Annotated in this window: 51 protein-coding genes and 1 tRNA gene (1 of these 52 only partly in view); 35 read left to right on the top strand and 17 right to left on the bottom strand. The window is 72.1% G+C overall.

Features of this window, described 5'->3' with window-relative positions; translation table 11 throughout:
• Positions 1 to 75: 75 nt before the first annotated feature.
• The 5 genes from CG747_RS02085 to CG747_RS02065 all read right to left on the bottom strand — a co-directional run bounded on the left by CG747_RS02085 (position 76) and on the right by CG747_RS02065 (position 7142).
• Positions 76 to 255, bottom strand: a complete 180-nt coding sequence (locus CG747_RS02085) for a DUF6104 family protein (RefSeq protein WP_004937694.1) — start codon at positions 253 to 255, stop codon at positions 76 to 78.
• 172 nt (positions 256 to 427) lie between these two features.
• Positions 428 to 4195 carry a multifunctional oxoglutarate decarboxylase/oxoglutarate dehydrogenase thiamine pyrophosphate-binding subunit/dihydrolipoyllysine-residue succinyltransferase subunit gene (locus CG747_RS02080; protein WP_100599824.1) on the bottom strand — a complete coding sequence of 1256 codons (3768 nt, stop codon included), beginning with the start codon at positions 4193 to 4195 and terminating at the stop codon, positions 428 to 430.
• A gap of 237 nt (positions 4196 to 4432) precedes the next feature.
• The gene (locus tag CG747_RS02075; protein WP_100599823.1) at positions 4433 to 5548 is read right to left on the bottom strand and encodes an ATP-binding protein; all 1116 of its coding nucleotides are present in this window, start codon (positions 5546 to 5548) and stop codon (positions 4433 to 4435) included.
• Positions 5545 to 6285 (bottom strand): response regulator transcription factor, encoded by a 741-nt coding sequence (locus tag CG747_RS02070; protein ID WP_016570288.1) that lies wholly within the window; start codon positions 6283 to 6285, stop codon positions 5545 to 5547. Before CG747_RS02070 ends, CG747_RS02075 begins: the two co-directional genes overlap by 4 nt.
• An 83-nt stretch (positions 6286 to 6368) precedes the next feature.
• The gene (locus CG747_RS02065) at positions 6369 to 7142 is read right to left on the bottom strand and encodes a spermidine synthase (protein ID WP_100599822.1); all 774 of its coding nucleotides are present in this window, start codon (positions 7140 to 7142) and stop codon (positions 6369 to 6371) included.
• Between the two features lie 203 nt (positions 7143 to 7345).
• Here CG747_RS02065 and CG747_RS02060 point away from each other — a divergent pair, with 203 nt between their 5' ends.
• From CG747_RS02060 to lon, 3 genes are all read left to right on the top strand, one after another.
• Complete coding sequence (locus CG747_RS02060) at positions 7346 to 8191, top strand: rhomboid-like protein (RefSeq protein ID WP_100599821.1); 846 nt, start codon at positions 7346 to 7348, stop codon at positions 8189 to 8191.
• A 124-nt stretch (positions 8192 to 8315) separates the two neighbouring features.
• Positions 8316 to 9179: a pentapeptide repeat-containing protein gene (locus tag CG747_RS02055; protein ID WP_257980172.1), complete on the top strand. Its 864-nt coding sequence runs from the start codon at positions 8316 to 8318 to the stop codon at positions 9177 to 9179.
• 155 nt (positions 9180 to 9334) lie between these two features.
• Positions 9335 to 11770: an endopeptidase La gene (gene lon / locus CG747_RS02050; protein WP_100599820.1), complete on the top strand. Its 2436-nt coding sequence runs from the start codon at positions 9335 to 9337 to the stop codon at positions 11768 to 11770.
• A 67-nt stretch (positions 11771 to 11837) separates the two neighbouring features.
• On the opposite strand, the gene CG747_RS02045 is transcribed toward lon, so the two are convergent.
• A complete protein-coding gene (locus CG747_RS02045; RefSeq protein WP_100599819.1) occupies positions 11838 to 12698 on the bottom strand; it encodes a lysozyme in 861 nt (286 codons plus the stop codon).
• Between the two features lie 316 nt (positions 12699 to 13014).
• On the opposite strand from CG747_RS02045, the gene CG747_RS02040 reads away from it, so the two are divergent.
• A complete protein-coding gene (locus CG747_RS02040) occupies positions 13015 to 13506 on the top strand; it encodes a MarR family winged helix-turn-helix transcriptional regulator (protein ID WP_100599818.1) in 492 nt (163 codons plus the stop codon).
• Between the two features lie 52 nt (positions 13507 to 13558).
• Here the strand turns inward: CG747_RS02040 and CG747_RS02035 are convergent, their stop codons facing one another.
• The gene (locus CG747_RS02035) at positions 13559 to 14404 is read right to left on the bottom strand and encodes a hypothetical protein (RefSeq protein ID WP_100600066.1); all 846 of its coding nucleotides are present in this window, start codon (positions 14402 to 14404) and stop codon (positions 13559 to 13561) included.
• Between the two features lie 620 nt (positions 14405 to 15024).
• On the opposite strand from CG747_RS02035, the gene CG747_RS02030 reads away from it, so the two are divergent.
• The 6 genes from CG747_RS02030 to CG747_RS02005 all read left to right on the top strand — a co-directional run bounded on the left by CG747_RS02030 (position 15025) and on the right by CG747_RS02005 (position 21234).
• The gene (locus CG747_RS02030) at positions 15025 to 18021 is read left to right on the top strand and encodes a nitrate- and nitrite sensing domain-containing protein (RefSeq protein WP_100599817.1); all 2997 of its coding nucleotides are present in this window, start codon (positions 15025 to 15027) and stop codon (positions 18019 to 18021) included.
• Positions 18018 to 18515, top strand: a complete 498-nt coding sequence (locus CG747_RS02025; RefSeq protein ID WP_100599816.1) for a roadblock/LC7 domain-containing protein — start codon at positions 18018 to 18020, stop codon at positions 18513 to 18515. Before CG747_RS02030 ends, CG747_RS02025 begins: the two co-directional genes overlap by 4 nt.
• On the top strand, positions 18512 to 18913 hold the full coding sequence (locus CG747_RS02020; protein WP_100599815.1) for a DUF742 domain-containing protein: 402 nt from the start codon (positions 18512 to 18514) through the stop codon (positions 18911 to 18913). The genes CG747_RS02025 and CG747_RS02020 overlap by 4 nt, the downstream gene beginning before the upstream one ends.
• Positions 18914 to 18974: 61 nt before the next feature.
• Positions 18975 to 19535: an ATP/GTP-binding protein gene (locus tag CG747_RS02015; protein ID WP_257980186.1), complete on the top strand. Its 561-nt coding sequence runs from the start codon at positions 18975 to 18977 to the stop codon at positions 19533 to 19535.
• Between the two features lie 56 nt (positions 19536 to 19591).
• Entirely contained in the window at positions 19592 to 20848 is a 1257-nt protein-coding gene (locus tag CG747_RS02010; protein ID WP_100599814.1) for a styrene monooxygenase/indole monooxygenase family protein, read from the top strand.
• Between the two features lie 173 nt (positions 20849 to 21021).
• Positions 21022 to 21234 carry a cold-shock protein gene (locus CG747_RS02005; protein WP_100599813.1) on the top strand — a complete coding sequence of 71 codons (213 nt, stop codon included), beginning with the start codon at positions 21022 to 21024 and terminating at the stop codon, positions 21232 to 21234.
• 72 nt (positions 21235 to 21306) lie between these two features.
• On the opposite strand, the gene tpx is transcribed toward CG747_RS02005, so the two are convergent.
• The 4 genes from tpx to CG747_RS01985 form a co-directional block, all read right to left on the bottom strand.
• Entirely contained in the window at positions 21307 to 21807 is a 501-nt protein-coding gene (gene tpx, locus CG747_RS02000; protein ID WP_100599812.1) for a thiol peroxidase, read from the bottom strand.
• A gap of 111 nt (positions 21808 to 21918) precedes the next feature.
• A complete protein-coding gene (locus CG747_RS01995) occupies positions 21919 to 22182 on the bottom strand; it encodes a hypothetical protein (RefSeq protein ID WP_100599811.1) in 264 nt (87 codons plus the stop codon).
• Positions 22183 to 22192: 10 nt separating this feature from the next.
• Positions 22193 to 22933, bottom strand: a complete 741-nt coding sequence (locus CG747_RS01990; RefSeq protein ID WP_180985346.1) for a TetR/AcrR family transcriptional regulator — start codon at positions 22931 to 22933, stop codon at positions 22193 to 22195.
• A 72-nt stretch (positions 22934 to 23005) separates the two neighbouring features.
• On the bottom strand, positions 23006 to 23953 hold the full coding sequence (locus CG747_RS01985) for a diiron oxygenase (protein WP_100599810.1): 948 nt from the start codon (positions 23951 to 23953) through the stop codon (positions 23006 to 23008).
• 185 nt (positions 23954 to 24138) lie between these two features.
• Between CG747_RS01985 and CG747_RS01980 the strand changes: the two genes are divergently transcribed.
• Positions 24139 to 25269 carry a ferritin-like domain-containing protein gene (locus CG747_RS01980; protein ID WP_100599809.1) on the top strand — a complete coding sequence of 377 codons (1131 nt, stop codon included), beginning with the start codon at positions 24139 to 24141 and terminating at the stop codon, positions 25267 to 25269.
• A gap of 87 nt (positions 25270 to 25356) precedes the next feature.
• Positions 25357 to 26265: an ADP-ribosylglycohydrolase family protein gene (locus CG747_RS01975; protein ID WP_100599808.1), complete on the top strand. Its 909-nt coding sequence runs from the start codon at positions 25357 to 25359 to the stop codon at positions 26263 to 26265.
• Positions 26266 to 26318: 53 nt separating this feature from the next.
• On the opposite strand, the gene CG747_RS01970 is transcribed toward CG747_RS01975, so the two are convergent.
• Positions 26319 to 27197 (bottom strand): alpha/beta fold hydrolase, encoded by an 879-nt coding sequence (locus CG747_RS01970; protein ID WP_100599807.1) that lies wholly within the window; start codon positions 27195 to 27197, stop codon positions 26319 to 26321.
• A 211-nt stretch (positions 27198 to 27408) separates the two neighbouring features.
• Between CG747_RS01970 and CG747_RS01965 the strand changes: the two genes are divergently transcribed.
• Positions 27409 to 27834: a helix-turn-helix domain-containing protein gene (locus CG747_RS01965; protein WP_100600062.1), complete on the top strand. Its 426-nt coding sequence runs from the start codon at positions 27409 to 27411 to the stop codon at positions 27832 to 27834.
• 12 nt (positions 27835 to 27846) lie between these two features.
• On the opposite strand, the gene CG747_RS01960 is transcribed toward CG747_RS01965, so the two are convergent.
• The 4 genes from CG747_RS01960 to CG747_RS01945 form a co-directional block, all read right to left on the bottom strand.
• Complete coding sequence (locus tag CG747_RS01960) at positions 27847 to 28707, bottom strand: ABC transporter ATP-binding protein (RefSeq protein WP_257980171.1); 861 nt, start codon at positions 28705 to 28707, stop codon at positions 27847 to 27849.
• Between the two features lie 265 nt (positions 28708 to 28972).
• A complete protein-coding gene (locus CG747_RS01955) occupies positions 28973 to 29491 on the bottom strand; it encodes an HD domain-containing protein (protein ID WP_374701728.1) in 519 nt (172 codons plus the stop codon).
• A gap of 117 nt (positions 29492 to 29608) precedes the next feature.
• Positions 29609 to 31063: a penicillin-binding transpeptidase domain-containing protein gene (locus CG747_RS01950; protein WP_100599806.1), complete on the bottom strand. Its 1455-nt coding sequence runs from the start codon at positions 31061 to 31063 to the stop codon at positions 29609 to 29611.
• Positions 31060 to 32445 carry an FtsW/RodA/SpoVE family cell cycle protein gene (locus CG747_RS01945; protein WP_257980185.1) on the bottom strand — a complete coding sequence of 462 codons (1386 nt, stop codon included), beginning with the start codon at positions 32443 to 32445 and terminating at the stop codon, positions 31060 to 31062. Before CG747_RS01945 ends, CG747_RS01950 begins: the two co-directional genes overlap by 4 nt.
• Before the next feature lie 481 nt (positions 32446 to 32926).
• On the opposite strand from CG747_RS01945, the gene CG747_RS01940 reads away from it, so the two are divergent.
• Entirely contained in the window at positions 32927 to 34225 is a 1299-nt protein-coding gene (locus CG747_RS01940; RefSeq protein WP_219621405.1) for a cytochrome P450, read from the top strand.
• Between the two features lie 533 nt (positions 34226 to 34758).
• On the opposite strand, the gene CG747_RS01935 is transcribed toward CG747_RS01940, so the two are convergent.
• A tRNA-Arg gene (locus tag CG747_RS01935) sits at positions 34759 to 34830 on the bottom strand.
• Positions 34831 to 35124: 294 nt separating this feature from the next.
• Between CG747_RS01935 and CG747_RS01930 the strand changes: the two genes are divergently transcribed.
• The 21 genes from CG747_RS01930 to atpA form a co-directional block, all read left to right on the top strand.
• On the top strand, positions 35125 to 35733 hold the full coding sequence (locus tag CG747_RS01930; RefSeq protein WP_257980170.1) for a PleD family two-component system response regulator: 609 nt from the start codon (positions 35125 to 35127) through the stop codon (positions 35731 to 35733).
• A gap of 166 nt (positions 35734 to 35899) precedes the next feature.
• The gene (nrtL, locus tag CG747_RS01925; protein WP_100599804.1) at positions 35900 to 36907 is read left to right on the top strand and encodes an ArgS-related anticodon-binding protein NrtL; all 1008 of its coding nucleotides are present in this window, start codon (positions 35900 to 35902) and stop codon (positions 36905 to 36907) included.
• 115 nt (positions 36908 to 37022) lie between these two features.
• Positions 37023 to 38414, top strand: coding sequence for a diaminopimelate decarboxylase (gene lysA, locus CG747_RS01920; RefSeq protein ID WP_100599803.1), 1392 nt, complete (start codon positions 37023 to 37025; stop codon positions 38412 to 38414).
• 157 nt (positions 38415 to 38571) lie between these two features.
• On the top strand, positions 38572 to 39864 hold the full coding sequence (locus CG747_RS01915) for a homoserine dehydrogenase (RefSeq protein WP_100599802.1): 1293 nt from the start codon (positions 38572 to 38574) through the stop codon (positions 39862 to 39864).
• A gap of 8 nt (positions 39865 to 39872) precedes the next feature.
• Positions 39873 to 40958 (top strand): threonine synthase, encoded by a 1086-nt coding sequence (thrC, locus tag CG747_RS01910; protein ID WP_016570911.1) that lies wholly within the window; start codon positions 39873 to 39875, stop codon positions 40956 to 40958.
• A gap of 345 nt (positions 40959 to 41303) precedes the next feature.
• Positions 41304 to 42221, top strand: a complete 918-nt coding sequence (thrB, locus tag CG747_RS01905) for a homoserine kinase (RefSeq protein WP_100599801.1) — start codon at positions 41304 to 41306, stop codon at positions 42219 to 42221.
• 373 nt (positions 42222 to 42594) lie between these two features.
• On the top strand, positions 42595 to 44652 hold the full coding sequence (rho, locus tag CG747_RS01900; RefSeq protein WP_100599800.1) for a transcription termination factor Rho: 2058 nt from the start codon (positions 42595 to 42597) through the stop codon (positions 44650 to 44652).
• Positions 44653 to 45007: 355 nt separating this feature from the next.
• Positions 45008 to 46132 carry an LCP family protein gene (locus CG747_RS01895; RefSeq protein ID WP_100599799.1) on the top strand — a complete coding sequence of 375 codons (1125 nt, stop codon included), beginning with the start codon at positions 45008 to 45010 and terminating at the stop codon, positions 46130 to 46132.
• Between the two features lie 152 nt (positions 46133 to 46284).
• Positions 46285 to 46509 carry a 50S ribosomal protein L31 gene (gene rpmE, locus CG747_RS01890; RefSeq protein ID WP_100599798.1) on the top strand — a complete coding sequence of 75 codons (225 nt, stop codon included), beginning with the start codon at positions 46285 to 46287 and terminating at the stop codon, positions 46507 to 46509.
• 168 nt (positions 46510 to 46677) lie between these two features.
• A complete protein-coding gene (prfA, locus tag CG747_RS01885) occupies positions 46678 to 47757 on the top strand; it encodes a peptide chain release factor 1 (RefSeq protein ID WP_100599797.1) in 1080 nt (359 codons plus the stop codon).
• 36 nt (positions 47758 to 47793) lie between these two features.
• Entirely contained in the window at positions 47794 to 48639 is an 846-nt protein-coding gene (prmC, locus tag CG747_RS01880) for a peptide chain release factor N(5)-glutamine methyltransferase (RefSeq protein WP_100599796.1), read from the top strand.
• Positions 48640 to 48721: 82 nt separating this feature from the next.
• Entirely contained in the window at positions 48722 to 49369 is a 648-nt protein-coding gene (locus tag CG747_RS01875) for an L-threonylcarbamoyladenylate synthase (RefSeq protein WP_016570918.1), read from the top strand.
• Positions 49369 to 50052, top strand: coding sequence for a protein-tyrosine-phosphatase (locus tag CG747_RS01870; RefSeq protein WP_180985345.1), 684 nt, complete (start codon positions 49369 to 49371; stop codon positions 50050 to 50052). Before CG747_RS01875 ends, CG747_RS01870 begins: the two co-directional genes overlap by 1 nt.
• Positions 50053 to 50289: 237 nt before the next feature.
• Complete coding sequence (gene glyA / locus CG747_RS01865) at positions 50290 to 51678, top strand: serine hydroxymethyltransferase (RefSeq protein ID WP_180985344.1); 1389 nt, start codon at positions 50290 to 50292, stop codon at positions 51676 to 51678.
• 118 nt (positions 51679 to 51796) lie between these two features.
• Positions 51797 to 53137 carry an MraY family glycosyltransferase gene (locus tag CG747_RS01860; protein ID WP_100599795.1) on the top strand — a complete coding sequence of 447 codons (1341 nt, stop codon included), beginning with the start codon at positions 51797 to 51799 and terminating at the stop codon, positions 53135 to 53137.
• A 288-nt stretch (positions 53138 to 53425) separates the two neighbouring features.
• Positions 53426 to 53863: a hypothetical protein gene (locus CG747_RS01855; protein ID WP_100599794.1), complete on the top strand. Its 438-nt coding sequence runs from the start codon at positions 53426 to 53428 to the stop codon at positions 53861 to 53863.
• Positions 53864 to 54142: 279 nt separating this feature from the next.
• A complete protein-coding gene (gene atpB, locus CG747_RS01850) occupies positions 54143 to 54937 on the top strand; it encodes a F0F1 ATP synthase subunit A (RefSeq protein ID WP_100599793.1) in 795 nt (264 codons plus the stop codon).
• A 76-nt stretch (positions 54938 to 55013) separates the two neighbouring features.
• Positions 55014 to 55283, top strand: a complete 270-nt coding sequence (atpE, locus tag CG747_RS01845) for an ATP synthase F0 subunit C (RefSeq protein WP_016570924.1) — start codon at positions 55014 to 55016, stop codon at positions 55281 to 55283.
• Positions 55284 to 55325: 42 nt separating this feature from the next.
• Positions 55326 to 55892, top strand: coding sequence for a F0F1 ATP synthase subunit B (locus tag CG747_RS01840; protein ID WP_100599792.1), 567 nt, complete (start codon positions 55326 to 55328; stop codon positions 55890 to 55892).
• The gene (locus tag CG747_RS01835; protein WP_100599791.1) at positions 55889 to 56704 is read left to right on the top strand and encodes a F0F1 ATP synthase subunit delta; all 816 of its coding nucleotides are present in this window, start codon (positions 55889 to 55891) and stop codon (positions 56702 to 56704) included. The genes CG747_RS01840 and CG747_RS01835 overlap by 4 nt, the downstream gene beginning before the upstream one ends.
• Before the next feature lie 209 nt (positions 56705 to 56913).
• On the top strand, positions 56914 to 57423 hold the beginning of the coding sequence (gene atpA / locus CG747_RS01830; protein WP_100599790.1) for a F0F1 ATP synthase subunit alpha. It continues 1083 nt past the right edge of the window; only the first 510 of its 1593 coding nucleotides appear in the window; it begins with the start codon at positions 56914 to 56916; its stop codon lies off the right edge, out of view.

Raw genomic sequence — 57423 nt, 5'->3', positions numbered from 1 at the left:
CCTTCCGTTCCCCTAGGTGACGCCGGTCCGGCCCGCCGGCCACGCGCTGTGCGCGCCCTGTGCCCCCTGCATCCCCTACTCGTCGTCCTCGTCGTCCAGTCGGGCCAGCCAGGTGGCCAGCCGCTCGACCGGAACCTCGAAGTCCGGATTGAGGTCGACGAACGTCCGGAGCTGCTCGGCCACCCACCCGAGGGTGACCTCCTCCTCGCCGCGCCGGTTCTCCAGCTCCTCGATGCCGCGGTCAGTGAAATACACGTGCTCTCCAGCAGGTCAAAGGGACATTGCGGCCAGGATAGGCAGCCGCGCGGACCCGCCGTGCCACCGGCCGGGGGCGGTCCGCCCCGCCCCCGGACAGCCCGAAGGGCCCGTTCCCACCGGACGGTGGGAACGGGCCCTTCGCGGACCGTGGTCAGCGGCGGCTAGACGCTCACGCGTCGAAGACCTCCGCCATCAGCTGGGCCTGCTCGGCCTGGTGCCGCTTGGCCGAGCCGACCGCCGGCGACGAGCCGTGCGGCCGCGAGATGCGGCGCAGGCGCTCACCGTGCGGGACGTCGGCGCCGACCGCCAGGTCCAGGTGGTCGATCAGGTTGAGGCCGAGGAACGGCCAGGCACCCTGGTTCGCCGGCTCCTCCTGCGCCCACAGGTACTTCTCGGCGTTCGGGAACTTGGCGATCTCCGCCTGGAGCTCCTTGCCGGGCAGCGGGTACAGCCGCTCGATCCGGACCACCGCGGTGTCGAACGCGCCGCGCTTGACCCGCTCCTCCTCCAGGTCGTAGTAGACCTTGCCGGAGCAGAAGACGACCTTGCGGACGTCCTCGGGCTTGACCGTGCTGTCGCCGATCACCGGGCGGAAGCCGCCGGTGACGAACTCCGCCGTCTTCGACGCCGCGGCCTTCAGACGCAGCATCGACTTCGGGGTGAAGACGATCAGCGGCTTGTGGTGCGGGTTGTGCACCTGCCAGCGCAGCAGGTGGAAGTAGTTCGACGGGAGCGTCGGCATCGCGACGGTCATGTTGTTCTGCGCGCACAGCTGGAGGAAGCGCTCGATCCGGGCCGAGGAGTGGTCCGGGCCCTGGCCCTCGTAGCCGTGCGGGAGCAGCAGGGTGACGCCGGACGTCTGGCCCCACTTCTGCTCCGCGGAGGAGATGAACTCGTCGATGACGGTCTGCGCGCCGTTGGTGAAGTCACCGAACTGCGCCTCCCACATCACCAGCGCGTCCGGGCGGGCCAGCGAGTAGCCGTACTCGAAGCCCATCGCCGCGTACTCGCTGAGCAGCGAGTCGTAGACGTTGAAGCGGGCCTGGTCCTCGGACAGGTACAGCAGCGGGGTGTAGTCCTCGCCGGTCTGCCGGTCGATCAGCACCGCGTGGCGCTGGCCGAACGTGCCGCGGCGGGAGTCCTGGCCGGCGAGCCGGACCGGGGTGCCCTCCATCAGCAGCGAACCGATGGCCAGGGTCTCGCCCATGCCCCAGTCGATGGTGCCGTCCTCGATCATCCCGGCCCGGCGCTGCAGCTGCGGCAGCAGACGCGGGTGGACGGTGATGTGGTCGGGGATGTTGACCTGCGACTCGGCGATCCGCTTGACGATCTCCTGGGAGACCGCGGTCTCCACGTGGACCGGGAACTCGGCCTGCGGCTGCGGGACCTCCGGCACGGCCGGGGCCGTGGCGGCGTCGCGGACCTCGGTGAAGACCTTCTCCAGCTGGCCCTGGAAGTCCTGGAGCGCCTGCTCCGCCTCTTCGAGGGTGATGTCGCCCCGGCCGATCAGCGACTCGGTGTAGAGCTTGCGCACCGAACGCTTCTTGTCGATCAGGTCGTACATCAGCGGCTGGGTGAAGGCCGGGTTGTCGAGCTCGTTGTGGCCGCGGCGGCGGTAGCAGATCAGGTCGATGACCACGTCCTTGTTGAACGCCTGGCGGAACTCGAAGGCGAGCCGGGCGACCCGGACGACGGCCTCGGGGTCGTCGCCGTTGACGTGGAAGATCGGCGCCTCGATCATGCGGGCCACGTCGGTGGCGTACATGGAGGAGCGCGAGGACTCCGGCGCGGCGGTGAAGCCGACCTGGTTGTTGATGACGACGTGCACCGTGCCGCCGGTGCGGTAGCCGCGCAGCTGGGACATGTTCAGCGTCTCCGCGACCACGCCCTGGCCGGCGAACGCCGCGTCACCGTGCAGCTGGATCGGCAGGACCGTGAAGTCCGTACCGCCCTTGTTGATGATGTCCTGCTTGGCGCGGGAGACACCCTCGACGACCGGGTCCACGGCCTCCAGGTGGGAGGGGTTGGCGGTCAGCGAGACCTTGATCTGCTCGCCGTCCAGACCGGTGAAGGTGCCCTCGGCGCCCAGGTGGTACTTGACGTCGCCGGAGCCGTGCATCGACTTCGGGTCGAGGTTGCCCTCGAACTCGCGGAAGAGCTGGGCGTAGGACTTGCCGACGATGTTCGCCAGGACGTTGAGCCGGCCGCGGTGGGCCATGCCGATGACGGCCTCGTCCAGCCGCGCCTCGGCGGCGGAGTCGATGACCGCGTCCAGCAGCGGGATGACGGACTCGCCGCCCTCCAGCGAGAAGCGCTTCTGGCCGACGTACTTGGTCTGCAGGAACGTCTCGAACGCCTCGGCGGAGTTCAGCCGGCGCAGGATGCGCAGCTGCTCGTCGCGCTCGGGCGACTTGTGCGGGCGCTCGACCCGGTCCTGGATCCACTTGCGCTGCTTGGGGTCCTGGATGTGCATGAACTCGATGCCGGTGGTGCGGCAGTACGAGTCGCGCAGCACGCCGAGGATGTCGCGCAGCTTCATCATGGACTTGCCGGAGAAGCCGCCGACCGCGAACTCCCGCTCCAGGTCCCACAGGGTGAGGCCGTGCTCGGTGATGTCCAGGTCGGGGTGCTTGCGCTGGTGGTACTCCAGCGGGTCGGTGTCGGCCATGACGTGGCCGCGCTGCCGGTAGGAGTGGATCAGCTCGAAGACCCGCGCGGCCTTGGTGACGTCGTCGTCGTGCGACGCGTCGATGTCGCGCATCCAGCGGATCGGCTCGTAGGGGATCCGCAGCGACTTGAAGATGTCGTCGTAGAAGTCGTTCTCGCCGAGCAGCAGCTGGCTCATGATCCGCAGGAACTCGCCGGAGGCGGCGCCCTGGATCACCCGGTGGTCGTAGGTGCTGGTCAGCGTCATGACCTTGGAGACGCCCAGCTTGTTCAGGGCGTCCTGCGAGGTGCCCTGGAACTCGGCCGGGTAGTCCATCGAGCCGACGCCCATGATCATGGACTGGCCGGGCATCAGGCGCGGCACCGAGTGGACGGTGCCGATGCCGCCGGGGTTCGTCAGCGACGCGGTGACCCCGGTGAAGTCGTCCATCGTGAGCTTGTTGTCCCGGGCCCGGCGGACGATGTCCTCGTACGCCTGCCAGAACTCGAAGAAGCTCAGCGTCTCGGCCTTCTTGATGGCCGCGACGACCAGCTGGCGCTCGCCCTTGGCCTTGACCAGGTCGATGGCCAGGCCGAGGTTGATGTGCGCCGGCTTGACCAGCGTCGGCTTGCCGTCCTTCTCCGCGAAGGAGTTGTTCATCGACGGCATGGCCTTGAGGGCCTGCACCATCGCGTACCCGATGACGTGCGTGAAGGAGACCTTCCCGCCGCGGGCGCGCTTGAGGTGGTTGTTGATGACGATCCGGTTGTCGAACAGCAGCTTCACCGGGACCGCGCGGACGGACGTGGCCGTCGGCAGCTCCAGGGACGCGTGCATGTTCTTCGCGACGGCCGCCGACGGGCCGCGCAGGGTGACGAACTCGGGACCCTCGGGTGCCTCGCCGGCCGGGGACTGCTTGGCCGCCGGAGCCGGCTTCGCCGCGGGCTTCGCGGGCGCGTTCTTGGCGGGCGCAGGCGCGGGCGCGGCACTCGCGGCCGGCTTCGCCGGGGCCGCGGCGGGGGGCTTCGGAGCCTCCGCGGCGGGGGCCGCCGCAGGAGCCGGGGCCGACGGGGCCGGAGCTGCCGGGGCAGCGTCCGCCGCCGGCTGGCCCGGCTTGTAGTCGGCAAAGAAGTCCCACCAGGCTCGGTCTACCGAGTTCGGGTCCTGGAGGTACTGCTGGTAGATCTCGTCGACGAGCCACTCGTTGGAACCGAACGCGGCAGCGGGATTCTTCCGCTGCTCTTCCTGTTCGGCCGAGACACTCGCACTGTTGGGGGACTGTAGCGACACGGCGGCAACCGCCCTCTTCCGCTTCCTAAGGTGGTGGACAGCGGGAATAAAGGCTACGCCTCTTGTGACCTTTGGTGCAGTCCGGGAGGGTCACTCGTCGCGCACGTCACATTCACCGAAGGGTTTCAGGGGCTGACTTGGCGGGAAACACACGTGGTTTGCCTGTGTGCGGGTAGCGCTCATCGCCGTCGCACCCCGGAATGAGTGCTCCCACCACCGACCCTACGTCAGTCGGCGTCAACCCCGGGATGACTCCAGCCCCGGAAGGGTGACCCGGATCCGGCAACCCCGGGGGGATTCGGCCACCCCGATCCGCCCGCCGTGCAGGTCCACCGCCCAGCGCGCGATCGCCAGGCCCAGCCCCGTCCCGCCGTCGGTGCCCGGACCCGAGGAGCCGGGCCCGCCGCGGTTGAACCGTTCGAAGACCCGGTAGCGCTCGGACTCCGGGATGCCGGGGCCCTCGTCCTGCACCTCCAGCACCAGGCCCTCCGGCCCGTCGCCGCGCCGGGCCCGCACCGTGACCCGGCCGTGCCGCGGGCTGTGCTTGATCGCGTTGTCGATGAGGTTGGCGACGACCTGGTGGAGCCGTTCGGCGTCGGCGTGCGCGGTCAGCTCCGGCGGGGAGACGTCGAGGTGGAGGTGGACGTCCGCCCGGGTGTGGGTGCCGGTGCCGGAGAGGGTGGAGGCGCCGCGGCTCATGTTGGCCTCCTTGAGCACCCCGGACAGGTACGGCCAGACCTCGAAGCGCCGGGCGTGCAGCGGCACCACGCCGTTGTCGAGCCGGGACAGGTCCAGCAGGTGCTCCACCAGCCGGCCCAGCCGCTCGGTCTGCTTCAGCGCCGTCCGCATGGTGTCCGCGTCGGGCTCGCAGACGCCGTCGACGACGTTCTCCAGCACCGCGCGCAGCGCCGCGATGGGGGTGCGCAGTTCGTGCGAGACGTTGGCGACCAGCTCCTTGCGGTGGGTGTCCACCGCTTCGAGGTCGGCGGCCATGCGGTTGAAGGCGTCGGCCAGGTCGCCGAACTCGTCGCGGCGGTCCGCGCGCACCCGGCGGGTGTAGTCACCGTGCGCCATCGCCCGGGTCACCTCGGTCATCTCGCCGAGCGGGGCGGTCAGCCCGGTGGCCACGAACTGGGTGATCAGCAGCGAGGCGATGATCGAGAAGACCGTGATCACCCGCAGCTCGGTCGCCGAGTGCATCGCCACGAACACCAGGAGTGTGGTGATGATCACCGAGACGATCACCAGGGCGCCGAGCGCCGCCTTGACCGAGCGGTACGGGTCCAGCGGCCGCAGCGCCTCCCAGAACCGGTCCCACAGGTCCCGCGCCCGCGGCCGCCACCGACAGATCATGCGGGCGGGGTCTCCAGGGCGTACCCGACGCCGTGGACCGTGCGGATGCGCTCGGCACCGATCTTGCGGCGCAGCGCCTTGATGTGGCTGTCGACCGTCCGGGTCCCCGAGGCGTCCGCCCAGTCCCAGACCTCGGCCAGCAGCTGCTCGCGGGAGAGCACCGCACGCGGGGTGTTCGCCAGGCAGACCAGCAGGTCGAACTCGGTGGGGGTGAGGTGCACGTCGCTGCCGCGCACCCGCACCCGGCGCTGCGCGTGGTCGATCTCCAGCTCGCCCAGCCGCAGGATGCCGCTGCGCGGGGTGTGCGCGGCCAGTGCGGCCCGCTCGACCCTGCGCAGCAGTACGTGCACCCGGGCGGCCAGCTCCCGCATGGAGAACGGCTTGGTCATGTAGTCGTCGGCGCCGACCCCGAGGCCCACCAGCATGTCGGTCTCGTCGTCCCGGGCGGTGAGCATCATCACCGGCACCGGTCGCTGCGCCTGCACCCGGCGGCACACCTCCAGGCCGTCGAAGCCCGGCAGCATCACGTCGAGGACGAGCAGGTCGGGCTGCCACGCCTCGGCCGTGTCGACCGCGGCCGGGCCGTCGGTGGCGGTCTGCACCTGGAAGCCCTCGGCGCGCAGCCGGGCCGCGATGGCATCGACGATCGTCGGATCGTCCTCCACGACCAGCACCCGGCGCTGGGCGCCCGGCGTGGCCGCGGTGGTGCCGCCCTGGGTTGTCTGAGTCTGGTCCATCGCCCGCCCCTGCATGTGCCCTGCGTGGTCACGTCTTGCTGGGCAGCAGCGTAAGGGCATGATGTGACAGTCGGCTACGCGCCCTACGCGGACCGGAGCGCCAGGTGGACCACGTCCGGGACGCCTCGGGCAACCGGGATCTCTTCGGTCCGTACGCCCTCGAATCCGGCATTTCCCAGCGCCCGTTCGAACTCCGGCGACGGCCGCGCCGACCACACGGCGAGCACTCCGCCGGGGGTCAGCCGGTCCCGGCAGGCGGCCAGGCCGGCGGGGGAGTAGAGCCCGTCGTTGTCCTCGGTGACGGTCCAGTCGGGGCCGTTGTCGATGTCCAAGCACAGGGCGTCGTACGCGAGTTGGCCGGCGCCCTCGCGCAGGTACGCGACCAGGTCGGTGTGCCGGACCTCGGTGCGCGGGTCGGCCAGCGCCGGTCCGGAGATCGCCGACAGCGGGCCCGTGCGGTGCCAGTCGATCACCGCCGCCTCCCGCTCGACGACCGCGATCCGGCCCCAGCGCGGCTCGGCGGCCGCCCGGGCCAGCGAGAAGCCCACGCCCAGTCCGCCGATCAGCACCGAGGGCCGTGCCCGGTCGGGCGGCAGGGCGTTCAGCGCGGCGTCCACCAGCAGCCGTTCGGAGCGGCCGTCGGAGGTGTCCATCAGGAAGCAGCCGTTGGCGATGATCTCGTAGACCGGGCCGGCTGCCTTCCCGGGCTTCCCGGGCGCGACACGGGTGTCGGGGTCCCCGGCGGCCGGTCCCCGGCGCCGCAGCACCACCTCGCCGTGGGGGCCTTCGCGCCGGTCGAGGGTGCGTACGGCCGGTTCGGGTGCGGTGGTCGGATGCCAGGAGCGAACGGGATCCATGCGGCCATCTTGGTCAACTCCGCGGGCGGTGGTCCAGCGGTTCGGCGGACGGTGGGACGGCGGGAACCGCGGCCCACGCGCCGGACGCAGTGCACCGCACGAGGGTTGAGGGCTGTGAGGGATATCACTCACACAGCTGACTCATGGGTTGGCCGTGCACAGTGGATCCCGGACGGTGCGCGGGGTCGTGGAAGGGACCTGGGATGGCGAGTGCGGTGGAGGCGGCCGGCGGTGCGCCGGCCGGGGACGGGGCGGACGGGAGCGCTCCGGTGCTCCTCACCGGGCTGCCCCGGCAGCGCGGTGGCGCGGCCGCACCGGCCGCGGACGCCCCGCCGGCACCGACCGCCGCCCCGGCCCGCCGCCCGCGCGGGGGCCTGCGCCCCTGGCGGCTGCTCCCCACGCCGACCGGCACCCCCTTCACCTTCGGCTACACGCTGCTGCTCGTGGCCACCTCGCTCTTCGCCGAGAACGGCGACCCCTCCCTGGTGTCCGCACTGCTCCAGGGCTCCAGTACGGACGTGGTCCACCTCGCCCAGGCGCCGCTGCTGGTGCTGGTCGCCAGCGCCCTGTGGATCGCCGGCGGGCTGTTCTCGGGGTACGCCGTCGCCTTCCTCTTCGTACTGACCGCCCTGGAGCGGCGGATCGGCGGGGTGCGCACCGCGGCGGTGTTCTTCGGCGGGCACGCGCTGGCCACCCTCGCCACCGAGATGCCGGTCGGCTTCTCGGTCGCCGCCGGGGGGCTGCCGGACAGCTCGCTGCACCGCCTCGACTACGGCATCAGCTTCGGCGTGATGACCTGCATAGGGGCGCTCGCCGGACTGCTGCCCGGCTGGGCGCGCTGGCCGCTGCTGGCCGCCGCCGGCTGCCAGGCGGTCTCCGGTCTGCTCGCCTACGTCGACCCGATGACCGACTGGGGCCATCTGCTCTCCCTGGTCCTGGGCGTCGCCGCCTGGCCGCTGCTCCGGCACTGGCGGGCGCAGCGCTCCGGGCCCGCCGCGCTGCTCGGGGACCTGGGGCACCCGGCGCTGCGAGCCACCCGGGCGTCCTGACCCGCGGCGCCGCCCACGCGGGACGGTCCGCCGGGCGCACCGGCGGCGCCGGTCGCGGACAATGGGGTCCTTCGCGGGCGCCGTGACGGAAGGCGTCCGCCGGTCGCAGGAGCAGAGAAGAACCGTGCCGCACGAGCGCCGCCGCCCCGCCCAGGACCGCCCGTCCGCCCCGCCCCAGACCCCGGACGGGGCCCGGCTCCCGCTGCTCTCCGACTGCGGCAACTGCTTCGGCCTGTGCTGTGTGGCGCTGCCGTTCGCGCGCTCGGCGGACTTCGCCCTCGACAAGGAGGCCGGCCGGCCCTGCCCGAACCTCCAGGCCGACTTCCGCTGCGGCGTCCACCGCGACCTGCGGAAGCGCGGCTTCTCCGGCTGCACGGTCTTCGAGTGCTTCGGCGCGGGTCAGAAGATCTCCCAGGTCACCTTCGAGGGGAAGGACTGGCGGAGCGCGCCGGAGACCGCCCGGCCGATGTTCGACGCGTTCGCCGTGATGCGCCAGCTGCACGAGCTGCTCTGGTACCTGACGGAGGCGGTGGCGCTCCCGGAGTGCCGCCCGGTGCGCGACGAGCTGCGGGCCGCCCTGGAGGAGACCGAGGGGTTGACGCGGGGCACCGCCGAGGAGCTGGCCGGGCTGGACGTGGCCGCCCATCGCGGCGCGGTCAACGTCCTGCTGCTGCGGGTCGGCGAGCTGGTCCGGGCGAAGGTTCCGGGCCGCCGGAAGGAGCGGCGGGGCGCGGACCTGATGGGGGCGCGGCTCAAGGGCGCCGACCTCCGGGGTGCCAACCTGCGCGGGGCGTACCTCATCGCGGCCGACCTCCGTGGTGCCGACCTGCGGTCCGCGGAGATGATCGGCGCCGACCTCCGGGACGCCGATCTGCGCGGCGCCGACCTCACCGGCAGCGTCTTCCTGACGCAGGCCCAGGTGAACGCCGCCCGGGGCGACGCGACCACCCGGCTGCCGGGCGGGCTGCGGCGTCCCGCGCACTGGTAGCGCCGGTCCCTCCCCTTCCGGCGGGGCCCACGGCCCCTGCCCCGTAGCCGAGTTGCCCGCATCTGATCGCTCACAGCGAACACGCGGCGGGGAACAACGGCAGGGCGCTCGGCATTGAGTGGGTAAAGCTCAACTTGGTTGCCGAAGGGGAGATCATGACTGCTGAGTCGACGGAGTCCACGGCGCTCACCACGCTGACCCTGCCCGTGCTGCCCCTCGATGACGAGGTCGTCCTGCCCGGCATGGTGGTGCCTCTGGACCTGTCCGACGCCGAGGTGCGGGCCGCGGTGGAGGCCGCCCAGGCGGCCGCCTCGTCGGACTCGTCGGGTGGCAAGCCCAGAGTGCTGCTGGTGCCGCGGATCGACGGGACGTACGCGGCGATCGGCACGCTCGGGCGGATCGAGCAGGTCGGACGCCTGTCCGACGGTGACCCCGGAGCCCTGATCCGGGGCCTGGGCCGGGTGCGGATCGGCTCCGGCACCACCGGTCCGGGCGCTGCGCTCTGGGTGGAGGGCACCACCGTCGAGGAGGCGGCGCCGGACGCCCTCCCGGGCGCCGTCGGAGAACTCGTCACGGAGTACAAGGCGTTGGCCACCAGCTGGCTGCGCAAGCGCGGCGCCTGGCAGGTCGTCGACCGGGTCGCCGGCATCGACGACGTCCCCACGCTCGCCGACAACGCCGGATACCTGCCGTTCCTGGCGGGCGAGCAGAAGCTCCGGCTGCTGGAGACCACCGACCCGGTCGCCCGGCTGAAGTACGCCACCGAGGTGCTCCGCTCCCACCTGGCCGAGCAGGACGTCGCCGAGTCCATCGCCAAGGACGTCCAGGAGGGCGTCGACAAGCAGCAGCGCGAGTTCCTGCTGCGGCGCCAACTGGACGCGGTCCGCAAGGAACTGGCCCAGCTCAACGGCGACCCGGAGGACGAGGGCGACGACTACCGCGCCCGGGTCGAGGCCGCCGACCTGCCCGAGGAGGTCCGCAAGGCCGCCCTCAAGGAGGTCGACAAGCTGGAGCGGTCCAGCGACCAGAGCCCCGAGGGCTCCTGGATCCGCACCTGGCTGGACACCGTCCTGGAACTGCCGTGGCACGAGCGGACCGAGGACGCCTACGACATCGCGGGCGCCAAGCGGGTCCTGGACGCCGACCACGCCGGGCTGGCGGACGTCAAGGAGCGGATCACCGAGTACCTCGCGGTGCGCAAGCGGCGGTCCCAGCGCGGGTTCGGCCTGGTGGGCGGGCGCCGCGGCGGCGCCGTGCTGGCCCTCGTCGGGCCGCCGGGCGTCGGAAAGACCTCGCTCGGCGAGTCCGTCGCGCGGGCCATGGGGCGGAAGTTCGTCCGGGTCGCCCTCGGCGGCGTCCGGGACGAGGCGGAGATCCGCGGCCACCGGCGGACGTACGTCGGCGCGCTGCCCGGCCGGATCGTGCGGGCGATCAAGGAGGCCGGCTCGATGAACCCGGTCGTCCTCCTCGACGAGATCGACAAGGTGGGCTCCGACTACCGCGGCGATCCGGCCGCCGCCCTCCTGGAGGTACTGGACCCGGCGCAGAACCACACCTTCCGGGACCACTACCTGGAGGTCGAACTGGACCTGTCCGACGTGGTGTTCCTGGCCACCGCCAACGTCCTGGAGGCGATCCCCGAACCGCTGCTGGACCGGATGGAACTGGTCCGGCTGGACGGCTACACCGAGGACGAGAAGGTCGTCATCGCCCGGGACCACCTGGTGCCGCGCCAGTTGGAGCGGGCCGGCCTCACCCCGGGCGAGGTGACCGTGGCGGACGACGCGCTGCGCAAGCTCGCCGGGGAGTACACCCGCGAGGCGGGCGTGCGGAATCTGGAGCGGTCGGTCGCCAGGCTGCTGCGCAAGGTGGCCGCCCAGCACGAACTGGGCGAGCAGGAGCTGCCCCTCACCGTGGGGGCGGACGCGCTGCGCCCGCTCATCGGGCGCCCGCACCACACCCCGGAGTCGGCCCAGGACCCGGCCGAGCGGCGGACCGCGGTGCCCGGTGTGGTCACCGGTCTCGCGGTCACCGGTGCCGGCGGCGACGTGCTCTACGTGGAGGCGTCGCTGGCCGATCCGGAGACCGGCGCCTCCGGTGTGCGGCTGACCGGCCAGCTGGGCGACGTGATGAAGGAGTCGGCGCACATCGCGCTGTCCTTCCTGCGCTCGCACGGCGCCGAACTGGAGCTGCCGGTGGGCGACCTGAAGGAGCGCGGGGTGCACCTGCACGTCCCGGCCGGCGCGGTCCCCAAGGACGGCCCCAGTGCCGGCGTCACCATGACCACCGCGCTGGCGTCGCTGCTGTCCGGCCGCCCGGTCCGTCCGGACGTCGCGATGACCGGTGAGGTCTCGCTCACCGGGCGGGTGCTGCCGATCGGCGGCGTCAAGCAGAAGCTGCTGGCGGCGCACCGGGCCGGTATCACCACCGTGATCATCCCCAAGCGCAACGAACCGGACCTGGACGACGTCCCGGCCGAGGTCCTCGAAGCGCTGGAGGTGCACCCGGTCGCGGACGTGCGGCAGGTGCTGGAACTGGCCCTGACACCGGCCGCTAACGGGGAGCGGCCCGGGTTCCCGGTCGCGGCGTAGCGCCCGGCACGGCGCGGCGGACGGCCGGCCCGCCCCCTCGGTGGGGACGGGGCGGCCCGCCGCGCGTTCAGCCGTTGGCCAGCGCCTGGAGCCGGTCGTACGCCCCGTTGAAGCGGTTGTGGTCACCGACCGTCGGGCCGGTCGAGGTGTACTGCCAGATGGTGTGGAAGCCCCAGCCGGCGGGGAGTTCGCCGACCGACGAGCCGTAGCGCGGGACCCACAGTGGGTTGATGCTGCCGAAGGCGGAGGAGTTGCCGGTGCACTGGCTCCACCAGCTGGTGGAGGTGTAGATGACGGCGTCCCGCCCGGTGCGTGCCTTGTAGGTGGCGAACCAGTCCTTCATCCAGTTCACCAGCCCGGCCGCGCTCAGCCCGTAGCAGGTGGAGCCGTAGGGGTTGTACTCCATGTCGAGCGCGCCGGGCAGCGTCCTGCCGTCCTTGGACCAGCCGCCGCCGTGGTCGACGAAGTAGTTGGCCTGGGCGGCGCCGCTGGAGGTGTCCGGCGTGGCGAAGTGGTAGGAGCCGCGGATCATGCCGGAGTTGTAGGAGCCGTTGTACTGCTGCGCGAAGTACGGATTGGTGTAGCTGGTGGATTCCGTGGCCTTGACGTAGGCGAACTTCACGCCGCTGTTCCAGAGCGTCGACCAGGCGACGTTGCCGTTGTGGCTGCTGACGTCCACGCCCTCGACCGACGCGGCCAGCGAGGGCGCCGGCGGCAGTACGCCGGTCCGGGTGCCCTCGTGTTCGGCGATCTGGGAGCCGGCCCAGTCCTGTTCGGGGTGGCGGGGCTCGGGCGCGCGCCCGGTGGCCGCGGCACCGGCCGTACCGGGCAGGCCGACGAGGAGGGAGACGGTCGCGAGGAGGATCCCGGCCACGGTCGCGCGGGAGCGCACGGAGCGGTGGGGGGAGCCGGATCTGAGCACGGGCATTACGTGCCTCCGTAGATCTCGGTGGATCTCGGTGGATCTCGGTGCGGTGACTTTGCTGAGAAGTGACCTTGTGGAGAAGTGACCTTGAGAGGGGAGGAACCGGCGCCACACTTGGTGTGGCCATGCCAGAAATGACGATACGCGCGTAGACCCCCGTGATAAAAGGGGTCCGCGAGCTGCCGTTGGTCTAATCCTGCGAAATACTGGCCCAACTGCGGTTCCGTCCGCCCGGGAAGGAAAATTTCCGGCGGCGGAAACGCACGGAGGGCACGGCGGGGGAATTTCTGGATCGGACAACGCGGGAAAGGGCGCTGACGTGCACGAGACCGGAGCCGGCGGTACCACGGCGGACGGCGAGCCGATGGGAGTGGACCCCGCATTCCTGTCCCTGGAACGCGAACTGGCGGTATTCCTGCGCCGCGCCCGCGCCTCCTCCGGCGAACTCGCCCGCGAGGTCCACCCCGACCTCGAACCGGCCGCCTACGGCCTGCTGGTGCGGCTCGCCGACGCCGGCGCCCAACGCGCCACCGACCTTGCCGCCTTCTTCGGCGTCGGCAAGGCGACCATAAGCCGCCAACTGAACGCCCTGGAGAAGCTCGGCCTGGTGGCCCGCGCCCCCGACCCGGCCGACGGCCGGGCCGTCCTGGTGCGGATCACCGACGAGGGCCGGGACCGCTTCAACCGCGTCCGCACCGCCCGCCGCGCCCGCTACGCCCGCAACCTCGCCTCCTGGGACCGCGCCGAGGTCGCCGAACTCGCCCGCCTGCTGCACCGTCTGAACGCGGAGCAGGAGGGGGAGGAGGGCTAGGGCTCTCTGGCGGACCAGCCCCAGTCCCGGCCCCGAGGCCGCCCGGTCCGCGTCACGGTGCGACGTGGACCACCGCCGCGTCGTCCCGGGCCTTCCCCCGCGGGTGCGCGGCGCACTCCGGGTCCGCCGCCTCCAGGGCCCGCACCCGGTCGATCAGCGCCTGCGGCCCGGACTCGGCGACCAGCGCCGCGCACTGGGCCCAGGAGCCCGCGCCGAAGACCTCCACCCAGCGGCCCGCGCCGTCGCTCAGCGCGGTCAGGGCGCGGACCTCGGCGCGCGGGGTGGTGCCGGTGATCGCGCGGGCGGCCACGGACGGATCGGCGGCCGCGGTGAAGAAGCCGCCCTCGGCGTTCCGCAGCGCCTCCACCGCGCGGACGTACTCCCGGGCCGCCGCGGCGCGTTCGGCCGAGCCGCGGGGCAGCGCCCGGACCGCCGCGCGCCGGGCGCGGACCGCGGACGGCAGGTCGTCGAGACGGGCGTCGAGTACGGGATGCACCGAGCCGTCCGCCTTCTCCAGGAGCAGTACGGAATCGGACAGCACCAGGTGTTCCACGGCCTCCCGGGACCAGCGCGCGGCGACCACCGTCGCCTGCGGCGTGCGGGGGTGAGAAAGGTCACAGGTGGCGCGATGGGTGTCGGCCGTTCTGGCGAGGGCCGCGGCGAGTACCTCAGTGAGCGTCATGTCACGGCGTGAAACCGACAGTTCGAGCATTGCGCCCCCTAGCCGCGCGGTGAACCACGGTACGGAATGGACACAGCCGTCGTCCCCCTCGGGCGGGGTCACCCCGTCCAGCAGTACCAGGGCGCCACCGTCCCCGGAGGCAGGTAGGGCGACCGACGCGTAGTCCTCGTTGGGGCGTTGGGGGTCGCCCGGTTCGGTGGCGAGTTCGATGCGCATGTCGGAAAGTCTGCCGGAGGTGGCCGAAAAGGCGCGGTGGCCGGCCGTCATGGCGGCCTGAGGGGCAACGGCGGCCCGGTCGGCCGCGGAGGGCCCGGGGCCGGCTGCGGGGGCGCATCCTTTCAGGACCGGCACGCATCTCCAAACCCGCCCGGGGGTTGCGCGGGGTTGCGGCCGAAACTGTTGCCACGCGGAAGTTGATGGTCAAACTCCGATTGCTGTTCACTCGTTCAGGTGGCCGGACATGTGTTGCCGAGCCACTGCGCGACGCCGATGGAATGGTCGTTTCCCGGATCAACCGGGGTAGTCAGGACGTCCGTCGCGGCGCGTAGAGCCGGGCTGTTCCCCTTCGCGGAATTGTGCGCTGCCGCGGTTTTCGCGCAGATCCGCCCCGCGAGCGGTGAGCGAGCCGGGTCCGCGACGCCAACACGGCGTGGGCAGGCGAGACAGGAATGCGAGCAGCGGTGCGGAAGAAGCGGCTTCGGGGCGGCGCAGGGAAGCCGGGGTCACCGGCCGGATCGGTCTCGGTACCGGGCACGGGGCCCGGTGCGGGACCGGGGGCGGCGGGTGACGGCGCGGACGGCTCGGGACGGCGTCCCGCGCGGGTCCGCAACCGGCTCATGGGAGCCGTCGCCGTGGTCGCCGTCGCCGTCCTGGGGGCCGGCGCCCCCGCCCTGGCGACCGCCGCCGACAACGCCGGCGGCAGTCAGCACCTGGTCGACCTGGCCGGGGTGAACGCGCAGGCCATCACCCTCGCGCACGCCCTCGCCGACGAGCGGGACGCGATGACCGCGTACGTCGCCGCCGGCCGCACCGGCCGCAACGTCACCCCCGCCCCCACCGACTCCCAGCGCGCCCAGGTGGACCGGCAGATCGACGAACTGCGCAGCCAGGCCCAGGGGGTGGCCGGGGACACCGGCTCGTTCTCCGCCGCCGACAAGCTCCTCAAGCAGCTGCCGGAGACCCGCCAGAAGGCGCTCGCCGGGCCCGCCACCGCCGACCAGGTCCACGACGCCTACAGCGAGGTCGTCCAGGCGCTCGGCGCGATCAGCGACGACATCGCCCGCGGACTGCCCGCCCGGGCCGACGCCGGGGCGGCCGACACCCGTGCGCTGCCCGCCCTCGGCCGGGCCGTCGACCAGGCCGCCGCCGCCCGGGCGCTGCTGCTCGCCGGCCTCAAGGCGGGCGGCACCCAGCCCCGGCTGACCGCCGCCGCGCAGGTCGCCCACGTCCGCGAGCAGGGCGCGCTCGGCGACTTCAACCAGGCCGCCAGCCAGGACGCCCGGGACCGCTTCCAACGCACCGTCAACGGCACCGACGTCGACACCGCCGAGCGCTACCTCACCAAGCTGACCGACCACCCCTACCTGGACGCCGGCGACCTGGCCCTGAGCCGGCGCCGGGTGCAGGCCGTCCTCACGGCCCGGGTCGGCCTGATGCGGGGCGTGGAGTCGGCCCTCGCCACCGCCGAGGTCCAGCGCCTGGGGCAGCTGCGCGACGACGACGTGACGGACCTGGAGATCGCCATCGCCCTGGAGGGCCTGTGCCTCCTGGTGGCCGTCGGCACCGGCATCTGGGCCGCCCGCACCCTGACCCAGCCGCTGGCCGCGCTGCGGATCGGCGCCAAGCGGGTGGCGGCCGACCCCGGCCACGAGGACCCCATCAGCTACAAGGGCCGCAACGACGAGTTCGCCGCCACCGTCCGGTCCGTCAACGCCCTGCACGCGCAGATCGCCGATACCGCACGGCGCGCCGCCGAGATGGAGGGCGAGCGCAAGCGGCTGGTCGGCGGGCGGCAGCGGCTGGTCGCCGAGCGGGAGGTCCTCCAGGAGCAGGCGGAGGCCCTCAGGGACGAGGTCGCCGCGCTCAACGAGCGGCTGGTGGTGCTGCGCACCGGCGTCCACGGCCGGTTCGTCAACCTCTCCCTGCGCACCCTCGGCCTGGTGGAGCGTCAGCTCGCCGTCATCGAGTCCCTGGAGGAGAGCGAGCAGGACCCGGAGCGGCTGGACACCCTGTTCAAGCTGGACCACTTCGGCGCGCGGATGCGCCGCAACAGCGAGAACCTGCTGGTGCTGGCCGGCGCCGAACAGCACGGCAGCAGCCACGCCGGGCCGGTGCCGCTGCTGGACATGCTGCGCGCCGCGGTCAGCGAGATCGAGCGGTACGAGCGGGTGCGCATCACCTCGCTGCCGCCGCACGCCCAGGTCGCCGGGTTCGCCGCCGACGACATCAGCCACCTGGTCGCCGAACTCCTGGAGAACGCCACCGCGTTCTCCCCGCCGGACGCCCACGTCGAACTGTCCGGCTGGCTGCTGGAGAGCGGCGAGCTGATGCTCTCGGTCGAGGACCAGGGCATCGGGATGACCGCGGACCGGCTGGCCGAGGTCAACGAGCGGCTCTCGGACGCGGAGTCCGCGTCGACCTCCGAGAGCGTGGACGAGGCGCTGGGCCTGGGCCTGTACGTGGTGGTGCGGCTGGCCGCCCGGCACGGCGTGCGGGTCCAGCTGCGGGACCGGAAGCAGGGCGGCGTCACCGCCGTTGTCGTGCTGCCCGGCTCGATCCTGCCGAACCGCCCCGGGCCGGTGCCGGCCGCCCCGGCGGCGAGCGGGGCCGCGGCGTCCGCGCCGACCCTCCCGGGCTCGATCGCGGAGGCCAACTCCAACACCCTCCAGACGCGGATGAACCGGCTCGACCCGGCGACCACGCCGGCCGTCGGGGCGCCCACCGCGGCCGCCCCCGCCCCGGCCCCTGCCCCGGAGGCCGACGCACCGGCCGCCGAGGCCGCGCCGGAGCCGGCGCCCGCCGCCCCGCAGCCGACCGGCCGTCGCGGCCTCGCCGGCGACCCGTTCGTCGCCGCAGCCGAGCGCGCCATCGACGCGGCCGGACTCGGCACCCAGGCCGCCGCGGAACCGGCAGCCCCCGCGCAGTCGCCCGAACCGGCCGAGCAGGCGGGGCCGGTCGTACCGCCCCAGGTGCAGGGCCCGTCCCACGGCCCGGCCGCGCCGCCCGCCGCCCCGGAACCGGCCGCCGGCACCGAACCGAGCCCGTACGGCCCGCAGTCGCCCGGCCCGTACGCGGCCGGTACCACCGGCGAGCACACCCGTCCCGGGGAGACCACACCGCCGGCCGAGGGCACGCCCCCGGCCGAGGGTGCCCCGGCGCCCGGCAAGGGGCGGCACGCCGCCGCGGCGCCCGCCACCGCCGACCCGTACGCCATCGGGCCGGACCAGCACACCCGCCCGGCACCGGAGGGGGCGTTGACCGGCGCCCCGGAGCCGGTCGCCGTCCCGGACCCGGAGCTCCCGGGTCAGGCATCCCCGGCGCAGGCACCCGGTGCGCCCCGGCCGCAGCGTCGGACCACCACCGGGCTGCCCAAGCGCACCCCGAAGAACGTGGCGCAGAAGAAGGCGCCCGCCGCACCCCGTAAGACCGGCGCCGCCAACGCCGAGGCGCTGCGCCGCCGGCTCGGCGGCTTCCAGCAAGGGGCGCGGGACGGCCGACGCGATGTGGCGGCCGAGATCGCGGATGGCACCGCGGACCAGACCATCCCACAGACGGACACCGACGGAGCGGGGGCCCCGGGAGAAAGCCATATCGGCGAGGAGGCACGCGATTGAAGGCGCAAGCGCCCACTGCTTATGGACAGGGACTGAGCACCCAGGCACGTAATCTGCACTGGTTGCTGACCAATCTGGTCGACGAGGTGCCCGGCATCCACTCGGTCGCGGTGGTGTCCTCCGACGGTCTGCTGCTGCTGTCCTCCGACCCCGAGCGGGCCGAGGCCGTGCCGGTCCACGCCGGCGACGACGACGGCCCCCGGGGCTCCAGCGCCGACCTCGCCACCATCGTCTCCGGCCTCGGCAGCCTCACCAACGGCGCGGCCAAGCTGATGGACGGCGGAGCCGTCAAGCAGACGATGGTCGCGATGGAGGAGGGCAGCCTGTTCGTCATGGCGATCAGCGACGGCTCGCTGCTCGGCGTGCACGCCACCCCGGACTGCGACATGAGCGTCATCGCCTACCACATGGCGCTGTTCGTCGGCCGGGCCGGTCACGTCCTCACCCCCGAACTCCGCACCGAACTGCGCAAGTCGATGGAGAACGTCCAGTGAGTAGTACCCCGAAACTCCCCGTGCGCGGCGGGGATCGCAAACCCGCGCGGGTCCGGCCGTATTCGCTGACCGGCGGCCGGACGCGGTTCGGCCACGTGCTTCTCGTCGAGACGTTCGTGGCCGCGCTGGAGGCCCCCGAGGAGCGCCGCGAGCTGACCTCCGGCGGCTGGGGGGACCGCGTGATGCCGGAGATGCGCGCGATCGTCGAGCTGTGCCGCCGGATGCGCTCGGTCGCGGAGATCTCCGCACTGCTCAAGATGCCGCTGGGCGTGGTCCGCGTCCTGCTCAGCGATCTCGCCGACCAGGGAAAGATTCGCGTCTACGGCACCGGGCACGGCACCGGCCGGCCCGACCGCGCGCTGCTCGAAAGGGTGCTGAGTGGACTTCACAGGCTCTGACACGATAGCGGCCGGGACAGCGCCGGCCACCGCCGCCGACGCGGGGCTGCAGAGCTGGCAGATGGACCGGTCGCAGGCGCCCGTCGCCACCAAGATCGTGGTGGCCGGCGGCTTCGGCGTCGGCAAGACCACTTTCGTCGGATCGGTCTCGGAGATCACCCCGCTCCAGACCGAGGCGGTGATGACCGAGGCCAGCGAGGCGACCGACGACCTGACGGCGACACCGGAGAAGACCACGACCACGGTCGCGATGGACTTCGGCCGGATCACCCTCGACCAGGAACTGGTGCTGTACCTCTTCGGTACGCCCGGCCAGCAGCGCTTCTGGTTCATGTGGGACGACCTGGTGCGCGGCGCGATCGGCGCGATCGTGATGGCCGACACCCGCCGGCTGGAGGACTGCTTCCCGGCGCTGGACTACTTCGAGAGCTGCGGACTGCCGTACGTCGTCGCGGTCAACCACTTCGAGGGGACCGAGCGGTACGACGTGGAGGACGTCCGGGACGCGCTGACCGTGCCGCCGGAGGTGCCCGTCGTGGTGATGGACGCGCGGCGCCGGCCCACCGTCATCCAGGCGCTGCTCGCGCTGGTCGGCCACGCGCTGGACGTCTCGCCGGAATAGCCTCTTCCCGCCACCCCTCAGCACCCCCGAACAGCAGGAACAGAGAAGAGCCCGCCATGCGGAAGATACTCGTCGTCGGAGCCGGGCAGTCCGGTCTCCAACTCGCCCTCGGCCTCCAGTCCCAGGGCTATGAGGTCACCCTGATGTCCAACCGCACCGCCGACGAGATCCGCTCCGGCCGGGTCATGTCGACGCAGTGCATGTTCCACACCGCCCTCCAGCACGAGCGCGACCTGGCTCTCAACTTCTGGGAGAGCCAGGCGCCGCGCATCGAGGGCCTGGGCGTCTCGGTCGCCGCCCCCGGCAGCCACGCCGAGCCCGGCGGCACCCAGCGCGCCATCGACTGGGTCGGCAAGCTCGACGGCTACGCCCAGTCCGTCGACCAGCGCGTGAAGATGGCCGGCTGGATGGAGACCTTCGCGCAGCGCGGCGGCCAGGTCGTCATCCACGGCGCGGCAGTCTCCGACCTGGACTTCTTCGCGCAGCGCTACGACCTGACGCTGGTCTCGGCGGGCAAGGGCGAGCTGGTGTCGATGTTCGGCCGGGACGCCTCCCGTTCGCCGTACGACGCCCCGCAGCGGGCGCTGGCCGTCGCCTACGTGCACGGTATGGGCCCGCGCCCGGAGCACCCGGAGTTCGACGCGGTGCGCTGCAACGTCGTGCCCGGTGTCGGCGAGCTGTTCGTCATGCCGACCCTGACCGTCTCCGGCCGGGCCGACATCCTCTTCTGGGAGGGCATCCCCGGCGGCCCCGTGGACGCCTTCCAGGGCGTGCGGGACCCCAAGGAGCACCTGGCCATCACGCTGGACCTGATGAAGACGTTCCTGCCGTGGGAGTACGCGCGCAGCGCGGACGTCGAACTGACCGACGCCAACGGCACGCTGGCCGGCCGCTACGCCCCGACCGTCCGCAACCCGATCGGCAGGCTGCCCTCCGGCGGCCTGGTCCTGGGCGTCGCGGACGTGGTGGTCGCCAACGACCCGATCACCGGCCAGGGCTCCAACTCGGCGTCCAAGTGCGCCGCGGCCTACCTCTCCGCCATCGTCGAGCGCGGCGACCAGCCGTTCGACGCGGAGTGGATGCAGTCCGCCTTCGACCGCTACTGGGAGACCGCCCGGCACGTCACCAAGTGGACCAACGCGATGCTGGCCCCGCCGCCGGAGCACGTCCTGAACCTCCTCGGCGCCGCCGGACAGCTCCAGCCGGCCGCCGACCGGTTCGCCAACGGCTTCAACGACCCGTCCGACTTCGAGAACTTCTTCTTCGAGCCGGAGAAGACGGGCGCGTACCTGGCGTCGCTGACCGGAGCCTGACGGGCCCTCCCCGGACAGCGGTCCCGCGGGCCGTCCCCGGCCGTCGGTACGTGCCGGAACATCGTCCTTCCCGACGCTTCTGGTCCGTTTCCTCGCCCTCGGGGGCGGTCGCGTGCCATGATCCTTCCGGCTTTGCCGATGAGGACGACTGCTTACTACGGAGTGGGGACAACGTGGCCGAGCGCCAGAACGGCACTGTGAAGTGGTTCAACGACGAGAAGGGGTACGGCTTCATCACGCCGGAATCCGGCCCCGACCTGTTCGTCCACTTCCGGGCGATCGAGGGAAACGGCTTCAAGAGCCTCAAGGAGGGCCAGCAGGTCACCTTCGAGGCCGTTCAGGGGCAGAAGGGGATGCAGGCCGACAAGGTCCAGGTCGCAGGCTAGGCGTTCCCGCCGGAACAGCGGACGGCCCTACCCGGGTGACCGGGTAGGGCCGTCCGCGTTCCGCGCCGGGGCCTACTTCAGGACGGCGAGGGCGGCGTCGTAGTCCGGCTCCTCGCTGATCTCCGGCACCAGCTGCGCGTGCAGGACCGTGTCGTTCTCGTCCAGCACGACGACGGCGCGGGCGGCCAGCCCGGTGAGCGGCCCGTCGGCGATCGCCACACCGTAGTCCGCGCGGAACTCCGGGCTGCGGAAGGTGGACAGGCTCTGCACGTTCTCAAGACCTTCGGCGCCGCAGAAGCGGGCCTGGGCGAAGGGGAGGTCGGCGGAGATGCACAGCACCACCGTGTCGGTGAGCTCGGCGGCCCGCTCGTTGAACGTGCGGACGGAGGACGCGCAGGTCGGGGTGTCGACGCTGGGGAAGATGTTCAGGACCTTGCGCTTGCCGGCGAAGTCCTTCAGCGACTTGTCCGCCAGCCCCTCGCCGACCAGGGTGAAAGCCGGCGCCTGGCTGCCGGTGTCGGGCAGGCCGCCGTCGATCCGTACCGGGTTGCCCTTCAGCGTGACCTGAGCCATGGGGCTCCTCCTTCGATAGTCATGTCGCAACCCTGTGATCGTACTGGGGGCGGGCAGGCGGCCACGGAGAGCGGGTCGGGCGCACGTCCGGCGGGCCGCCGGCCCGAGTCGTCAACGCCGCTTCCGCCAGGGCCACTTGGGGCCCCCGCCGGCCCGGCCCGCCGGGTCGTAGGCGTACTGCCAGCCGCGCGGCAGTCCCAGGCGGCCGGTGGGGCCGGGAACCCGGCGGTACACGTGGACCTCCGGCGGCAGGCCGTCGTCGCGGGGCACCGGGATCTCGTAGGTCTTCGGGGGCAGGCCGGTGGGGCCGACCAGGACGGGAAGGACCCGGCCGTCCAGGGGGCCGCCGACGAAGAGGGTGTTCTCGCTACGCACCGGACCAGTCTCACAGCAGGTGGGCGGCCTCGCTCACGACGGGCAGGATCCGGCGTGCCAGCTCCCCGGCCGGGCCGTCGGGGGCCTCCCGCTTCAGCGCCGCCCGTATCACCCGCGCGGTCTGCGGGTCCCGGGCCGCGCTGGCGGTCAGCAGCGCGACGAAGTGGTCCACCAGCCAGTCCCGCAGCTCGTCGAGGGCGGGCTGCTTCTCCTCGTCGAGCCAGATCAGCGAGGCGGCCTCGACCGAGGTGATCCACATCCGGACCGTGGTCCGCAGCCGCGGGCCCGGCGCCGGCTCGCCGAGGTGGTGCAGGATCTGCTCGGCGGCGGCGCGCCGGACCTCGTCCACGATCGCGGTCGTCCGGGACGTCTCCACCACGCTGCCGCCCTGCAGCAGGGCGCTGAACCCGGCGTCGTGCTGGTCGACGAAGGACAGATAGCGGTCCAGGGCGTGGCCCAGCCGCTGGGTGAGCGGGCCGGTCTCCGGCTCCGCGAAGCACTGCTCCAGCTCGTCCGCGGCGCTGCGCAGCGCCGCCTCGTACAACTGCTGCTTGCCGCCGGGGAAGTAGCGGTAGACGAGCGGCCGCGAGACCTCGGCGGCGGTCGCGACGTCGTCCAACGAGACGTCCTCCGGCGCGCGCTGGGCGAACAGGCCCAGCGCGGCGGCCAGCAGCTGGCTGCGGCGCTGCTCCACGCTCAGCCTGCGGTAGGCGGGTCTGGGTACTGCCGGGGCGGTGCCGCTGCCGTTCATGAACAGCAGCGTAACCGCCGGGGATTTCCCTTCGTACAGGTGCTCGGGGCCCGGGGGCCCCGAGCGGGGCGTTCAGGCCAGCAGTCCCGAGCTGCGCCAGAGCCGGCGGCCCACTCCGCGCAGCACCCCGATGTCGTCGAGGAAGTCGGTCAGCCGCCTGGCGCCGTTCTGCATGACCTCCCGCCGGTGGCCGCTGGCCTTAACCTGCGCCATCGCCGCCCGCTTGTCCAGGCCGACATTGGTGTAGACCTCGGGATTGATGAAGGCGATGGCGAAGACCCGGGCGAACTCGCCGGAGGTGACCCGGGTGAACTCCTGCGACCACTTCGGCGCGGTCACCATCTGCCGCCGCAGCTCCTCGCGCGCATAGCGCACGTGCCGGGCCTCCTCCACCACGTGGATCCGGGTGACGCCCCGGACCAGGGGCTGCACCCGCTCGTCCGGGAAGGTCAGCCGCTGCATCCAGTCGAGGACCTCCTCGCCGAGCAGGGTCGCGGTGAAGGAGCCCGGGGTGGTGGAGATCGTCTTGAAGACGCGGCCGAGGTTCTGGTGCGCCCGGCCGACCGGGTACCAGGGCGTGTCCCCGCGCGAGATCAGCCGGGCGAACATCTTGGAGTGCCGGCACTCGTCCTCGATCTCGGTGAGGGCGTACCGGACGTGCGCGCTGGTGGCCGGCTTGTCGTAGATGTGCCGGACGAGCAGCTGCATGAGGATGATCTCGAACCAGATGCCGAGCGAGGCGAGCGCCGCGGCCTCGTGCTGGGAGAGCAGGATGCGCTGCTCCTCGCTCATCCGCCGCCACATCGGTGTGTCGTAGAGCGACACCAGCTCCGGCGGCCAGAACCACTTGCCCTCTTCGAAGGGGGCGTCCCAGTCGAGTTCGGTGTCGGGGTCGAAGGAGTGCTTGGCGGAGGAGGCGAGCAGCCGCTCGGCGATCTGCTCCCGGTCCTTGAGGAGCCCGAGGGCATCCCGCAGGACGTCGATGTCCGCTTCGGTCAGTGCGGTGGGGGCGCTCGTCATAGCTCTGGCTACACCTCACAGTCGGAGTTACCCGCGGTCACATGCGGCTGCCTCTTATAAGACTGCTTGTCAGCAAGGACGTCAATCCCTCGCGCACGACTTATTGACCCGCCGGTAAGAAGCGTGTGAATCTGCCAACGACCCGCCCGACACGGGGCGTTCGGCGAGCGGAGGAGGTGCGGCTCGTGTCGACCCGAGAGCTGTACGTACAGGACCCGGGCGACTCCCTGTGGACCGTGCCGGCAACCGGCGCGGCCCGCTTCACCTGGGAAGCCATGTATCCGGGGGAGAAGAACGGCTCCGGACGCGACCGGCTGCTGGCCCTCTATCAGAAGGGCAAGGACAAGCAGTGGGACGCCGCCACCCGGATCGACTGGGACCTGGAGGTGGACCCCAAGGATCCGCTCGGCACCCCCGACGAAGCCCTCTCCCTCCACGGCACCCCGTACTGGGACAAGATGACCGCCGCGGACCGCGGCGACCTCCGGCAGCACTACGCCGCCTGGCAGTTCAGCCAGTTCCTGCACGGCGAGCAGGGCGCGATGGTGTGCGCCGCACGGATCGTGGAGTCCGTCCCCGACCTCGACGCGAAGTTCTACTCGGCCACCCAGACCATGGACGAGGCCCGGCACGCGGAGATCTACGGCCGCTTCCTGAAGGACAAGATCGGGATGCTCTACCCGGTCAACGACAACCTCAAGGCACTGCTCGACGACACCCTCGCCGACTCCCGCTGGGACATGCCCTACCTCGGCATGCAGGTGCTCATCGAAGGACTGGCGCTGGCCGCCTTCGGCATGATCCGCGACACCACCACCGAACCGCTGCCGAAGCAGATCCTCACCTACGTCATGCAGGACGAGGCCCGCCACGTCGCCTTCGGCCGGATGGCGCTGCGCGACTACTACCGGCAGCTCACCGACGCCGAACTCCGCGAACGCGAGGAGTTCGTCATCGAGGGCTGCTACCTCATGCGCGACCGGCTGCGCGGCACGGAGGTCCTGGAGAACTTCGGCATCCCGCCCAAGGAGGCCGCCGAGTTCACCGAGCGCTCGGAGTTCCTCCGGCTCTTCCGGAAGCTGCTGTTCAGCCGGATCGTCCCGTGCGTCAAGGACATCGGCCTGTGGGGCGCACGCCTCCAACGCGCCTACGTGGACCTCGGCGTCTTCGACATGGGCGACGCCGACCTGGACCTGCTGATGGCCCAGGACGAGGAGCTCGCCGAGCAACTGGACGCCCAGCGGTTCGCCGCCGAAGAGGCGGCCCGTACGGCCGAGGTAGCCGACGCCGTCGCCCGGGGCGCCGCCGAGGACTGACGGCCGCCGCGACCGCCTGCCGCCGGGCGGGGACGGAACATGGACGGAACACCGCCCCCGCCCCCGCACCGATGGCAGGATCCGCCCATGGACACCGACGACCGACGGCGCGCCGCGGTGCGCGGCAGCATCGAGGGCCTGGCGCACGGCGACGCCTTCGGCGAGCGCTTCTTCGGCCTCTTCCGGCCCGAGGCGGCGGCCCGGGAGCTGATCGCTGCCCGCCGCCTGCCGCCCGAGCCCCGGTGGCACTGGACCGACGACACCGCCATGGCACTCGATCTGCTCGCCGTCCTCGCCGAGCACGGCGAGGTCCGGCAGCCGGCCCTGGTGGCGCGGTTCGCCGCCACCTACCGCGCCGACCCGGGCCGCGGCTACGGCTCCGGTATGCACGCCCTGCTGCCCCGGGCCGCCGCCGAACCGGCGGAGTGGCGGGAGTTGGCGCACGCCCTCTTCGGCGGCGAGGGCAGCCTCGGCAACGGCGCCGCCATGCGCGTCGCCCCCCTCGGCGCCTGGTTCCACCACGACCTGGACCGCGCCGCCGCGCAGGCCGCCCGCTCCGCGGAGGTCACCCACGCCCACCCCCAGGGCGTGGCCGGCGCGGTGGCGGTGGCCGTCGCCGCCGCGCTCGCCGCCCGCGGCGCGCCGCTCGCGCTGACCGGGATCGCCGCCCGCACCCCCGACGGCCCGATCCGCGAGGGCCTGCTGCGGGCCGCCGGACTCCCGCCCGGCACCGGCCCCGAGGAGGCCGCCGCGGCCCTCGGCAGCGGCCGCCGGATCCGCGCCGACGACACCGTCCCGTTCGCCCTGTGGTGCGCCGCCCGCCACCCCGACGACCTGGCGGCCGCCCTGTGGACCGCCGCGGCCGGCCTCGGCGACGTGGACACCACCTGCGCCATCACCGGCGGAGTGGTGGGGGCCCGCACCGGGACCGCGGCACTGGGGGAGGAGTGGACACGACGACGGGAGCAACTGCCGCACTGGGTCGCCGAGATGTGAGGTCTCCGGGGCGCGGGCCCGGCCCCGACTCCCCGCCCGCCGCTCCCCGCCCGTCACCCCGTCAGGAAATCCACCAGCAGCCGGTCCAGCTCCGCCGACCGCAGCTCCGGCAGCGCGTGGTGCCCGGCCCCCGGCAGCGTCGCGATCCGTGCCCCCGGCAGCGTCCGCCCGGCCGTCTCCGCGACCCGCCGCAGGTCGTGTGCCCGGCTGCGCCCGGCCAGCAGTACCAGCGCGGGCGGCGCGGCGGACCCCAGCCGGGCCACCGCCGGGCGCGGCCCGGTGACCGGCCGCCCCCGGAACTCCCGGCCGCCCACCCCCATCAGCCGGACCGACTCCGGTGCCACCGCCGGGCCGCCCCGGCTCTCCCACGCCAGGAACCGCCGGGCACTGTCCTCGCCGGGCCGGACGAACAGCGGTACCGCCCGCGCCAGATACGCCGTCCGGTACCCCGCGAAGCACTGCGTCGGGTCGAGCAGCGCCAGTCGGTCCACCCGGTCCGGGGCGTGCACCGCGTAACCCAGCGCGAGCCAGCCCCCGTACGAGTGCCCCAGCAGCGCGGCCCGTTCGGCCCCGAGCGCGGTCAGCACCCCGTCCAGCCAGGCCATCAGGTCCGCCGGCCGGCGCAGTGGCCGCCCACCGGGCACGCTCAGCCCCGGCGCGCCCATCACGTCCACGGCGTACACCCGGTGGGTGCGCGCGAGGGCGCCGACCCGCGCGTACCAGCCGGCGGAGGTGGCCCCGCCGCCGCCCAGCAGCACGGTCGGCGGTCCGTCGGCCGGCCCGCAGGCGTTGACCCGGGTGGTGCCGAACTCCGTGTCCACGGCGAGCGGTTCGACCGGGACCGGCCAGAGTGCCAGAACCTGCCCGTAGGCGGCCCGGAACGCCGGGGACACCGAAGGCGCGGCGGTGGGCGGTGGGGGTTCGGCGGTCATGGTGCGCCTCCGCGGCGGGACGACGGCGGACGGACGGACAACAATTACCTCGCTCGGCAATCATCTCGCCGAGCGAGGTAATTGTCGATCGTACGCGTCCCGGCCGCGTTAGGTTGCTGGTTCGGGACGTACGGGCCGAACGCGGGAGAGGCGGAGAGCCGTGAAGGTGGCGCAGGAACAGGAACAGGAACAGGAGCGGGAACCGGAAGGCATGGACCTGGTCCATCTCCTGCGCGAGGTGACCGTCCGACTCGACCTGGCGGGCGGTGAGTTCGCCGCCCGCAACGGCCTGCACCCCACCGACCTGCGGGCCCTGATCGCCCTGCTGGACGCGGCCCGGGCCGGCGAGGAGCTGACCGCCGGGCGGCTCGGGGCCCGGCTCGGCCTGAACTCCGCGGGCACCACGGCGCTGGTCGACCGCCTGGAGCGGCTCGGGTACCTCCGCCGGGTCCGCGACACCCGCGACCGGCGGCGCGTCCTGCTGGCCGTGGACCCGGGCGCGGTCACCCTGGGCCGGTCGTTCTTCGGCCCGCTGATCGAGCGCACCCTCGCCCTGCTCGACACCTTCGACGCCGGCGAACGGGCCGCGATCCGGCGCTTCCTGACGGGGGTGCGGGACGCCGCGGACGGGACGTGAGGGCCGCCGGGCCTACCGCCGCCCGGACCGCGCCAGCCACCGCCCCTCGTGCCGGGACACCTCGATGGGCCGCCCGAAGCAGGCCGTCATCCGCTCACCCGTCAGCACCTCCGCCACCGGGCCGAGTGCCTGTACCCGCCCGTCGCGCAGCAGCACGGCCCGCCCGACGGCCGGGGACAGCTCCTCCAGGTGATGGGTGACCGTCACCGTCGCCAACTCCGGCCGCTGCACGGCCAGCCGGTGCAGTGCGTCGATCAGGTCCTCGCGGGAGGGCAGGTCCAGCGCGTTGAACGGCTCGTCGAGCAGCAGCAGCGAGGGATCGGCCATCAGCGCGCGGGCGATCAGGATCCGGGCCCGCTGCCCGCCCGAGCAGACGCCGTACGGCCGGTCCGTCAACTCCTTGCAGTCCAGCTCGGCCAGCAGCTCATGGGCCCGCTCCCGGGTCGCCGCGCCGTACGTCCGCCACAGCGGCTGCACGGTGCCGCTCGCGCCGGTCAGCACCACCGTGTGCGCGGTCGCGTCCTTCGGCACCTTCTGCGCACCGGACACCAGGCCGATGGCGGCGCGCAGTTCCCGTACGTCCACCCGGCCGAGCCGGTGGCCGAGCACCTCCACGGTGCCGACGGTGGGGAACATCAGCGCGCCGATCAGCCGCAGGACGGTGGTCTTGCCGGCACCGTTCGCGCCGAGCAGCGCCCAGTGCTCACCGGCGCGCACGGTCCAGTCGATGCCGTCGAGGATGACCTGGTCGGTGGTGTAGCGGCGGACGCCTACGCCGGCCAGCGCGGCGATCACCCGCCCCGCGTCCGGGTGGTGCAGGTCGGTGGGCCGGGGGGCCGGGGACTGCGGTTCCGAAGGCTGCGTGGGAGTCATCGCGGCAGATTAGCTGTGTATGGCATCTTTCCGGGCGGGCGTCCGATGTGTGGAACCGCGGGCGCCGGTTCCGGTCATCGGGCCCGGCCATCGGTTCCGGTCACCGGGCCCGGCCCGCCGTCCGGAGAGTCCTCGGAAGCGACTGAAGCGACTGGACTGACTGGACTGACTGAAACAACTGAGGCCACTGAAGCGACCGGAGTCACCGGAGTCACCGGAGTCACCAGAGTCACCAGAGTCATCGGAGCCACCGGAGCCACCAGAGTCACTCCAGCCCCAGCAGCGCCCGCACCCGTGCGTACTTGGCCGTCAGCCGCTCCCGGGTCGGCGCGTCCAGGACCGCCAGCCGGGCCGGATCGGCGTTGTGCGCCAGGTCCGCCTCCTTGACCAGCAGCGCACCGGGCGTGGCCAGGATGCGCGCGGTGTACTCCTCGACCGGCTCCCCGGGTCGCTTGCTGACCGCCAGGACCATCGCCTTGGTCGACTCCTCCAGCGCCGCCCCGGCCAGCCACGCGCCGCTCACCGCCCCGTCCTCGACCGCGTCGTGCAGCCAGGCCGCGGCGATCTGCGCCGGGCTGCCACCGCGCGCCCGCACCCCCGCCGCGACCGCCGCCAGATGCTCGGCGTACGGCCGGCCCGCCTTGTCGGTCTGCCCCTCGTGCGCGCGCCGGGCCAGCGCTTCCACCTCGGCGAGCGAGAGCAGCGACCGTGTCGCCGGGGCCGGGGCCGGGGCCGGGGCCGGGGCCGGGCTCGGGGCCGGGGAGGATTCCGCATCACAAGCCATGGCGCCATTGTGACGGCGGATCGGGCCGCCCCGGCCACCGGCCACCGGCCACCGGCCGCCCCGCGTCGCCCCGGACCCCGGCCACCGGACCCCGGCCGCCCCGCGCCGCCCGCCGCCTCACCGCAACCCCGCCGTCAGCACCGCCCGCGCGATCGGCCCGGCACTGCCGCCCCCGCTGATGTCCGCCCGCTCGGCCTCCGCGTCCTCCACGACCACCGCCACCGCCGCCACCGGTTCGTGGCTCTGCCGGTCCCGCACCCACGCGATGAACCAGGCGTACGGCGTGCCCTCGTTGCGCACGCCGTGCTGCGCGGTCCCCGTCTTGCCGCCCACCGTGAACCCGTCGATCGCCACGGTCCGCCCGCTGCCGTGCTCGACGACCTCGGTCATCAGCTCCTGCAACTGCTGGGCGGTGGCCGGATTCATCACCTGCCGGGTGGGCTCCCGCGCCCCGGGGGCGACCAGCGCCCCGTGCGCGTCGGTCACCCGCTCGACGAGGTACGGCGGCGTCAGCTGGCCGTCGTCGGCCACCGCCGCCGCCACCATCGCCATCTGGAGCGGGGTGGCGGCGGTGTCGTACTGCCCGATCGAGGAGAGCGCCAGCTGCGCCGGGTCCATCCTGGTGTCGAAGGTGCTGCGCGCGACGGGGGAGGGGAGCCGCAGCCCCGGGTCGTTGAAGCCGAACCGCTCCGCCGTCCCGGCCATCCCGCGCAGCCCGACACCGACCCCCAGCCGCGCGAAGACCGTGTTGCAGGAGAGCCGGAACGCCTCCCGCAGCCCCACGTGCTCGCAGCCCGCCGTCGGATTGCCCAGCCGGGTGCGGGTGTCCGGCAGCGTGTAGGGGTCGGGCACGTCCAGCGGGGCGTCGAGGTCCTTGACCAGACCGCTGTCCAGCGCGGCCGCCGCGGTGACGACCTTGAAGGTGGAGCCGGGCGGATAGGTCTGCCGCAGCGCCCGGTTGAGCATCGGCCGGTCCGCCGCCTCGTTCAGCCGCCGCCAGGCACCGGTCACCGACTGCCCGTTCCCGGACAGCTCGCCGGGGTCGTACGACGGCGAGCTGACCAGCGCCAGCACCCGCCCGGTGCGCGGCTCGACCGCCGCCACCGCGCCCTTCCGGCCGGCCAGCCCGTGGAACGCGGCGCGCTGCATCGCCGGGTCGACGGTGGTCTCGACCCGGCCGCCCGGCGGCCGGCGGCGGATCAACCGGTCCCACCACGGGAACGTGACCAGCCGGTCGTCGGTGCCGGCCAGGACGGCGTCCTCGGTGCCCTCCAGCAGCGAGGTGCCGTACGTCTGCGAGGCGAAGCCGGTGACCGGCGCGTACAGCGGGCCGTCGGTGTAGGTGCGCTCGTAGCGCAGCCGCCCGCCGCTGTCCCGCACGCCGGTGACCGGGCGGCCGCCGACCAGCACCGCACCGCGCGGCTGGGCGTACCGGGCGATGGCGGCCCGCCGGTTGGCCGGGTTGCCGGTGTACCGGTCCGCCTCGAAGACCTGCACCCGGACCGCGTTGACCAGCAGCGCGGCCAGCAGCAGGAACGAGAACGCGGCGGTGTGCCGGATGCCGCGGATCACCGGAGCGCCCCGACGGCGTCCGGGACGGGGCGGGCCGGCCGGGCGGCGGTCCCGGTCCGCGGCCCGCGCGCCCGGTCGCTGATCCGCACCAGCAGCGCGACGATGATCCAGTTGGTCACCACCGACGAGCCGCCCTGGGCCAGGAACGGCATCGCCATCCCGGTCAGCGGGATCAGCCCCATCACCCCGCCCGCGATCACGAACACCTGGAGGGCGGGCAGCGCCGCCAGCCCGACCGCCAGCAGACTCCCGAACGGGTCGCGCAGCCCCAGCGCCGCCCGGTAGCCGCACGCCGCCAGCAGCGCGTACAGCAGGAACAGCGCGCTCAGCCCGGCCAGCCCCAGCTCCTCGCCCAGCGTCGCCAGGATGAAGTCCGACTTCATCGCGAAGCCGATCAGCGACGAGTGCCCCTGCCCCAGCCCCGTCCCGAACGTCCCGCCCGCGGCGAACGCGAACAGCGACTGGGCCAACTGCCCCGGCCCCCGGCCCGCCGCGATCCCGGCGAACGGCGCCAACCAGTCCTGCACCCGCCCGTGCACATGCGGCTCCAGCGTGCCCACCGCCGCCGCCCCGGCCGCCGCCAGCAGCACCCCCACCGCGATCCACCCGGTCCGCCCCGTGGCCACGTACAGCAGCACCACGAACACCCCGAAGAAGAGCAGCGACGTCCCCAGGTCCCGTTCGAGGACCAGCACCCCCACGCTCACCAGCCAGATGGCGACGACCGGCCCGAGCACCCGGCCCGCCGGCAGCCGCAGCCGCCACACCACCTTCCCGGTGTGCGCCAGCGCCTCCCGGTTGGCCGCCAGGTACGCCGCGAAGAACACCGTGATCAGCACCTTCGCGAACTCGCCCGGCTGCAGCGAGAACCCGGCCGCCCGGATCCAGATCCGCGCCCCGTTGACGGCCGGGAAGGCGATCGGCACCACCATCAGCGCCAGCGCCAGCGCCGCGCACCCGTACGCGCACCGCTGGAGCGCCCGGTGGTCCCGCAGCACCGCCACCACCCCGATGAACAACGTCACACCCACCGCGGACCACACCAGCTGCGCGGGCGCGGCCTGATCGGCCGGCGTCTCCAGATCGAGCCGGAAGATCAGCACCAGCCCGAGCCCGTTGAGCAGCACCGCGGTCGGCAGCAGCAGCGGATCCGCGTACGGGGCGCCGAACCGCACCACGAGGTGCGCCAGCAGCGCCAGCCCGCCCAGCCCCGCCGCGTACCGGAGCGCCCCGGCCGGCACCGCGTGCGTCCTGGCCAGCCCCACCGCCAGATAGCCGCAGACGCTGATCAGCACGGCACCTACGAGGAGGGCCAGTTCGACCCCCCGCCTCTTGGGCCGCGGCGGCGCCGGGGCCTCGTCCACCACCCGCCCACCGTCCACCGCCTTCGCCCGCACCTCGGCCACATCCGCCGCGTCCGCCACATCCACCTCGGCAACGTAGCAAGCAAACTCCGGCATTTCGCCCATATCGCACCGCGGGTGCCGCTGTTGCACCGCCGCGTACCGGCTTCCGGGCGGCCCTCGCCCAGGCGGCGCTCGGACGCCGCATGGGGGGGGCGGGTCCGGCCGGCCGGACCCCTAGGGGGAGAATCAGGGGCCTCCCAGGGGTAGGCCCGGGCTGTTCTGTGAACGAGGTCAATGGCAGTTTGTAAACTCGGTCAGAACGAAAAGCAGAAGGCCGAGCTCGTCACGCTGATGCGGACGACCGATCGCACCGGTCGACGCCATGGACACGCGCCATGGCGCCGCACGCGAGGGGCTATGGCGTACGACACCAAGCACGCCGTGTGAAGGTCCCGCGCCGTTTCGGCCCACGGGGGCGGCCGAGCGCGGGTGACCGTCCCCCGCGACGAAAGGCAGTATGAGCGCCATGACGACCCTCCGTTCCCGGATCTTCGCCTGGGCCGGCCGCCTCTACCTGGCGAGAACGCGGAAGAAGGGCTTCGACCTTTCCCGCATGTCCTTCCTGCCGGACGCCGTCCTGATGCCCCTGCGCCGGGACGGTCTCGACCCGGTGCCCGACCTGGCCGCCGTCCGCGAGCGCGAGCCCATCAGCAAGCTCCCGGTGCCGATAGCCGCCAACGTCTGGCTGGTCACCGGCTACGACGAGGTCAAGGCGGTGCTCGGCAAGGCCGACGCCTTCAGCTCCGACTTCACCAACCTCGTCGGCAAGGCCGGCGCCGGCGCCGAGCAGAACCCCGGCGGCCTGGGCTTCGCCGACCCGCCCGTGCACACCCGCCTCCGCCGGCTCCTCACCCCCGAATTCACCATGCGCCGCCTGAGCCGGCTCACCCCCCGCATCCACGACATCATCGAGGAACGCCTCGACGCCATGGAGCAGGCCGGCCGCAACGGCGACCCGGTGGACCTCGTCGCCCACTTCGCCCTCCCCATCCCCTCCCTCGTCATCTGCGAACTCCTCGGCGTCCCCTACGAGGACCGGGCCGACTTCGAGCGCCTCAGCGCCGCCCGCTTCGACCTCTTCAGCGGCGCCAACGCCTCCTTCGGCGCCATATCCGAATCGCTCTCCTACTTCCGCGACGTCGTCAAGAAGCAGCGCGAGAACCCGGGCGACGGCCTCCTGGGCATGATCGTGCGAGAGCACGGCGACTCGGTCACCGACGAGGAACTGGCCGGCCTCGCCGACGGCGTCCTGACCGGCGGCTTCGAAACCACCGCCAGCATGCTCGCGCTCGGCGCCCTGGTCCTCCTCCAGGACCCCGAGCACTTCGCCGCCCTCAAGGACGGCGACGACGTCGTCGACCGCTACGTCGAGGAGCTCCTCCGCTACCTCACCGTCGTCCAGGTCGCCTTCCCCCGCTTCGCCCGCGAGGACCTGGAGATCGGCGGCGTCCGGATCGCCGCCGGGGACGTCGTCCTCTGCTCCCTCAGCGGCGCCGACCGCGACGGCGAACTCGGCCCCGACATGGAGCAGTTCGACCCCCACCGCGCCAAGATCCCCTCCCACCTCGCCTTCGGCTACGGCATCCACCGCTGCGTGGGCGCCGAACTCGCCCGCATGGAACTCCGCGCCGCCTACCCCGCCCTGGTCCGCCGCTTCCCCACCATGCGCCTCGCCGCCCGCCCCGAGGACCTGGAATTCCGCAAGCTCTCCATCGTCTACGGCCTGGACTCCCTCCCGGTCCGCCTGGACGCCTGAGCCCCACGGCCCGCCCCCACCCCCCGACCGGGCCCACACCGGCCCGGGCGGGCCGGCGCATGCCCGGGGTGCCCCGGGACCTCTCCGCCATCCGGCACGGCGCGGAGCGCCACCCGGACCGGGAACCCGTCGACAAAGCGGCCCACGGCGAGGGGACGGCGGAACCGGCACGGCGGACCACCCCCGATATGGCTCCTATACGGCCCCGGTGCGGCCCCGATGCGGCCTGGTGGACATCCGGATGCCGCCGCGGCGGGTCGGCCCGGAGACGCCCCGGCTGCCGGCCGGCCCCGAGGCGCCGCATCCGATCCGCGTGGCCGTCGTCCCGCGCCCCAACCGCCCTGCCCCGCCCCCGCGTTGCCCACCCCGGCCCCAGGGGCAGGGGGCGCGCCACCCGCCGGCCGGCGAATTCAGCACATACTCGATGAGAACCCGGCGAAAACCCGGCGACGACCCGACGGAAATCCCGGACAACAAAAAATCCCTTGACCGGCTTCTCGCCAGTCAAGGGATCTTCGGCACCTTCTCTGAGGTGCCCCCGGCAGGATTCGAACCTGCGCACACGGCTCCGGAGGCCGTTGCTCTATCCCCTGAGCTACGGGGGCTTTGTCGCCGCTCGTTGTGGCGACGGGTAGAACACTACCAGCTCCGATGGGGTGGTCATGAACGTTTTGGTGGCCGGCCGCGGGGTCGGTCGGCAGGGTGGGTCCGAGGGTCGGAGAGAGGGGGTTCGGGGGCGTGTCGGGGAGCGTTCCGGGGGGCCTCCGCATGCGGTAAGGAAGGTCGCCCTTACCGCATGCGGAGGACGGGTCGGTGGTGGTCGCCGAAAGGTCCCTCGCACGGGGGCGGAAGTGGGGAAAACCGGGACGCAGGTGCAGGGACGGACCTAGTCTCAAGGTGTGCCTGGCTTGTCCGGTCGGATCCTTGTGGTCGATGACAACAAGGTGATCCGGCAGTTGATCAGGGTCAACCTTGAGCTCGAGGGCTTCGAGGTGGTGACCGCGGCTGATGGTGCCGAGTGTCTGGATGTCGTGCATCAGGTCAGACCCGACGTGGTGACCCTGGATGTCGTGATGCCGAGGCTGGGCGGGTTGCACACCGCGGCGCGGCTGCGTTCCGACCCGCGGACATGGGACATCCCGATCGCCATCGTCAGCGCGTGCACGCAGGGCGAGGTGGACAACGGGGAGTCGGTGGGGATCGACGCCTTTCTGGCCAAGCCCTTCGAGCCGACGGAGCTGGTGCGCACGGTGGGGATGCTGGTGCGCGAGGGGCGGCAGCAGCGGGAGCGCCCGGGGGACGAGCTGCGCGGGGGGTGCCCCGAGGGGCCCTGCGCCGGGGGTGGTGCCGAGGGCGGGGGCGCCGGAGGCCGGGGTGAGGCGCCGCGGGGTGACGCGGCGGGGACGGGTGGCGGAGCCTCCGAGGAGGCCGCCCCCGGGGACGGTGTGGAGAGCGGCGGCTCGGCGGGCGGTGAGCCGGGAAGCGGGGGAGGACGGGCCGCCGGGTGACGCCTGGCGGTCGCTTCGGATGGCGGGGAGCTTCGTCGTTGCGCGCTCAGGTCGTCGGCACGTACGCCGCCCCGCGCCCGGTCCGTGGCCCCGTGGAACGCGGCCCGGTGTCCAGCACGCGAAACCCGTTCGCATGGGCACCCCCCTCCTCCCATACGCTTGTCCTGTGACCCCGGCCGAGCTCTCCCGTACCGTCCTGCGCTCCGTGCGCGGTGCCGTTGAGGAGCGGGAGCTCTCCGTGCCCGTGCCGGCGCGGATCGTGGTGCAGCCGCCGCCGCGGCCCGGGTGTGGGGATTACGCCTCCAACGTGGCGCTCCAGCTGGCGCGGCAGGCGGGGCGGCCCGCACGCGACGTGGCCGAGATCCTGCGGAAGCGGCTGGTGGGAAGCGCCGGGATCGCCCGGGTCGAGATCGCCGGGCCGGGATTCTTGAACTTCACGTTGGGGGACGGGGCGTCGGCCGGTCTCGTGGGCGAGGTGCTGGCCCGCGGGGAGCGCTATGGCCAGGCCCCCGCGTCCGGTGTGGCGGGACCCGGGCGGGCCGGCGGGCCGGCGCGTTACGCGGGGGAGTGGGCTCGGGCCCGGGAGGTCGTGGCGGGGGATGTCCTGGCCCGGCTCGGACGGGACGGGGCAGGCACGGAACGGCCGCTGGACACCGGTGACGGGGAAGTGGCCCGCCTGGTGGCGCGGCTCGGGGCCGACGAGGCGCGATGGGTGCTGCTCAAGCCCGCGGCGCACGACCCGGTCCGGGCGCCGGAGCGGCCCGTGCAGCACGAGGACAACCCGCGGTTCCGGGTGCAGTACGCCCACGCCCGGACCCGCGCGATGGTGCGGAACGCCGGCGAGCTGGGGTTCACCGGCGAGCCGGGGGATGTGACGGCGGACGCCGCCGACGGGGACGTGCGGGTCCTCCAGACACTGGAGAGCGCTCTCGCCACGTATCCGACGGTCATCGCGACCGCCGCGCGGCGGTATGCGCCGGACCGGGTGGTGCGCCACCTGGAAACCACCGCGGACGCCTATCTGCGCTGGCAGGAGGAGTTCTGGCCGCTGCCCGTCGGCGAGCAGAAACCCTTGGCCGTGCACCGCGCCCGGGTGGCCCTTGCCGAAGCCACGGGGACGGTGCTGGGGAACGGCCTGCGCCTGCTCGGCATCTCTGCTCCTGAACACGTCTGATCCACCTACGCCTGAATCTGGAAATGTCCGATGTACGCGTCCGAACATCCGCGGGGCGCACCGACGACTGCCCCGATCAGCACCTCTGAACGATCTTGAGGGGACCGTTTCCGTTATGAGCCGTTCCGCGCACCCCGCAGGGCCCCGCCATGGCGACGTACTGCCCGAGGGGCACTACGCCGGGCCGCCCGCCGATCTCAACTCCCTCGACCCGCAGGTCTGGTCCCGTACCGTCCGGCGCGACGCCGACGGTGCGGTGACGGTCGGCGGGCTGACCGTCACCGCGCTCGCCGAGGAGTTCGGCACGCCGGCGTACTTCCTGGACGAGGACGACTTCCGGGCCCGCTGCCGGTCCTGGAAGGACGCGTTCGGGCCGGACGCCGACGTCTTCTACGCGGGCAAGGCGTTCCTGTCCCGGGCCATCGTGCGGTGGCTGGCCGAGGAGGGCCTCAACCTCGATGTCTGTTCGGGGGGCGAGCTGGCCACGGCGCTGGACGCCGGCATGCCCGCCGAGCGGATCGCACTGCACGGCAACAACAAGAGCACCGAGGAGATCACCCGGGCCGTCGAGGCCGGGGTGGGCCGGATCGTGCTCGACTCGTTCCAGGAGATCGTGCGGGTCGCGCACATCGCCGAGCGGCTCGGCAAGCGGCAGCGGGTGCAGATCCGGGTCACGGTCGGTGTCGAGGCGCACACGCACGAGTTCATCGCGACCGCGCACGAGGACCAGAAGTTCGGGATCGCGCTGGCCGGCGGCCAGGCCGCCGAGGCGGTGCGGCGCGCGCTGAAGCTGGACGGACTCGAACTCATCGGGGTCCACAGCCACATCGGGTCGCAGATCTTCGACATGGCCGGCTTCGAGGTCTCCGCGCGGCGAGTGGTGCAGCTGCTCGCCGAGGTGCGGGACGAGCACGGCGTGGAGCTCCCGGAGATCGACCTCGGCGGCGGGCTGGGCATCGCCTACACCTCCGACGACGACCCGCGCGCACCGCACGAGATCGCCAAGGCGCTGCGCGAGATCGTGGGCCGCGAGTGCGAGACGGCCGGGCTGCGGGTGCCGCGGATCTCGGTCGAGCCGGGCCGGGCGATCGTCGGCCCGACCGCCTTCACGCTCTACGAGGTCGGCACGGTCAAGGAGCTGGAGGGGCTGCGGACGTACGTCTCCGTGGACGGCGGGATGTCGGACAACATCCGCACCGCGCTGTACGACGCGGAGTACAGCGTGGCGCTGGCCTCCCGCACCTCCGACGCCGAGCCGATGCTCTCGCGGGTCGTCGGCAAGCACTGCGAGAGCGGTGACATCGTCGTCCGGGACGCCTTCCTGCCGAGCGATGTGGCGCCCGGGGACCTGCTCGCGGTGCCGGCCACCGGTGCGTACTGCCGGTCCATGGCGAGCAATTACAACCACGCGCTGCGGCCGCCGGTGGTGGCGGTCAAGGACGGTGCGGCCCGGGTGATCGTCCGGCGGGAGACGGAGGAAGATCTCCTGCGGTTGGATGTCGGGTAGGGGCGGATCGCCGGGACCGGGCCCCGGATGAAATAAATGTCTCGGCATCCGGACGAACGTCAGAAACCGCCGTCCGGTGGGTGAGACTGGTGCATGACCAGGAAACTGGTGCATGACCGAGCAAGAAACTGCTGGATCGAAGAAAAGACGAGGTCGAATGATGCGTACGCGTCCGCTGAAGGTGGCGCTGCTGGGCTGTGGTGTGGTCGGCTCAGAGGTGGCGCGCATCATGACGACGCACGCCGACGACCTCGCGGCCCGTATCGGCGCGCCCGTGGAGCTCGCCGGGATCGCCGTCCGCCGCCCGGAGCGGGTGCGGGCCGGGATCCCGGCCGAGCTGATCACCACCGATGCGACCGCCCTGGTCAAACGCGGCGACATCGACGTCGTCATCGAGGTGATCGGCGGGATCGAGCCGGCCCGCGGGCTGATCACCACCGCCTTCGAGCACGGTGCGAGCGTGGTCTCGGCCAACAAGGCGCTGGTGGCGGCCGACGGTGCCGCACTGCACGCGACGGCCGAGAAGCACAACGCCGACCTGTACTACGAGGCGGCGGTCGCCGGTGCGATCCCGCTGGTGCGGCCGCTGCGCGAGTCGCTCGCCGGGGACAAGGTCAACCGCGTCCTGGGCATCGTCAACGGCACCACCAACTTCATCCTCGACAAGATGGACTCCACCGGCGCCGGCTACAGCGAGGCGCTGGACGAGGCCACCGCGCTCGGGTACGCCGAGGCCGACCCGACCGCCGACGTCGAGGGCTTCGACGCGGCCGCCAAGGCCGCGATCCTCGCCGGGATCGCCTTCCACACCCGCGTCACCATCGACGACGTGCACCGCGAGGGGCTGACCGAGGTCACCGCCGCGGACATCGCCTCCGCCAAGCGGATGGGCTGCACGGTCAAGCTGCTGGCCATCTGCGAGCGCGCCGCGGACGGCGCGTCGGTGACCGCCCGGGTCCACCCGGCGATGATTCCGCTGACGCACCCGCTGGCCTCCGTGCGCGAGGCGTACAACGCGGTCTTCGTGGAGGCCGACGCGGCCGGCCAGCTGATGTTCTACGGGCCGGGCGCGGGCGGTTCCCCGACCGCCTCCGCGGTCCTCGGCGACCTCGTCGCGGTCTGCCGCAACAAGCTCGCCGGAGCCACCGGGCCGGGGGAGTCCGCGTACACCGCGCTGCCCGTCAGCCCCATGGGTGAGGTCGTCACCCGCTACCACATCAGTCTCGACGTGGCCGACAAGCCGGGCGTTCTGGCTCAGGTCGCGACGGTCTTCGCCGAACACGGCGTATCGATCGATACGGTCCGTCAGCAGGGGAAGGACGGCGAGGCGGACCTCGTCGTCGTCACCCACCGAGCGACCGACGCGGCCCTGTCGTCGACGGTCGGGGCACTGCGCGAGCTGGACACCGTCCGCGGTGTCGTCAGCATCATGCGGGTCGAAGGGGAGTAAAGGAACCCATGTCTGCCAATTCCACCGTGACCACTGCGAACGGTCAGTGGCGCGGAATCATCGAGGAGTACCGCGACCGGCTGCCGGTCAGCGACACGACCGAGGTCGTCACCCTCCGGGAGGGCGGTACGCCTCTCGTACCGGCCCAGGTGCTGTCCGAGCGCACCGGCTGCGAGGTGCACCTCAAGGTCGAGGGTGCCAACCCCACCGGCTCCTTCAAGGACCGCGGGATGACGATGGCCATCACGCGCGCCAAGGAGGAGGGTGCCAAGGCGGTCATCTGCGCCTCCACCGGCAACACCTCCGCCTCGGCCGCCGCCTACGCGGTCCGGGCCGGAATGGTCTGCGCGGTTTTGGTCCCGCAGGGCAAGATCGCGCTCGGCAAGATGGGCCAGGCGCTCGTGCACGGCGCCAAGATCCTCCAGGTCGACGGAAATTTCGACGACTGTCTGACGCTGGCCAGGGGCCTCTCCGAGAAGTACCCGGTCGCACTTGTGAACTCCGTCAACCCGGTGCGCATCGAGGGTCAGAAGACCGCCGCCTTCGAGATTGTCGACATGCTCGGCGACGCCCCGGACATCCACGTCCTGCCGGTCGGCAACGCCGGCAACATCACCGCCTACTGGAAGGGCTACCGGGAGTACGCGGCCGACGGCATCGCCGCGCGCACCCCGCGGATGTGGGGCTTCCAGGCATCCGGCAGCGCCCCGATCGTGCGCGGTGAGGTCGTCAAGGACCCGCACACCATCGCCACCGCGATCCGGATCGGCAACCCCGCCTCGTGGGAGTTCGCCGAGCGCGCCCGGGACGAGTCCGGCGGCCTCATCGATGACGTGACGGACCGTCAAATCCTCGCTGCCTACCGCCTGTTGGCCGCGAAGGAGGGCGTCTTCGTGGAGCCCGCCTCGGCCGCCTCGGTCGCCGGTCTGCTCAAGGCCGCCGAAGAGGGCAAGGTCGACCCCGGCCAGCGGATCGTCTGCACGGTCACCGGCAACGGCCTCAAGGACCCGGACTGGGCGGTGGCCGGTGCGCCCCAGCCGGTCACGGTCCCGATCGACGCGGACGCCGCCGCCGAGCGCCTCGGCCTCGGCTGACCCTCCCGGACACCCCCGGGACCTGCGGATACGTACGGGGACGACGGGCCGGCCAGCCACCCGCCGTCCCCCGTACGGCGCCTTCCGCAAAGCCCCGCAAACACTGCAAAGGCGGTGTTGGGGCATGCGGTGGCGCGCGACACGCATCGTGCGCCTCCTGTGCGCCCTATGTCGCGACAGAACCTTCCTTCGATAGGCTGGCACCCAACTCCCCTCCCCACGGCATAACGCAGTGGTGCGCAGGGCAGGTCAGAACAGACCCCACGAGCCGTCCGGGCACCTCGGTGCCGCGGCGCTGCGCTCGGGGGCAGTACCGCAGTTTCAATCAAGGAGAGTCATCGAGCGATGGCCGGTCCCGCATTCCGCGCCGCCGCCGTCCGGGTGCGCACCCCCGCAACCAGCGCCAATCTCGGCCCCGGCTTTGATGCCCTGGGACTTTCCCTGGGCCTGTACGACGACGTCGTAGTGCGGGTGGCCGACTCCGGTCTGCACGTCGACATCGCCGGCGAGGGCGCCGAGACGCTGCCGCGCGACGAAAGCCACCTGCTCGTACGGGCCATGCGCACCGCCTTCGACCTGCTCGGCGGACAGCCGCGCGGCCTGGAGATCGTCTGCGCCAACCGCATTCCGCACGGCCGCGGTCTGGGTTCCTCGTCCGCCGCCATCTGCGCCGGGATCGTCGCCGCCCGCGCCGTGACGATAGGCGGCGAGCAGAAGCTCGACGACGCCGCGCTGCTGGAGCTCGCCAACGAGATCGAGGGGCACCCCGACAACGTCGCCGCCTGTCTGCTCGGCGGCTTCACCCTCGCCTGGATGGAGACCGGCACCGCCCGGGCGATCCGGATGGATCCTGCCGATTCCATCGTTCCGGTGGTCTTCGTGCCCGGGAAACCGGTGCTGACCGAGACCGCTCGCGGACTGCTGCCGCGCACCGTCCCGCACGTGGACGCCGCGGTCAACGCCGGTCGCGCCGCACTGCTCGTCGAGGCCCTGACCAGGCGCCCCGAGCTGCTGCTCGCCGCGACCGAGGACCGACTTCACCAGGAATACCGCGCCCCCGCGATGCCGGAGAGCACGGCCCTGGTGAACCGACTGCGCGCGGACGGCGTCCCCGCAGTCATCTCCGGTGCGGGCCCGACGGTGCTCGCACTGGTCGAAGAAGCGGCGGCCGACAAGGTCGCGGCGCTGGCGGGAGAGGGGTGGGCGGCCAACCGGCTGACCCTCGACGCGGCCGGTACGTGCGTGCTGCCGCTCGCCGGGTGACCACGACCAGTAATCGACGATTGCCGGTCTTTGAGAGGGGGAATGTTTGTTGGATCCGGTAGTGTTAACCTCAAGTCAGTACTCGACGCCAGTGTGGCGCGGTGCTTCGTGTCCCCCATCGGGACCACTTTCTTCCGGGAGCCTCCCAAACTGCTTGGAGCAATGGCCTGAGCAGAAGTGAGCACGCTCCGGAATCGGCGTGACGACAACAGTCACACCCCAGATCTTCACGCCGGAGCCATGAATTGATCTTTCCGCCGTATCCGGCGGGACCACCGCCCCGGCCCGGTCCGCAAGACCAAGGACACAGCCGGACAGCACAACCGGTCGCCGAGCCAGACAGGCCGACGCCCGCTCCAGGGAAGGACCCTTCGTGAGCGACACCACCGATCTGATGGGCGCGCGCACCGATGGCAGTGCCACCACGCCCGCCACGGACGCTCCCGCCGCGCCTGCCACCACGCGGCGCCGCCGTTCCGGCACCGGCCTTGACGGCATGGTCCTGGCAGAGCTGCAGCAGGTTGCCTCCGGCCTCGGTATCAAGGGCACCGCGCGGATGCGCAAGAGCCAGCTGATCGAGGTCATCAAGGAGAAGCAGGCCTCCGGCTCCGGTACCGCAGCCAAGGCCGACGCGCCCGCCGACACCGAGACCAAGCCCAAGCGCCGCACGACCTCCAAGGCCCGCACCGGCGACGACGGTGCCGAGTCGGCCGCCAAGACCGAGAAGGCCGCCAAGTCCACCAAGACGGCAGAGAAGGCCGGGACCCAGCAGCAGATCGACATTCCGGGCCAGCCCGTCAGCGACGAGGCGCCCGCCGGTGAGCGTCGCCGCCGCCGGGCCACCGCACCCGCGGGCAGCCCGGACGCCGACGTCCGCACCGAGGCCAAGGCCGAGGCCGCCACCGCGGTCAAGACCGAGGCCCGCACCGAGACCGCCCTCGCCCCGCAGGAGGCCGGCGACGGCCGGACCGCCAAGGGTGCCGAGCGCCAGGAGCGCGGGGACCGCCAGGACCGCGGCCAGAAGGGCGAGCGCGGTCGGCGCGACCGGGACCGCGACCGCGGCGGTGACCGTGACCGCGGTGGTGACCGTGACCGCGGTGACCGCGACCGTCGCAAGAGCGACGCGGGTGACGGCGGCGTCCAGGGCGGCAACCGCCAGCGGGACCGCCGGGACGGCGACGACGAGGACTTCGAGGGCGGTCGGCGCGGTCGTCGCGGCCGTTACCGCGACCGCCGCGGGCGCCGTGGCCGCGAGGAGTTCACCAACGAGCCGCAGGTGGCCGACGACGACGTGCTGATCCCCGTCGCGGGCATCCTCGACATCCTCGACAACTACGCGTTCATCCGGACCTCCGGCTACCTGCCCGGCCCGAACGACGTGTACGTCTCGCTCGCCCAGGTCCGCAAGAACGGCCTGCGCAAGGGCGACCACGTCACCGGTGCGGTCCGTCAGCCCAAGGACGGCGAGCGGCGCGAGAAGTTCAACGCCCTGGTGCGCCTGGACAGCGTCAACAGCATGGCGCCCGAACAGGGCCGCCAGCGGGCCGAGTTCGGGAAGCTGACGCCCCTTTACCCGCAGGAGCGGCTGCGCCTCGAAGGTGAGTCGGGTGGTCTGACGACCCGCATCATCGACCTGGTCACGCCGATCGGAAAGGGCCAGCGCGGTCTGATCGTGGCGCCGCCGAAGACCGGCAAGACCATGATCATGCAGGCGATCGCCAACTCGATCACCCGCAACAACCCCGAGTGCCACCTGATGGTCGTCCTTGTCGACGAGCGTCCGGAAGAGGTCACCGACATGCAGCGGTCGGTCAAGGGCGAGGTCATCTCCTCGACCTTCGACCGCCCGGCCGAGGACCACACCACCGTCGCCGAGCTGGCCATCGAGCGCGCCAAGCGTCTCGTCGAGCTGGGCCACGACGTGGTCGTCCTGCTGGACTCCATCACCCGCCTGGGCCGCGCGTACAACCTCGCGGCGCCCGCCTCCGGCCGCATCCTGTCCGGTGGTGTCGACTCGACCGCGCTCTACCCGCCGAAGCGCTTCTTCGGTGCCGCGCGCAACATCGAGGACGGCGGTTCGCTGACCATCCTGGCCACCGCGCTGGTCGAGACCGGCTCGCGGATGGACGAGGTGATCTTCGAGGAGTTCAAGGGCACCGGCAACCTGGAGCTCAAGCTCGACCGCAAGCTCTCCGACAAGCGCATCTTCCCGGCGGTGGACGTGGACGCGTCCAGCACCCGTAAGGAAGAGATCCTGATGGGCAGCGACGAGCTGGCCATCGTCTGGAAGCTGCGCCGGGTGCTGCACGCGCTGGACCAGCAGCAGGCCATCGAGCTGCTGCTGGACAAGATGAAGCAGACGAAGTCCAACGCGGAGTTCCTGCTCCAGATCCAGAAGACGACGCCGACCACGGGCAACGGCAACGACTGACGCCCGCGGCCGCGCCGCACGCACGACCGGGCCCCCTCACCCCTCGCGGGTGAGGGGGCCCGGCGTTTTCCGTCGGGGTGTGACCCGCGCCGCGCGGCGCCGTGGCCCGCTTGAGACCTTTCGCACAGATCCGTACCGCGTACGAAGATTCCTCCGGCCCGTACGGCGCGGCGAAAGCCCTGGTGAGAGCCGCCTCCGTGGTCGCGCGCCGGCTCCGGGCGCCGCCGCTTTCTAAGAAAACGCTCAGAACTCGCTGTGCAACCCTTCCGGGCAGCCTCCCGTCTGACTAGGCAATCAGCTGCCTGTGGCAGGGGGACGGCCAGGAGCAGTCGACCGACGAAGGACTGAGGAACAGATGGCGCAGAGCGACGGGACCGCGGGGACGGCCGGAGAGCGGGGCCCCGCCCTGCGTGCCAGCGGCCGGCGGCGCAAGGCCCCCACCCGGCGCCGCCGGGCCCTGACCATCACGCTGTGCGCGCTGGTCGGCGTCGTCCTGCTCGGCGGTGCCGGGCTCGGCTACCTCTACTTCAAGTTCAACGGCAACCTCACCGGCGTCGACATCAACGCCGCCCTCGGCAAGGACCGTCCGCAGAACGTCGACAACGGCTCGATGGACATCCTCGTCATGGGCTCCGACTCCCGCTCGGGCAAGAACGCCTCCTACGGCAAGGACGAGGGCGGGGCGCGCTCCGACACCGCGATGGTCGTGCACGTCTACAAGGGCCACCAGAAGGCCAGCGTCGTCAGCATCCCGCGGGACACCCTGGTCACCCGGCCCGCCTGCACCAAGGACGGCCGGACCGTCCCCGGGCAGCATCGGGCGATGTTCAACACCGCCTTCGAGGTCGGCGGGCCGGCCTGCGCCGTCAAGACCGTCGAGTCGATGAGCGGGATCCGCATGGACCACTTCGTCGAGGTCGACTTCACCGGCTTCAAGAAGCTCATCGACGCCCTGGGCGGGGTGGACATCACCACCACCAAGGCGATCAACGACAAGTACAGCCACCTGCACCTGCAGCCCGGCAAGCACACCCTCAACGGCGAGGACGCCCTCGGCCTGGTCCGCACCCGGCACGGCGTCCCCGGTGGCGACGGCAGCGACCTGGGCCGGATCCAGCTCCAGCAGACCTTCGTCAAGGCGCTGATGAAGCAGGTCCGCAGCGTCGGCGTGCTCACCAACCCGGCCAAGCTCTACGACATCGCCGACACCGCCACCAAGGCCGTCACCACCGACACCGACCTCAACTCGGTCACCGCGCTGACCGGCCTGGCCAAGGAACTCGGCGGGATCTCGTCCGACAACATCGGCATGGTGACGCTCCCGGTGGCCTACGACCCGGTCAACCCCGACCGGGTGCTGCCCCTGGCCGCCCAGGGCCGGAAGGTCTGGGACGCGCTCCGCCACGACCAGGACATACCCAAGGCCGCGATCAAGGGTTCCGCAGGTGACAAGGGCGGTACGGCCAACTACGTCAAGTAGTCGCAATCGCCCCCGAACCGCCCGGGAATAGTGGTGGCCGTACCCCGGTTTTGGGAGATACGGCCAGTGCTGGCAGACTGGACCGTCGGCCCCGGTTCACGTGACGCAATCCGTGCCACGACCCGGTGCACTCCCGAACCTAGGAGAATCCCTTGAAGCGCGACATCCACCCGGAGTACGTCGAGACCCAGGTCAGCTGCACCTGTGGCGCGTCCTTCACCACCCGTAGCACCGTTGCCGGCGGCAGCATCCGCGCCGACGTCTGCTCCGAGTGCCACCCGTTCTACACGGGCAAGCAGAAGATCATGGACACGGGCGGCCGCGTGGCCCGCTTCGAGGCCCGCTTCGGCAAGTCCGCCGCGGCCGCCAAGAAGTAGCGACCCGCAAGGCGCCGGTCTCCGGTCGCCCCCGGACAGGGGGGACCGGACCGGCGTCTTTGTCGTCCGGACCCTCTGCCTCCCGGCCCGGGTCCGGCCCGCCGCACAGCGGCAACGGGGCACAGTCACCCCGCGAAGCCACACCAGCAGTCAGCAGAGGAACACACGATGTTCGAGGCGGTCGAGGAACTGGTCGGCGAGCACGCCGGCCTCGAAAAGCGGCTGGCCGACCCCGCGGTCCACGCGGACCAGCGCGAGGCCATGCGGCTCAACAAGCGCTACGCGGAGCTGACCCCGATCATCGCCACGTACCGTGCCTGGAAGCAGACCGGCGACGACATCGAGACCGCTCGGGAACTGGCCGCGGACGACCCGGACTTCGCCGACGAGGTCAAGGAGCTGGACGTCCGCCGCGGGGAGCTCACCGAGAAGCTGCGGCTGCTGCTCGTCCCGCGCGACCCCAGCGACGACAAGGACGTCATTCTCGAGGTCAAGGCCGGTGAGGGTGGCGAGGAGTCCGCGCTGTTCGCCGGCGACCTGCTGCGGATGTACCTGCGGTACGCCGAGCGGGCCGGCTGGAAGACCGAGATCCTCGACGCCAACGAGTCCGACCTCGGCGGCTACAAGGACGTCCAGGTCGCGGTGAAGACCAAGGGCGGCGGCGGTGCCACCGAGCCGGGACAGGGCGTCTGGGCGCGACTGAAGTACGAGGGCGGGGTGCACCGCGTCCAGCGGGTGCCCGCCACCGAGTCGCAGGGCCGGATCCACACCTCCGCGGCCGGCGTGCTGGTCACGCCGGAGGCCGAGGAGGTCGAGGTCGAGATCGGCCCCAACGACCTGCGGATCGACGTCTACCGCTCGTCGGGGCCGGGCGGCCAGTCCGTCAACACCACCGACTCCGCGGTCCGGATCACCCACCTGCCCAGCGGCATCGTGGTGTCCTGCCAGAACGAGAAGAGCCAGCTCCAGAACAAGGAGCAGGCACTGCGCATCCTCCGCTCGCGGCTGCTGGCCGCGGCCCAGGAGGAGGCCGAGCGGGAGGCGTCGGACGCCCGGCGCAGCCAGGTCCGCACGGTGGACCGCTCGGAGCGCATCCGCACGTACAACTTCCCGGAGAACCGGATCTCCGACCACCGGGTGGGCTTCAAGGCGTACAACTTGGACCAGGTGCTCGACGGCGAGCTGGACCCGGTCATCCAGGCGTGCCTCGACGCCGACGCGGCGGCCAAGCTCGCCGCCGCCCAGTAAGACCGCAAGACCCAGGACGTATCGGCTGGAGGACCAGTGAACCTGCTGCTCGCGGAGGTGGCCCAGGCCACCCAGCGGCTGGCCGACGCCGGCGTGCCCTCACCGCGTTTCGACGCGGAGGAGCTGGCCGCGCATGTGCACGGCGTCAAGCGCAGCCAGCTGCACACGGTCCCGGACGCGGACTTCGACGCCCGCTACTGGGAGGCCATCGCCCGCCGTGAGGCGCGTGAGCCCCTCCAGCACATCACCGGTCGGGCGTTCTTCCGCTACCTCGAACTCGCCGTCGGGCCAGGGGTGTTCGTGCCCCGCCCGGAGACCGAGTCGGTGGTCGGCTGGGCCATAGACGCGGTGCGCGCCATGGACGTCGTCGAACCGCTGATCGTCGACCTCTGCACCGGTTCCGGGGCGATCGCCCTCGCCCTGGCGCAGGAGGTCCCGCGGTCGCGGGTGCACGCCGTGGAGCTCTCCGAGGAGGCCCTGGCCTTCGCCCGCAAGAACGTCGAGGGGTCCCGCGTCGTTCTCCACCACGGCGACGCGCTCACCGCGCTCCCCGAACTGGACGGGCAGGTCGACCTGGTGATCTCCAACCCGCCGTACATCCCGCTCACCGAGTGGGAGTACGTCGCCCCCGAGGCCCGTGACCACGACCCGGAGCTGGCGCTGTTCTCCGGCGAGGACGGCCTGGACACCATCCGGGGCATCGAGCGGACCGCACACCGCCTGCTGCGGCCCGGCGGCGTGGTCGTCGTCGAGCATGCCGACACGCAGGGCGGGCAGGTGCCGTGGATCTTCAACGAGGAGCTGGGCTGGGCGGACGCGGCCGACCACCCCGACCTCAACAAGCGGCCCCGCTTCGCGACCGCGCGCCGGGCGACGCCATGAGCCGCCCCGCTCCGGCGCGGATGCAGCCGATGCATCCGCAGTATTCGTTCCGCGTAACCGTTCCGCACGAGGAGGACCGCTAATGGCACGGCGATACGACTGCAGCGACGCGACCGACCGCGCGACCGGCCTGCGTGAGGCCGCCTCTGCCGTCCGCCGCGGCGAGCTGGTCGTGCTGCCGACCGACACCGTCTACGGCATCGGTGCGGACGCCTTCAGCCCGGAGGCCGTCGGCGACCTGCTGGAGGCGAAGGGCCGCGGCCGCGGGATGCCCTCCCCGGTCCTGGTCGGGTCCCCCAACACCCTGCACGGCCTGGTCACCGAGTTCTCCGAACAGGCCTGGGAACTGGTCGACGCGTTCTGGCCGGGGGCGCTCACCCTCGTCGCCAAGCACCAGCCGTCGCTGACCTGGGACCTGGGCGAGACCCGCGGCACGGTCGCCGTGCGGATGCCGCTGCACCCGGTCGCGATCGAGCTGCTCAACGAGTTCGGCCCGATGGCGGTCTCCAGCGCCAACCTCACCGGCCACCCGTCGCCGCAGGACTGCGACGCCGCCCAGGAGATGCTCGGCGACTCGGTCTCCGTCTACCTCGACGCCGGCCCGACGCCCGCCGCCGTGCCGTCCTCGATCGTGGACGTGACCGGCAAGGTGCCGGTGCTGCTGCGCGCGGGCGCGCTGAGCGCCGAGGAGCTGCGCAAGGTCGTCCCCGAGCTCGAGGTGGCGAATTGATGCCGCCCCCGGGGCGTGGCATAGCGGGACCAGGCGACGACACCCGGTCCGCCCCTGCGGACCCCACGGCCTGTTTCCGGATCCTCCACGTCAGCACCGGCAACGTCTGTCGCTCGCCGATCACCGAACGGCTGCACCGCCACGCCCTGGAGGAGCGGCTCGGCGACGTCCGCCGCTGCGGGCTGCTCGTGGAGAGCGCGGGCACCTGGGGCCATGAGGGCGCCCCGATGGAGGCGCACGCCGCGACGGTGCTCGCCGACTACGGCGCGGACCCGGCCGGCTTCATCGGCCGCGAGCTGCTCGACGAGCACGTCATCCGGGCCGACCTGGTGCTCACCGCCACCCGCGACCACCGTGCCCAGGTCATCTCGATGGGGCACTCCGCCGGGCTGCGGACCTTCACGCTGAAGGAGTTCAACCGCCTGGTTCGCGCCATAGATCCGGCCACACTGCCGGCGCCCGACCTGGACCTGCCGGACGGCGGACTGGTCGAGCGCGCCCGTGCGCTGGTCGGCGCGGCCGCCGCGCTGCGCGGCTGGCTGCTGGCCCCCAACCCGGAGTCCGACGAGGTCTACGACCCCTACGGCGCACCGATCACGTTCTTCCGCTCCATCGGCGACGAGATCAACCGCGCGCTCGATCCGGTCGTCACGGCCCTGACCGGGGTCCCGGCACCGGCGTAGCCCGGCGCACCCGGCGTACCGCGGAGTAGGGTCCGGCGCGGAAGGCCCGGAGAACGGCCCTGGAGGCCCCTGTGCGGCCCGTGGGCCGGTCCCGGGACCCCGATGCCCCGCCCACCGCGCCCGATCCCCGTGCCGCGCCTACATTGGGATGGGGGCCTGCCGGGCGATCAGGGTTCGGACGGGCCCCGGGGGCACGGCAGACGTGCCCTGGTCCCCGTACGAGGCCCGGAGCCAGCGATGCCCGCCACCACCGCGTCATCCCGCCGTACGTCCCCCGCCGACCGCACCGCTGCCGCCGAGCCCCGGATGGCCGCGGCGGCCGAAACCGCGCAGCAGCAGGCGCGGACCGCCGCCCGCGACGAGCTCACCCGGCCGCCCGGCTCCCCGGACTTCGCCGCACTGCTGAACCAGGATCCGGAGATCGCCGGCATCCTCCTCGCGGAGAGCGCCCGGCAGAGCGACGGACTCCAGCTCATCGCCGCCGAGAACTTCGCCTCACCCGCGGTCCTGGCCGCCCTCGGCTCGCCCCTGAGCAACAAGTACGCCGAGGGCTATCCGGGCGCCCGGCACCACGGCGGCTGCGAGATCGTCGACCTCGCCGAGCGGATCGCCGTGGAGCGCGCCAAGGCACTGTTCGGCGCCGAACACGCCAACGTCCAGTCCCACTCGGGGTCTTCGGCCGTGCTGGCCGCCTACGCCGCCCTGCTGCGCCCCGGCGACACCGTCCTGGCGATGTCGCTGCCGCACGGCGGGCACCTCACCCACGGTTCGCCGGCCAACTTCTCCGGCCGGTGGTTCGACTTCGCGGGCTACGGCGTCGACGAGGAGAGCGGACTGCTGGACTACGAGGCGATCCGGGAACTGGCTCGCGAACGCCGGCCCAAAGCCCTGGTCTGCGGCTCGATCTCCTACCCGCGGCACATCGACTACGCGGCGTTCCGCGACATCGCCGACGAGACCGGCGCCTACCTCATCGCCGACGTGGCGCACCCGATGGGCCTGATCGCGGGCCGCGCGGCGCCCAGCCCGGTCCCGTACGCCGACGTGGTGTGCGCGACCACCCACAAGGTGCTGCGCGGGCCGCGCGGCGGGATGATCCTGTGCCGGGCGCGGCTGGCCGAGCGCATCGACCGCGCGGTGTTCCCGTTCACCCAAGGGGGTGCCCAGATGAACGCGGTCGCCGCCAAGGCGGTGGCGTTCGCGGAGGCCGCCCGGCCGGCGTTCCGGACCTACGCCCGCCAGGTGATCGCCAACGCCCGGGCGCTGGCGGAGGCGCTGGCCGGGGAGGGCCTGACGGTCACCACCGGCGGTACCGACACCCACCTGATCACCGCGGACACCACCCCGCTCGGCGTGGACGCGCGCACCGCCCGCGGCCGGCTGGCCGCCGCCGGGATCGTGCTGGACACCTGCGCGCTGCCGTGCGCCGGAGCGCCCGCGGCCTCCGGGGCCTGCCCGACCGGGATCCGGCTGGGCACCGCGGCGGCGACGACCCAGGGGATGGGGGAGGCCGAGATGCACCGGATCGCCGAGCTGATCGGGGCGGCGCTGCGGCAGGACGGTGCGGCGCGCGCCGCGGTCGCCGGGCTGGTCGGCAGATTCCCGCCCTATCCGGATCAGGGCTGATCCGGGCGGGCCCCGGAACCGCCCGCGGGGCGGCGGCGTCGTACCTGGTGTTCCCCTGTATTCACGGCGAGGGGTCGGACACGCATAAGGTGTGGGGCTGTGATGGCCAGCTATCTCTATGGGGCAGCCCGTGCGTGAATACCTGCTGACGCTGTGCGTCACTGCCGCGGTGACCTACCTGCTGACCGGCCCGGTGCGGAAGTTCGCGATCGCGGCCGGTGCGGTGCCGGAGATCCGCGCCCGTGACGTGCACCGCGAGCCGACTCCTCGGCTGGGCGGGATCGCGATGTTCGGCGGGTTGTGCGCGGGGCTGCTGGTCGCCGCGCACCTGACCAACCTCAAGAGCGTCTTCGAGACCAACGAGCCGCGGGCGCTGCTGTCGGGCGCCGCGCTGATCTGGATCCTCGGCGTGCTGGACGACAAGTGGGGCGTGGACGCGCTGGTCAAGCTGGGCGGCCAGATGATCGCCGCGGGTGTGATGGTCCTCCAGGGCCTGACGATCCTGTACCTCCCGGTCCCCGGCATCGGCACGGTCGCGCTGACGCCGATGCAGGGCACGCTGCTGACCGTCGCGCTGGTCGTCATCACCATCAACGCGGTGAACTTCGTGGACGGCCTGGACGGTCTGGCCTCCGGCATGGTCTGCATCGCCGCGGCCGCGTTCTTCATGTACACGTACCGGCTCTGGTTCGGTTACGGCATCGAGGCGGCCGCGCCCGCCACCCTGTTCTCGGTCGTCCTGATGGGCATGTGCCTGGGCTTCCTGCCGCACAACATGCACCCCGCGCGGATCTTCATGGGCGACTCGGGATCCATGCTGATCGGCCTGGTGATGGCGGCCGGCGCGGTCTCGCTGACCGGCCAGGTCGACCCGGACCTGCTCAACCAGAAGGCGGGCGGTCTGCGTGAGGCGACCCACGCGATGGTGCCGGTCTACATCCCGCTGCTGCTGCCGCTGACGATCATCGCGGTGCCGGTCGCGGACCTGATTCTGGCCATTGTGCGACGGACCTGGAAGGGCCAGTCGCCGTTCGCCGCGGACCGCGGGCACCTGCACCACCGGCTGCTGGAGATCGGCCATTCCCACAGCCGCGCGGTGCTGATCATGTACTTCTGGTCGGCGCTGATCGCGTTCGGCGCGGTGGCGTACTCGGCGAACGACGCCAGCATGTGGATCGTCCTGGGGATCGTGCTGCTCAGCGCGGTCGGCCTGGTGCTGCTCCTGCTGCCGCGCTTCACCCCGAGGGCCCCGCTCTGGGCCCAGCGGCTGGTCCCGCCGCGGTACCGCCGGGTCGTCCGCGGGCCGGTGTCCGGGGACGAGGCGGCGTCGGGCGGTGCGACCGACGAGGCGGCGGGGGAGGAGCCCCGGACGCCGATTCCGGCCGGCATCCACGGCGCCACGGCGATCGGCGACCGGTCACGTTTCGTGGACCGCCGGAAGGCGGGGAGTCATCGTTGAGGCACCGCGCTGTCGCCCGAATGTGCGTTGAGAATCGGGATGGTTGACCCCATACCAGACAATCGACGGCCCGTCAGTGCACCTATGGGCGCCTTCACTCTCACGTGTGACAGGATCCACACGAACCAGGTAAAGACCTCATCAAATAGTTTGTGATACCGTTCACGAAACCCGGCGATAGAGCCGAAGGGCCGTAGTGCGACGGTCCTTTGGCCACAGGTTCTTCCTCAGGCCGGGTCTACGCTCGTCCCTGACGACATCACCCCCACCCATTGCCGGAGCGCCACCATGCAGTCGAATGACGCCCGACTACTTCTCCACGCCGCTGTGCCCACCGTTGCCGCCGGCGCCATCGCCGTTGCCGTGAGCGGTGTGATCGCGGGTGCGACGGGAGCGATCGGCGCCGTCATCGGCACCGTCCTGGTGGTGCTGGTGATGGGCGCAGGACTCATCGTCCTCCAGCAGACCGCGAAGAAGCTTCCGCAGTTGTTCCAGATGATGGGGCTGCTGCTGTACACCGTGCAGATCCTGTTCGTGGCGGTGTTCCTCATCGTCTTCAAGGACACAACGCTCTTCGACACCAAGGCATTTGCGTTCAGCCTGCTCGCCGCCACCCTCGTGTGGATCGCCGCCCAGACGCGCGGCCATATGAAGGCGAAGATCCTGTACGTGGACCCCGACTCCGCAGAGGCCAAGACGGCCAAGACGGCGGGGTCGCCGACGTGACTCGTAGGGCCGAGATAAACGGCCTCATGCGGGCCTGCTATCGTCCGGTGCCAACTGCGGCGCTGATGGCGCAGGCGGCTGAGCTCCCGGAGTCCACGAACAGGAACGGGAAGTTCTCGCGGCCGATGCCTGTGATCCGGTCCGGCCTAGTGCCGACCAGCCGCCCCCTAATCCGTAACACCAGTCCAGTGCCGCTCCGTGGTTCAACGCCGCGCCGACACAACGAGGTTGCCGTACCCATGCGCCACGCTGAAGGAGCTCGCGGTGAGTGCTGAAACGATGCTCGCCTTCGAGACCGATTGCCACATCTTTTCCGGGTGCGGCTTTGATGCTCCCGGGCTTCATAACTTCGTCTTCGAGCCGCTCTTCACCATCGGTGGCTTCGAGTTCAACAAGCCGATGCTGCTGGCTCTGCTCAGCACGGTCGTTGTTGTGTGGTTCTTCTGGGCTGCATTCGGCCGGGCAAAGGTTGTGCCCGGAAAGCTCCAGATGATCGGCGAGGCGGGCTATGACTTCGTGCGCCGCGGGCTCGTCTACGACGCGCTGGGGAAGAAGGAGGGCGACAAGTATGTCCCCTTCATGGTCTCGCTGTTCTTCTTCGTGTGGATGATGAACATCTGGTCGATCATCCCCGTCGCCTCCTTCCCGGTGACGTCGGTGATCGCCTTCCCCGCCGGTCTGGCGGCCATCGTCTACATCCTGTGGGTCTTCCTCACCTTCAAGAAGCACGGCTTCGTCGGCGCCTTCAAGAACTTCACCGGCTACGACAAGTCGCTCGGCGCGGTCCTGCCGCTGCTCATGGTCATCGAGTTCTTCTCGAACCTGATCATCCGGCCCTTCACCCACGCGGTGCGTCTCTTCGCGAACATGTTCGCGGGTCACCTGCTCATCCTGATGTTCACCATCGCCAGCTGGTACCTGCTGAACGGGATCGGCTTCGTCTACGCCGGTGCCTCGTTCATCATGACCCTCGTGATGACGGCCTTCGAGCTGTTCATCCAGGCCGTCCAGGCGTACGTCTTCGTCCTTCTGGCCTGCAACTACGTCCAGGGCGCGCTCGCCGAGCACCACTGAGCACCCCGCCTCCCACCCCAACAGCTGTCCGGTGGCCAACCCCCACCGGTATGTGAAACGAGAAGGAAGTAACGGCATGTCCGCTGCTCTCGAGATGGTCAACCACCTCGCCGCCGCCGGTGACTCCGCCAAGACCACGGTCGTCGGCAACGTCGCTGCCATCGGTTACGGTCTCGCCGCGATCGGCCCCGGCGTCGGCGTCGGCATCATCTTCGGTAACGGCACCCAGGCTCTGGCCCGCCAGCCCGAGGCCGCCGGCCTGATCCGCACCAACCAGATCATGGGTTTCGCCTTCTGTGAGGCGCTCGCCCTGATCGGCATCGTCATGGGCTTCGTCTACAAGTAAACGAAGCCACATCGACTATCCATTCAGACGGAAGGCACTGATGTGAACGCCCTGGTGAACTTGGCGGTGGAGGTTCCTGAGAACCCCCTCGTCCCGCCGATTCCAGAGCTGGTCATCGGCCTGATCGCTTTCTTCATCGTCTTCGGCTTCCTCGCCAAGAAGCTCCTCCCGAACATCAACAAGGTTCTGGACGAGCGTCGGGCGCAGATCGAAGGCCGGATCGAGGATGCCGAGGCGACTCAGGCCGAGGCCCAGCAGGTTCTCGCGGACTACCGGGCCCAGCTCGCCGACGCCCGCCACGAGGCCGCGCGTCTGCGCCAGGAGGCGCAGGAGCAGGGCGCGACGCTCATCGCTGAGATGCGCGCCGAGGGCCAGCGGCAGCGTGAGGAGATCATCGCCGCCGGTCACGCCCAGATCGAGGCGGACCGCAAGGCAGCCGCCCAGTCGCTGCGCCAGGACGTGGGCACTCTCGCCACCGAACTGGCCGGCAAGCTCGTCGGCGAGTCCCTTGAGGACCACGCCCGGCAGAGCCGGACCATCGACCGCTTCCTCGACGAGCTTGAGGCGAAGGCGGCGTCGGACGCGACGAAGGCTGAGGCCAGCCGATGAATGGAGCGAGCCGCGAGGCCCTCTCCTCCGCACGCGAGCAGTTCGACGCGCTGACGGACGACACGTCCGTCGACGCGGCGAAGCTCGCCGAGGAGCTGGCTGCCGTCACCGCTCTGCTCGACCGCGAGGTGTCGCTGCGTCGGGTCCTCACCGACCCGGCGCAGGCCGGCGAGGCGCGGGCCGAGCTGGCCCGGCGGCTGCTCGGCGGCCAGGTCGGCGAGGCCACCCTCGGCCTGGTCACCGGCATGGTCAAGGCCCGCTGGTCGCGCTCGCGCGACCTGCCGGACGCGATCGAGGAGCTGGCCTACAGCGCGGACCTCGTCGCGGCCCAGCGGGTCGACCGACTGGACGATGTCGAGGACGAGCTGTTCCGGTTCGGCCGGATCATCGCGTCCAGCGGTGAGCTCCGTCGTGCGCTGACCGACCGGAAGGCCACGACGTCCGCCAAGACGGAACTGCTGCACACGCTGCTGGGCGGCCGGACCAACCCGGTCACCGAGCGGCTGATGATCCGTCTCGTTGCACAGCCGCGGGGCCGTAGCCTGGAAGCGGGGCTCGATGCCCTCTCCAAGCTGGCGGCGGCCCGCCGGGACCGGATGGTCGCGGTGGTCACCTCCGCGGTGCCGCTCAGCGACGGACAGCGGCAGCGCCTCGGCGCGGCCCTGGCCCAGCTGTACGGCCGGCAGATCCACCTGAACGTCGACGTGGACCCCGAGGTCCTCGGTGGTGTGCAGGTCCGGATCGGCGACGAGGTCATCAACGGGACCATCGCGGAGCGCCTCGACGAGGTGTCCCGGCGGATGGCCGGCTGACCCAGCCACCAACTCAAGAGCTGCACACCCGGCGGCCGCACCCCGTACCCGCCGGACCGACAGGTCCGGCCGCGGTCCGGACGACGCCCCGGGGACAACAGCACAAGCACGACGGCGGCCCGAGTTGGGCCGTAAGCGGAACTCCGGGGGACGAGCCCCCGGACAGCCGCACGTAACTTCGGGCCCAACAAGGAGAGCAGGGAACCCAGATGGCGGAGCTCACGATCCGGCCGGAGGAGATCCGGGACGCGCTGGAGAACTTCGTCCAGGCGTACAAGCCGGACGCGGCCTCGCGCGAAGAGGTCGGCACGGTCAGCGATGCCGGTGACGGCATCGCGCATGTCGAGGGCCTGCCCTCGGCGATGGCGAACGAACTGCTGAAGTTCGAGGACGGCACGCTCGGTCTTGCGCTGAACCTGGAAGAGCGCGAGATCGGTGCGGTCATCCTCGGTGAGTTCAGCGGCATCGAGCAGGGCCAGCCGGTGCAGCGCACCGGTGAGGTGCTCTCGGTCGCCGTGGGCGAGGGCTACCTCGGCCGCGTCGTCGACCCGCTGGGCAACCCGATCGACGGCCTCGGCGAGATCGAGACCGAAGGCCGCCGCGCGCTGGAGCTGCAGGCCCCCACGGTCATGCAGCGCAAGTCCGTCCACGAGCCGATGGCCACCGGCTACAAGGGCGTCGACGCGATGACGCCGGTCGGCCGCGGCCAGCGTCAGCTG

It is taken from the genome of Streptomyces sp. CB02959 (assembly GCF_002803155.1).
Classification (GTDB): domain Bacteria; phylum Actinomycetota; class Actinomycetes; order Streptomycetales; family Streptomycetaceae; genus Streptomyces.
Note: the sequence above shows the minus strand (reverse complement) of the source record. Positions and strands in the feature narration are given on the sequence as shown.

What these genes read in the sequence shown, in the direction of transcription:
- CG747_RS02075 (WP_100599823.1), bottom strand. Translation starts at nt 5,548, where the DNA reads ATGATCTGTCGGTGGCGGCCGCGGGCGCGGGACCTGTGGGACCGGTTC.
- CG747_RS02070 (WP_016570288.1), bottom strand. Translation starts at nt 6,285, where the DNA reads ATGGACCAGACTCAGACAACCCAGGGCGGCACCACCGCGGCCACGCCG.
- CG747_RS02065 (WP_100599822.1), bottom strand. Translation starts at nt 7,142, where the DNA reads ATGGATCCCGTTCGCTCCTGGCATCCGACCACCGCACCCGAACCGGCC.
- CG747_RS02060 (WP_100599821.1), top strand. Translation starts at nt 7,346, where the DNA reads ATGGCGAGTGCGGTGGAGGCGGCCGGCGGTGCGCCGGCCGGGGACGGG.
- lon (WP_100599820.1), top strand. Translation starts at nt 9,335, where the DNA reads ATGACTGCTGAGTCGACGGAGTCCACGGCGCTCACCACGCTGACCCTG.
- CG747_RS02045 (WP_100599819.1), bottom strand. Translation starts at nt 12,698, where the DNA reads ATGCCCGTGCTCAGATCCGGCTCCCCCCACCGCTCCGTGCGCTCCCGC.
- CG747_RS02035 (WP_100600066.1), bottom strand. Translation starts at nt 14,404, where the DNA reads ATGCGCATCGAACTCGCCACCGAACCGGGCGACCCCCAACGCCCCAAC.
- CG747_RS02030 (WP_100599817.1), top strand. Translation starts at nt 15,025, where the DNA reads ATGGGAGCCGTCGCCGTGGTCGCCGTCGCCGTCCTGGGGGCCGGCGCC.
- CG747_RS02015 (WP_257980186.1), top strand. Translation starts at nt 18,975, where the DNA reads ATGGACCGGTCGCAGGCGCCCGTCGCCACCAAGATCGTGGTGGCCGGC.
- CG747_RS02010 (WP_100599814.1), top strand. Translation starts at nt 19,592, where the DNA reads ATGCGGAAGATACTCGTCGTCGGAGCCGGGCAGTCCGGTCTCCAACTC.
- tpx (WP_100599812.1), bottom strand. Translation starts at nt 21,807, where the DNA reads ATGGCTCAGGTCACGCTGAAGGGCAACCCGGTACGGATCGACGGCGGC.
- CG747_RS01990 (WP_180985346.1), bottom strand. Translation starts at nt 22,933, where the DNA reads ATGAACGGCAGCGGCACCGCCCCGGCAGTACCCAGACCCGCCTACCGC.
- CG747_RS01985 (WP_100599810.1), bottom strand. Translation starts at nt 23,953, where the DNA reads ATGACGAGCGCCCCCACCGCACTGACCGAAGCGGACATCGACGTCCTG.
- CG747_RS01975 (WP_100599808.1), top strand. Translation starts at nt 25,357, where the DNA reads ATGGACACCGACGACCGACGGCGCGCCGCGGTGCGCGGCAGCATCGAG.
- CG747_RS01970 (WP_100599807.1), bottom strand. Translation starts at nt 27,197, where the DNA reads ATGACCGCCGAACCCCCACCGCCCACCGCCGCGCCTTCGGTGTCCCCG.
- CG747_RS01965 (WP_100600062.1), top strand. Translation starts at nt 27,409, where the DNA reads ATGGACCTGGTCCATCTCCTGCGCGAGGTGACCGTCCGACTCGACCTG.
- CG747_RS01960 (WP_257980171.1), bottom strand. Translation starts at nt 28,707, where the DNA reads ATGACTCCCACGCAGCCTTCGGAACCGCAGTCCCCGGCCCCCCGGCCC.
- CG747_RS01955 (WP_374701728.1), bottom strand. Translation starts at nt 29,491, where the DNA reads ATGGCTTGTGATGCGGAATCCTCCCCGGCCCCGAGCCCGGCCCCGGCC.
- CG747_RS01940 (WP_219621405.1), top strand. Translation starts at nt 32,927, where the DNA reads ATGAGCGCCATGACGACCCTCCGTTCCCGGATCTTCGCCTGGGCCGGC.
- lysA (WP_100599803.1), top strand. Translation starts at nt 37,023, where the DNA reads ATGAGCCGTTCCGCGCACCCCGCAGGGCCCCGCCATGGCGACGTACTG.
- CG747_RS01915 (WP_100599802.1), top strand. Translation starts at nt 38,572, where the DNA reads ATGATGCGTACGCGTCCGCTGAAGGTGGCGCTGCTGGGCTGTGGTGTG.
- thrC (WP_016570911.1), top strand. Translation starts at nt 39,873, where the DNA reads ATGTCTGCCAATTCCACCGTGACCACTGCGAACGGTCAGTGGCGCGGA.
- thrB (WP_100599801.1), top strand. Translation starts at nt 41,304, where the DNA reads ATGGCCGGTCCCGCATTCCGCGCCGCCGCCGTCCGGGTGCGCACCCCC.
- CG747_RS01895 (WP_100599799.1), top strand. Translation starts at nt 45,008, where the DNA reads ATGGCGCAGAGCGACGGGACCGCGGGGACGGCCGGAGAGCGGGGCCCC.
- prfA (WP_100599797.1), top strand. Translation starts at nt 46,678, where the DNA reads ATGTTCGAGGCGGTCGAGGAACTGGTCGGCGAGCACGCCGGCCTCGAA.
- CG747_RS01875 (WP_016570918.1), top strand. Translation starts at nt 48,722, where the DNA reads ATGGCACGGCGATACGACTGCAGCGACGCGACCGACCGCGCGACCGGC.
- CG747_RS01870 (WP_180985345.1), top strand. Translation starts at nt 49,369, where the DNA reads ATGCCGCCCCCGGGGCGTGGCATAGCGGGACCAGGCGACGACACCCGG.
- glyA (WP_180985344.1), top strand. Translation starts at nt 50,290, where the DNA reads ATGCCCGCCACCACCGCGTCATCCCGCCGTACGTCCCCCGCCGACCGC.
- CG747_RS01860 (WP_100599795.1), top strand. Translation starts at nt 51,797, where the DNA reads ATGGGGCAGCCCGTGCGTGAATACCTGCTGACGCTGTGCGTCACTGCC.
- CG747_RS01855 (WP_100599794.1), top strand. Translation starts at nt 53,426, where the DNA reads ATGCAGTCGAATGACGCCCGACTACTTCTCCACGCCGCTGTGCCCACC.
- atpB (WP_100599793.1), top strand. Translation starts at nt 54,143, where the DNA reads ATGCTCGCCTTCGAGACCGATTGCCACATCTTTTCCGGGTGCGGCTTT.
- atpE (WP_016570924.1), top strand. Translation starts at nt 55,014, where the DNA reads ATGTCCGCTGCTCTCGAGATGGTCAACCACCTCGCCGCCGCCGGTGAC.
- CG747_RS01835 (WP_100599791.1), top strand. Translation starts at nt 55,889, where the DNA reads ATGAATGGAGCGAGCCGCGAGGCCCTCTCCTCCGCACGCGAGCAGTTC.